Origin of the sequence: Iodobacter ciconiae, from assembly GCF_003952345.1 — a bacterium.
GTDB lineage: Bacteria > Pseudomonadota > Gammaproteobacteria > Burkholderiales > Chitinibacteraceae > Iodobacter > Iodobacter ciconiae.
This window is the reverse complement of sequence record NZ_CP034433.1, coordinates 3286915-3344585: the sequence shown is the minus strand read 5'-3', so window position 1 is coordinate 3344585 and position 57671 is coordinate 3286915. Positions and strand designations below refer to the sequence as shown.

Below are 57671 nucleotides of genomic sequence, written 5' to 3'. Positions count from 1 at the left end.
AAAGTATCCTCTGGATGCACACCCAATTTACGGGTTGCCAGCGTCATCATCAAAGCATTGGGTTTGCCTACAATATATGGCGTCTTGCCGGTAGCCGCTGAAATCGCAGCAAGAATCGTCCCTGCAGCAGGCTCGCTACCACCGCCTTCAACCGGATCAATCATATCGGGATTCGTACCAATAAATTTAGCGCCACCATCAATAAAGCGTACTGCTTTTTTCATTTGATCGAAATTAAAGCTGCTTGATTTTGCCACCACTACATAATCAGGCTTACTTTCCGAAATAGAAAAACCCACATTATAAAGCTCATTAATTAAGCCACCACCACCAATAATAAAAACGGTAGCACGCTCCTTCTGGCTGTGCAAAAACATTGCAGTAGCCATTGCACTGGTAATAAAATTTTCTTCCGTCAACCCATGAATACCCAACGCTTCCAGTTTTAGCTTTAAATCGAGCGGGGTTTGCTCTGCATTATTAGTCAAAAATAAAAAAGGAAGCTTGCTACTTAATAAACGCTGAATAAATTCATTTGCACCAGGAATTAATTGCTTACCACGATAAATTACACCATCCATATCAGAAATAACGCTTTTAACCATTTCCTTCTCCCTGTAAATCAACGTTCTCTAAATATATTTAAGCTTACACTCACGAGAATTTTATTAACAGACAAACAAGAGTTACTCGTTGTAATCACTTTCTAACGAATGATGCCAACTCGAATAATAAGCAATATTAATACAAATAATTTTCAATCCAATCACCCAAAATCCACTCAGCAAAATGAGCAAATAGTGCCGCTCATAAGGTAAATACTGCCAAGTTAATCTAGGCCAAATTTCTACAAGAAGAAGCTCGGTATAATCGCGCCACTTTAAAAATTCAAACAGAACTTAATATGTCTCAGACACTTCATACACAAGACCAAACCGCCAATCCAGCTCCACTAGGATTACTGGGGTTTGGCATGACCACCGTGCTCCTGAATCTACACAATGCAGGAATAACCGAGCTTAGCTCAATGATCCTGGCAATGGGTATTTTCTATGGGGGGATTGCCCAAGTTATTGCCGGTCTGTTGGAATGGAAAAAGGGAAACACCTTCGGCACCGTTGCATTCACTTCCTACGGTATGTTCTGGCTCACGCTGGTAGCCCTGCTCATCCTGCCTAAACTAGGCCTGGCAGAAGCCAGCTCAATCAACAGTATGACCGCCTATCTCACCATGTGGGGGATATTTACAGCATTCCTGTTTGTCGGCACGCTCAAACTCAATAAAGCCACGCAATTTATTTTCGGCTCCCTAACCATCTTATTTGCTCTACTCGCCCTTGGGGACTACACAGGCAGCTCAGTAATCAAACAAATAGCAGGAATTGAAGGTATTATTTGTGGTGCATCTGCCATCTATGCAGCAATGGCCCAAATACTGAATGAAATGTATGGTAAAGAAGTCATGCCTCTCGGCTAACATCTGGCAATAGATTTTCTCCAGAATAAAAAAAGCCCCGATATCAAACGATATCGGGGCTATTTTTTTTCCAAACAAATCCTAGATTTGCTCAATATAAGGTGTCTGGTAATGACCTACTTTCACACAGGTATCTGCACTATCATCGGCGCTAAGGTGTTTCACTGTCCTGTTCGGAATGGGAAGGAGTGGGGCCACCTTGCTATGGTCACCAGGCTAAAACTGTTTATGCCTGCTTATACAACTCAGCAAACAATTTATCTCATCTGTAAAAACAACTACTTCACTTATAGCAAAACCCCCGCCTCTTTCGAGTACGGGGGTCTTGTTTACATCACGTGCGAATCTTTGATTCGCTCAGTAAGGGTGTCTGGCAATGACCTACTTTCACACAGGTAATCTGCACTATCATCGGCGCTAAGGTGTTTCACTGTCCTGTTCGGGATGGGAAGGAGTGGGACCACCTCGCTATGGTCGCCAGACTTTAACGGGTTAACTCGTTGTGTGTATTGCTCCACAACGCGTTCAGTTCAATAGAAGAAGTAATATGTACTGCTTGTTGCTCTCAAATCTAACTCTAATCTGGGTAGATTATATACCGTCGCACACACGCGTCTCAGGTTATAGGATCAAGCCTTACGGGCAATTAGTATCGGTTAGCTTAATGCATTACTGCACTTCCACACCCGACCTATCAACGTCCTGGTCTCGAACGACCCTTTAAAAGGCTTAAAGCCTTGGGGAAATCTCATCTTGAGGCGAGTTTCGCGCTTAGATGCTTTCAGCGCTTATCTCTTCCAGATTTAGCTACCCGGCGATGCCACTGGCGTGACAACCGGTACACCAGAGATCTGTCCACTCCGGTCCTCTCGTACTAGGAGCAGCCCCCCTCAAATTTCCAACGCCCACTGCAGATAGGGACCAAACTGTCTCACGACGTTTTGAACCCAGCTCACGTACCACTTTAAATGGCGAACAGCCATACCCTTGGGACCGGCTACAGCCCCAGGATGTGATGAGCCGACATCGAGGTGCCAAACTCCGCCGTCGATGTGAACTCTTGGGCGGAATCAGCCTGTTATCCCCGGAGTACCTTTTATCCGTTGAGCGATGGCCCTTCCATTCAGAACCACCGGATCACTATGTCCTGCTTTCGCACCTGCTCGACTTGTCTGTCTCGCAGTTAAGCCGCCTTATGCCATTACACTATCAGTACGATGTCCGACCGTACCTAGGCGACCTTCGAGCTCCTCCGTTACAATTTGGGAGGAGACCGCCCCAGTCAAACTGCCTACCATGCACGGTCCCCGATCCGGATAACGGACCAAGGTTAGAACCTCAAAGGGGTCAGGGTGGTATTTCAAGGTCGGCTCCACGCAGACTAGCGTCCACGCTTCATAGCCTCCCACCTATCCTACACAAACCACTTCAAAGTCCAATGCAAAGCTACAGTAAAGGTTCACGGGGTCTTTCCGTCTAGCAGCGGGGAGATTGCATCTTCACAAACATTTCAACTTCGCTGAGTCTCAGGAGGAGACAGTAGGGCCATCGTTACGCCATTCGTGCGGGTCGGAACTTACCCGACAAGGAATTTCGCTACCTTAGGACCGTTATAGTTACGGCCGCCGTTTACTGGGACTTCAGTCAAGAGCTTGCACCCCATCATTTAATCTTCCAGCACCGGGCAGGCGTCACACCCTATACGTCGTCTTTCGACTTTGCAGAGTGCTGTGTTTTTGATAAACAGTCGCAGCCCCCATTTCTCTGCGACCCATTTCTGCTCCATTCGCGAAGAACTTCACATACTCTGGGCTCACCTTCTCCCGAAGTTACGGTGATAATTTGCCGAGTTCCTTCTCCTGAGTTCTCTCAAGCACCTTAGAATTCTCTTCCTACCCACCTGTGTCGGTTTGCGGTACGGTCAATATAAAGCTGAAGCTTAGAGGCTTTTCTTGGAAGCATAGGATCAATCACTTCAGTCCGAAGACTTCGTCGTCACGTCTCAGCGTTATAGCAGCCCGGATTTGCCTAAGCCACACGCCTACTCGCTTAAACCACCTATTCCAACAGATGGCTGACCTACCTTTCTCCGTCCCCCCATCGCACTTCATATCGGTACGGGAATATTAACCCGTTGTCCATCGACTACGCATTTCTGCCTCGCCTTAGGGGCCGACTCACCCTGCGCCGATGAACGTTGCGCAGGAAACCTTGGGTTTTCGGTGTGCGGGCTTTTCACCCGCATTATCGCTACTCATGTCAGCATTCGCACTTCCGATACCTCCAGCATCCTTCTCAAGACACCTTCGCAGGCCTACGGAACGCTCCTCTACCATATGTACCATCGGTACATATTCGCGTCTTCGGTTATCAGTTTGAGCCCCGTTACATCTTCCGCGCAGGACGACTCGACCAGTGAGCTATTACGCTTTCTTTAAATGATGGCTGCTTCTAAGCCAACATCCTGGCTGTCTATGCCTTCCCACCTCGTTTTCCACTTAACTGATTATTTGGGACCTTAGACGGCGATCTGGGTTGTTTCCCTCTTGACCATGGACGTTAGCACCCACAGTCTGTCTCCCATGCTCGCACTTGACGGTATTCAGAGTTTGCCATGGTTTGGTAAGTCGCGATGACCCCCTAGCCATAACAGTGCTTTACCCCCGTCAGTGATACATGAGGCACTACCTAAATAGTTTTCGAGGAGAACCAGCTATTTCCAAGTTTGTTTAGCCTTTCACCCCTATCCACAGCTCATCCCCTAATTTTGCAACATTAGTGGGTTCGGACCTCCACTGCGTATTACCGCAGCTTCATCCTGGCCATGGATAGATCACTTGGTTTCGGGTCTACGCCCAGCAACTATGCGCCCTATTCGGACTCGGTTTCCCTACGCCTCCCCTACTCGGTTAAGCTCGCTACTGAACGTAAGTCGCTGACCCATTATACAAAAGGTACGCAGTCACCCCATTTTGCAAGGGCTCCCACTGTTTGTATGCATCCGGTTTCAGGTTCTATTTCACTCCCCTCCCGGGGTTCTTTTCGCCTTTCCCTCACGGTACTGGTTCACTATCGGTCGATGATGAGTATTTAGCCTTGGAGGATGGTCCCCCCATCTTCAAACAGGATTTCTCGTGTCCCGCCCTACTTCTCGCATGCTTAGTACCAACCAATCTCTTTCGTGTACGGGGCTATCACCCACTATCGCCAGACTTTCCAGACTGTTCCACTAAAGTTTGATCTATCACATGCAGGCTCTTCCCATTTCGCTCGCCACTACTTTGGGAATCTCGGTTGATTTCTTTTCCTTCGGCTACTTAGATGTTTCAGTTCGCCGAGTTCGCTCTACACCACCTATGTATTCAGTGATGAGTGACCCAAAAGGGCCGGGTTTCCCCATTCGGATATCGATGGATCAAAGCTTATTTGCCAGCTCCCCATCGCTTTTCGCAGGCTAACGCGTCCTTCTTCGCCTATCATCGCCAAGGCATCCACCAGATGCACTTAGTCGCTTGATCCTATAACCTCAAACACGTATCAACAAAGTTAATACAATTCGAAGTATCTGATTTCGCTTTGTTTGCGACATCGATTATTCAGTTCTGACTTCGAATAATCAATTTTGATACAATCTACCCTTATTTATTTCTAAACTTGAGTATTACTTCTTCTATTTTTTTAAAGATCAATTTACTGTCTTGCTGATTTTAGAAACCAGAATTAATGTGACTTTTGTTCAGCCCGATTAATTCTGCATCCTAAACCAACAATCCCTAAACCTACAGTCGATGAGTGTGAGTACTCAATCCAAAAGTCTTCTCTTGAAAGGAGGTGATCCAGCCGCAGGTTCCCCTACGGCTACCTTGTTACGACTTCACCCCAGTCATGAATCCCACCGTGGTAAGCGGCCTCCCGAAGGTTAGCCTACCTACTTCTGGTGAAACCCATTCCCATGGTGTGACGGGCGGTGTGTACAAGGCCCGGGAACGTATTCACCGCGACATGCTGATCCGCGATTACTAGCGATTCCGACTTCATGGAGTCGAGTTGCAGACTCCAATCCGGACTACGATCGGTTTTATGAGATTAGCTCCACCTCGCGGCTTGGCAACCCTCTGTACCGACCATTGTATGACGTGTGAAGCCCTAGCCATAAGGGCCATGAGGACTTGACGTCATCCCCACCTTCCTCCGGTTTGTCACCGGCAGTCTCCTTAAAGTGCCCAACCAAATGATGGCAACTAAGGACAAGGGTTGCGCTCGTTGCGGGACTTAACCCAACATCTCACGACACGAGCTGACGACAGCCATGCAGCACCTGTGTTCAAGTTCCTTGCGGCACCCCCCAATCTCTCAGAGGTTCTTGACATGTCAAGGCTAGGTAAGGTTTTTCGCGTTGCATCGAATTAATCCACATCATCCACCGCTTGTGCGGGCCCCCGTCAATTCCTTTGAGTTTTAGCCTTGCGGCCGTACTCCCCAGGCGGTCTACTTCACGCGTTAGCTGCGTTACTAAGGAACGAATTCCCCAACAACTAGTAGACATCGTTTAGGGCGTGGACTACCAGGGTATCTAATCCTGTTTGCTCCCCACGCTTTCGTGCATGAGTGTCAGTATTAGCCCAGGGGGTTGCCTTCGCCATCGGTGTTCCTCCGCATCTCTACGCATTTCACTGCTACACGCGGAATTCCACCCCCCTCTGCCATACTCTAGTTCACCAGTTTGCAATGCAATTCCCAGGTTGAGCCCGGGGCTTTCACATCACACTTAATCAACCACCTGCGCACCCTTTACGCCCAGTAATTCCGATTAACGCTTGGACCCTACGTATTACCGCGGCTGCTGGCACGTAGTTAGCCGGTCCTTATTCTTCCGGTACTGTCATCCCCAAAAGATATTAGCTCTTAGGATTTCCTCCCGGACAAAAGCGCTTTACAACCCGAAGGCCTTCTTCACGCACGCGGCATTGCTGGATCAGGCTTGCGCCCATTGTCCAAGATTCCCCACTGCTGCCTCCCGTAGGAGTCTGGACCGTGTCTCAGTTCCAGTGTGGCGGATCGTCCTCTAAGACCCGCTACAGATCGTCGCCTTGGTGAGCCTTTACCTCACCAACTAGCTAATCTGATATCGGCCGCTCTAATAACGAGAGGTCTTGCGATCCCCCTCTTTCCCCCTCAGGGCGTATGCGGTATTAGCTATCCTTTCGGATAGTTATCCCCCATTACTAGGTACGTTCCGATATATTACTCACCCGTTCGCCACTCGTCAGCGCTGCAAGCAGCCTGTTACCGTTCGACTTGCATGTGTAAAGCATGCCGCCAGCGTTCAATCTGAGCCAGGATCAAACTCTTTAGTTTAATCGCTAAGCTAGTACTTACTGGCTTACAAAACTCAAGCCATTCCGAAAAATGACTCTTACTATGCAAGCACTTGTTTCGCTTCCGAATCAAGCACTCACACTCATCGACTGTATTTTTTTAAAGATCGTTTCGCTTGCCCAAACACCCTGTTGCCGTGTGTGCTGCAGCGAGAGGCCGAAATATACGGACCTTACCCGGGAAGGTCAACCACTAGCGGGATATAAAAGCCTAGTAATGCGCTAACTGATTGATTTTAAAAAAGCCAAATTAATGAGCAATTTTAATAAAGCATCATTTAGCCTGTAATGCGCACTTATAAAATCATGCATGGCAAAGCAAACAAGCCGCTTTTTAAGTGGCTTGTTTCAATTTTAAGCAATTTACTCGTCTGAACCCGCAGGCTTTCTGCGCATACCACCTGAAATCATGATGTATTCAAACAATCGGCACTCTAAGCCTCCGTTGTACAGCGGGGTACGCTTCGAAGCCTTAAGACCCATATGTTTCGTAATATCCATATCGGCAGTCAGAAAATAAGCTCTCCAGCCTGAGAAGCGCTTTTTCAGTGCATCGCCCCACTGCGGATACAGCGCAGCCAGTTTTTCTTTTTCATCCAAACGCACACCGTAGGGCGGATTGGACAGCCATACACCCGGCGTATCAAATGGCGGCTTGGCGTCCATTGCATTCAATTGTTTTAGATGGATGGTATCGTCAAAGCGGGCGTAATCTAAATTAGCCTGGGCATGAGCAATAGCTGCCGCCGATACATCGCTACCATAGATAGGGAAGATCTCTTTGGTTTCCGCCGCTTTTGCCGCAGCAACCAGCTCTTGCCACATGTCCTCACTATGTAAACGCATTTTCTGAAATGCAAATTCACGACGCGCACCCGGTGCGATTTTACGCGCAATCATAGCCGCTTCAATCAAGAAGGTCGCCGAACCACACATTGGATCGTAAAGCGCCTCGGCCGGAGTCCAGCCGATCAAGGCCAAGATACCGGCAGCGAGATTTTCGCGCATCGGTGCTTCGCCGGTTTCGATACGATAGCCACGCTTAAACAGCGCATCGCCTGAGGTATCCAAATAAAGGGTGGCATTGCGATCGGTAAGATAAAGCTGGATACGCATATCCGGCTCGGCGGTATCCACACTCGGACGCTTGCCGCCTTTCAGACGGAAGCGATCACAGATGCCGTCTTTAATCCGCAGCGCAACAAATTCAGGACTGCGAATCTGCGGTACACGATAGGCCGTAACGCCCACCTTGATGGTGCAATCCACAGAAAACAATTCAGCCCAATCTAAATCACGCGCTATGGCGTAAAGATCGTCTTCTGTTTTCCAGCTTTTTTCTGCTACGCGCCAAAGAATACGGCTGGCAATACGGGATTGCAGATTGGCTTCGTACATCAAAATCCAGGAACCAGCGAAACCCACGCCACCATCGGTCGCTTTAATCTGATCGGCGCCAAGTACTTCTAATTCAGCAACGAGCGGCCCTTCCAGTCCTCGGGGGCAGGGGGCGAAAAAATGGAATACTTGTTTCATACGATCAGCTCTTGTTGTGCAGTTTCAACCCGGCGACGGGTTTGAAGAATCAGTGGCGCCCAAGTGTCCCCCGGGCGCTTTTTACGGGTGGTCAGCGTCAAATCGGAAGGCGCGTAAACATTAGTGTTATGGGTCAGTGGCGTGGTAATTAAATACTGTGCCTGCGTAGCTTTTAAAAATGCACCAACGCGATCAATGTTAAAAATATCCAAGTGAGCAAACGGCTCATCAATGAATACAAAGCCCGACGGATTAGCATCATCCATCATCAAACCGATTAACAGAATCAAGGACTTCATGACCTGCTGGCCGCCCGATGCTTCACCATCGTTCATGCCCATCATACCTTTCTGGTCAAAATTGAATCGCGCAGCCAAACCCGCTTGTGCCAGCACGGCATCGTCATTATCCAGATGCGGCATTTCAGCTTCTACATCAATCCCTGCCAGCTCACCCAGACGGGCAATGTTACGGCAGTAAGCGCGTACGGTGGCACGCAGCTTATTAATATAAGCAGCACGCGCTTCATGCGTTAGCTCACCGGTGCGTTGCACTTCTTTGTAATGCACTTCGGCATCACGCTGCACAGTATCATAATCATTTTGCAACTTATCGCGGCGGGCCAGAATTGTTTCATCCGTTTCCCACTGGCCATTTGCTAATTGCTGGCGTTGGCGTTCCAGCAAATGCTGCACTTCGCGCACGCTGCCAAATTGCTCACGCACGGCATTCAGCGCCGATACATCGCTTAAATGATCCTGCATGCTGGTTTTCAACTCGCGCAGCTGACGCAGTTGCTTATGGATTTCCAGCTGCTGGCGCTGCGCCTGATCTTGCTGATAATTCACTTGCCCAGCCAGACGCTCGCGCTGATCTTTGCTTCGCTCAAACCCCACGCGCAACTCTTCACGTGCATCCCGCGCAGCTTCCCAGGCGGCCTGTGCTGCAGCCAGCTCGGCACCCAAGTTTTGAACAGATTCCTGCTCACCCGGAAAACGTGCTGTAGCTGCGGCAAATTCTTCCTGACGCGCTGCCAGCTGTACCACCGCCTGCATACCCATCAGTTGCTCGGTATGTGCACTAATATCGCGGCTTAAATCTACATCGCGCGCTTCTGCATCCAGAATTTGATGATTCAATACTTTTAAACGGCTCAGTGCGTCGCCTAAACGAGATTGCCGCGCCGCCTCACCAAAAGCAAAATCACTCGGGCGCACGCTAATATCGCGACCACCACGGCGCTCTTTGTGATAACCCTCTTGAGTAATCCAGTCACCATCAACCTTACCCCCCGCCTCAACGGTGACCACGCGCTGAGTGCGATTAAGTAACTGCACCACCCAACTTGGTGCATCACCATTGAAATCGACCACTTCCAGCACTGAGCCTTTATTGGCACGCGGCACAGGCTCGCTATCGGGCACAATAAAATGACGATAGCGTAAGCGCTGGGCAATTTCCCAAGCGCGGCTTCTATCACTGGCCCGTTTTAGCAAAACGATATGGCGATAAGGTGCCAGCAAGGCTTCAACCGCCTGCTGCCAGCTTGCATCGGTGACTTCAACGATTTCAGTCAGCACCTGGTGCGAAATAGCCGCCTCATCCAGAGCGGAGCGCATATTGCGGGTAAAATCTGGCGACGGTGCTCTACCCGCTTGCAGGGCATTTTGCATGTCCGCCAATTGCTGGCGCTCTTCTTTAGCGCTGCGCAGCCACTGCCTTAAGCTGGCAAGCTGCTCTTTTAACGCGAGTAATCGGTCATTAATACTGACAGCATCGCGGCCATGCTCTGACTCGGCAAGCTCTCGCAGACGAGCTTCTTCTTTCAGGAGTTTTTCAGTATCACGGGCCGCATCACGCACCTGCTGGAATAAAGCAAAGTGATTATCGTAAGCCTGCTTGGCTTCACGCTCCCCCACCATGGCCGCTTCGCGGTGCAGATCGAACTCCGAATACGCCAGGTTCAACTCATCCAGCTCTTGCTTTTTGGCCCGTAAATTGGTGCGCGCAAGACGGAACTGCTGCAATCCCGCTAATAAAGCATCCCATTGTTCAAGATATTTAAGGCCCGGCACAACGTCTTTTTCTAAGCGAACCACATCGCGCTGCAGAGCCTGCCATTCCAGAAAGCTGTTAGAGCGCAGCTTCATCCGCTCCACATCCAGCCCGATCTGGGCCATCTGTTGCTCGACCTTTCCCAGCTCGCTTTCGGTTTCTTTCAGACGCAGCTTGGCATCCTGATAGTTATCCAGCACCTGTTTGTCGCCAAAAACCTGAAAAACCAAATCCAGCAGCGCCTTTGGGCTGTACTCGCACAGCTTATCGGTATCACCTTGCTCCAGCGCCAATACCTCAGCAATTGCAGCGGTCAGGCCCGCCGATTCAAGGCGGCGTTTGTATTCATTTACCCCCAGCCATTGCAGGCCGCTTTCGGTTTCAGGTGTTAGCTCAACCACGCCCTCGGCGATGGCGTAATGGCGCACCCAATCCCCGCCTTGTTTTTTTACGCGGCAAAACAAGGTGACTTCAGGGCTGGTAATCGGGAAAAACAAATAGGGAAACAAGCCACCTTCACCACGGCGCGGATTGGAAACCACACCACGCAGCCAGGCAAAGTTTTCTTTATTATTGCGAACATAGCGCTTGTAATCACGACGGCCCGAACAGCGCAGGGCCAGCAGGGTGCGTAGCGCGTCCAGCATAGTCGTTTTGCCTGAGCCATTTGGCCCGACAATGGTCACAATCTGGGCATCCAGCGGCACACGAATCGCACGCCAGAAATCCCAATGAACCATTTCTATTTCACGAATCTGAAACATTAATCCTCAACCTATGTCTCGATAAAACTGCATCACAGCTTATCTAAATACGGACTATCTTGACGCAACCCAGAAGCTGCTTTTTTGAGAAGCCATTTATCCCGGCAATGGTCACAGCATCCAGCGGTGCACAAATGGCACACCAGAAATCCCAGTAGCGTTTTTCGCCATCTGGATATGCTATGTCAGTCTTCAATCGGTGCTTCAACCGCAGCCGCATCAATTTTCAGCAAATCAGCCAAAGCACCATTAATAATCCGCGGAGCCAGACGTGAGTAATCAATCATCAAATCAAGCAGCGGCCCTTCAAAGACCATTTTATTACGCCGATTAATAAAGCCGAGTTTGGCCAGCTGACTTAAATTCATAGAAAAACGTGCCTTACCGCCAAGCTTTTTACCAAAATCGGCGTAAATCGCTTCTTCAGGAATGCCTGGAGCCACCTCGTCACCAAATTCAATTGGCGATGTCCCCCCAAACATATCGTCAGGGTCCGATGCTGACAGTGCAATCTGACGCTGGCGTTTAGGCAAAATAATCAAAGCCCAGACTACAATCAAAAGGGCAATCGCATCCCTTGGCATACCCATATTATTAGACAGCCAGTTTTCGCCCTCGCCAAACACCCAGTCTTCCATCTCGGCAGCAAGGCCGACGGCGATATATTCTGCATAAGGGTTTTCCAGTAGGCGCAGGCCACAACCGGCTAACCGGTGATCCAGCGATTCGCGGAATGCTTCGTCAATCAAAGCGCGCCGTGCTAGAGGATCTTTGCGTGGTAAAAAACGATGCGCCAAGAGGCGCGCGACCAAAATATTAAGAGCTTGATCCATGTACACCCATACAGAGATAAATAAAACGCCAGAATTAAACGAATAGCAGATAGCAAAACTAAATCTAAACCTTGGTATCCCCACGGATTATGGCGATATACCACGCAAATACAATAAAGCCATATCACTAGCGGCAGCTAGGTGCTCCCGGAGCAGCAAGCTAAAACCTCGCTAACCCAGTAACTCGGCCAAATGATGCGGCTTGCCCAGCATAGCTTTTGCCAACTCTTCACAAAGCACGGGCGTGCATTGTGCAGGGCTTAAAAGATGTTGGTCTTCTCCCAAATTAGCCAGATTGCGAATATTTAAGCGAATCTTGCCAGTTTCATATACCGCATCAAAACGAAAACGCGTTGGAACCAAAGGCGCTATCGTAATGGACGAGCGGATAAACTTGCCATCCGGTGCAGTTTGAATTTTTTCTTCCAGCTTACAACCGTACTGCCACATCTGCTCTTTTAAGTGTTTAGCGGCACTTTGTGACGAACAAACGGTGCGTAAAGACTCCCTGCCCTGCCACTCGGTAATAAACTCGACGTAATCAGGGTGATCCCCTCCTTCCAGTACTTTATTACGCGAATTTGCCGCTGCCAGCGTCATACTCATCTGAGTAAACTCTCCGACCCCCCATACCCGATAGGTATGCGGGCTAGCCGGTTTAACAACCTTAAGCTGATTGGCCAGTTCGTAAAAATAAGCCATAACGGCGCGCATTGCACCATCAATCAAACCCATATTGCTAAGATAAATGCGTCTTTGTTCTGCACTATCTATTTCTACTGACGCGGCTTGCTGCTTCAGATCATCCAAAAGACCCATTATGCACCCCACAATGATTTGTAAACGCCGATTTGTCTGGCGCAGAAAGCCATACGTGCCATTTAAACTACTTAACCTCAACAGGACGTAAACGACCGCAGCTAATTGCGGCAACTTCCAGGTGGTCTAATAACTCCACCCCCTCTTCTGCCTCCAAAAATAATGGCAAACGCACTAAATCTGCTACCACACTTTGTTCCAGCGCCGCATCGGCATCACCAAGCAAGGACAATAGCGATAGACGATAAGCTGTTACGTTGTAAGTATCTGCCACCACCTGTTCAAACAATTCGGCAGAGCCGCCACGGGCAGCCAGCTCACCCAGCTCCTCAAACAACGTTTCCGCATCCAAAAGACGCTCCACTTCCATCGCTTCAACATCTTCTGCGATTTCACTTGATGGCAGTGCACTCTCGATATATTCAAGGCGTTCACGGCTAACCAGCTCGTACTCGGAAATATCTAATAGCTCATCCGCCGTAACAAACACAGGCTCTGGGTGAAAAATCAACAGATCCCGCCCCAAATCAGCCAACTCATTCTGATCCAGGCGGCGTAGCCAATCTGCCACGTTAGAGGATGTCAGCCCGGATTCACCCAAATGCACGCGCTGCGCAGCCAGCTCGCTTAAACGGCGCTGAAAAACGCTGGTTAAACGCAGCATACGGCTTTGCGCGGTAGCAATGGCCTGGGCCTGATTCAGTGTCAGCAGATCCAGCGTGTCATCATCCAAAATGGCATGCATGACTTCAGTGCCTTTTTCTACCCATTTCCAGACGCTTTCCAGCTTAGATTGTGCCTTACGGATTTGGAACTCGGATTGCGATTCGAGCGCTTCTTCAAAGTCGCGATAAAGCTCATTCAGTCTTGCCAGAAGATGCTGCAGCGCTTCATGCGCCACTCGCCCGACCGACTGCCCTGCTGCCACTTGCGCTGTTAAATACCCAAGCTCGGCATCACCATCCGAAAACTGCACCAGGGTACCAATAGAGGCCAGAGCAATTCGGCCAGGCTCGGATAAAGAGTAAAGCTGCTCGTCCGAATCCCACACCAAAAGGCCATTATCACGAATCCGCTTGAGAACAGTTTCAAGCTTGACTGGGTTGATATAAGCGAAGTGTGCCTGCAAGTCCTGCGGTGTCCAGCGCGGAGCCTGTGCACGCGCACCAATTTCACGCAGTACCAGGAGGCGTACCATGACTTCTTCTTCACCACCGCGAAAGAGCGTGATAAAAGCATCCAGGTAGGGACGAGCACGGATCAGCCCTGCCAGTGGCGGCAAATCGAGTGGCACAAAGCCGGGCTGAAAAAATTCTAAAAGAGTGGAGTCGTTCTGCATGTGGGCCGGCAGATAAATACTAAAAGGAAAAAGAGCTTAACGTGTACACTCGGCAAGTACCAGCCCGAACGTTTCACGCTCAGGCGGCCCTTACTGGCGCATCAGCTAATTACGCACTGGTACTGTCGTTAGAAGCAGGTAAATTTGCCGGTGTAGCGGCTACTTTTGCAGCATTTGCTTCGGCTTTTGCAACAGCTGCAGCTTCACGGGCGATTTCTAATTGCTCGGCGCGAATTTTATCTTCATTACGCGTATAGATACGGGCGGCTTCCAGGTAATCCATAATTGCGTAAGTTAAATCACGACAACCTTCGCCTGTTAAACCAGAAATAGTAAACAGACGTGGCTGCATCGGGTCAAACGCTTCATAGGCATCATGCTTGCCTGCTTCCCAGCCATAAGCTTTCAGGAAGCTGGCTACACGCTCGGCCCGTTCGTCTTCCGGAATCATATCCAGCTTATTGAGCACCAGCCAGCGTGGCTTTTTATGCAGTTCTTCATCATATTTACGCAGCTCTTCAACAATTGCGCACGCTTCAGCCACAGGATCGGCCGACTCATCAAACGGAGCCAGATCAACGATATGCAGCAAAATACCGGTGCGTTGCAAATGTTTCAGAAAGCGATGCCCCAAACCCGCACCATCACTAGCACCTTCGATCAAACCCGGAATATCGGCCACAACAAAGCTGCGGTTATCATCAATACGTACTACACCCAGATTTGGAAATAAAGTGGTAAACGGGTAATCAGCCACCTTTGGTTTAGCGGCAGAAACAGCACGAATAAAGGTTGATTTACCCGCATTTGGCATGCCCAGTAAACCAATATCAGCCAGAACTTTAAGCTCTAAACGCAGCTCACGGCGCTCACCTTCTTCAGCAGGTGCAGTTTGACGCGGGGCACGATTTACAGATGATTTAAAATGCAGATTACCCAGACCACCCTTGCCACCCTTGGCAATCACAACGCGCTGGCCGCTTTCGGTTAAGTCTGCAATCAGCTCGCCTGATTCGGCATCAACAATGGAAGTGCCCACCGGCATACGCAATTCAATATCATCGCCGCCCTTGCCGTAGCAATCCGCACCACGGCCATTTTCACCATCGCGTGCTTTATATTTTTTTACAAAGCGGTAATCAACCAATGTATTGATGTCTTCGTCCGCAACCGCCCAAACACTACCACCACGGCCACCATCACCGCCATCCGGGCCACCACGAGGAATAAATTTCTCACGGCGCATACTTGCAGAACCACTACCACCTTTGCCAGCAATGGCTTCAATTCTTGCTTCATCAATAAATTTCATGCGTAGAGCTCCAGCAAAATACTTTAGAAGACTGCCCGCGTATTCTGGGCAAGGCACTGTTGCTTGTTATTTTTAAAGCATAAAAACAAGACGCATGCCGGGCAAAAATAATAAGCAACAGAACCAAAACTTCCGATAGAAAAAAAGCCCCATCCATGATGGACAGGGCTTTAAAATATACCACTACCACTTAATAAATTAAGCTGCTACTTCTTCACCAACATAAGGCAAGATAGTTACAGTGCGACGCTTCAGAGCGCCCTTCACTGCGTATTTTACATAGCCATCTTTCAGCGCAAACAAGGTGTGATCCTTGCCAATGCCTACGTTATCGCCCGGGTGGAATTCCGTACCGCGCTGACGCACGATAATAGAACCGGCAGGAATTAATTCACCACCGTAAACCTTGATACCAAGTCGTTTTGAATGTGAGTCGCGGCCGTTACGTGAACTACCGCCAGCTTTCTTGTGTGCCATGTTGCAACACTCCTACTGAATTAAGAAAAGGCGGAATTACTTAACGATCGCGTCGATACGCAATTCAGTGTAATTCTGACGATGGCCCTGATGACGCTGATAATGCTTACGACGACGCATTTTAAAAATGGTCACCTTGTCGCCACGACCGTGTGTTACCACGGTTGCGGAGATAGATGCACCAGCTACCAGTGGGGCACCAATCACCACTGCTTCACCGTCTGCCACCATCAATACTTCATTCAGTACGATCTGGCTGTCGATGTCTGCAGTAATCTGTTCTACTTTAAGTTTTTGGCCGACGACAACTTTATACTGCTTGCCCCCGGTTTTTACGACTGCATACATAACAAGCTCCATTGGAGAGTTTGGGTCTTGCGCTTTACTACCTGTCACGCCTGCTTTAACAAATAGCGCAAGCAGCAAAACGTCTTCCCGGATCGGGAAACGCGCGATACTACGCTGAAGCACCAATCAAGTCAAGCACTTACAGACACTGACAACCCAGATCACAAAAGTGCAGCAGCAAACTCCCGTAGCTAGGACAGAGCGGAGCATCGAAGTTTCTGCTAACATGCGCGATTAATTCATGCACGAGCAGTACGGGGCACAAGCGTGGCAATGGAGTTCGTAAAATCAGTCATTGGTGAAGAGATGCAGGCCGTGGACCAGGTGGTTCGCGATCGCCTCTATTCTGACGTCATTCTAGTGCGGCAGGTCGCCGAATACATTGTAAGCTCAGGCGGCAAACGCCTGCGCCCGATGATGGTACTACTATCGGCAAAAGCTTTGGGCTATGAAGGCACTCACCACCGTGAGCTGGCAGGTGTTATTGAGTTTATTCATACCTCGACACTGCTGCATGACGATGTGGTCGACGAATCGGATCTGCGCCGTGGTCGCGACACAGCCAATGTGCTGTTTGGTAACGCCGCATCTGTGCTGGTGGGCGACTTTTTATACTCGCGCGCGTTTCAGATGATGGTGAGCTGCGGTTCTTTGCAAATTATGCAGGTACTGGCCGATACCACCAACATCATTGCCGAAGGTGAAGTGCTGCAGCTGATGAATATCGGCAATGTCGATATCGATGAAGCCGCTTATCTGAAAGTGATTCGCTACAAGACAGCCAAACTGTTTGAAGCCGCCGCCCGCCTTGGTGCCATCCTTGCCGAAAGTGATAACGATACAGAAGATCGTATGGCGCGCTTTGGCATGCATTTGGGTACGGCCTTCCAGATCATTGACGATGTATTGGATTACTCCGGCAAAGCCAGTGAAATCGGTAAAACACTCGGTGATGACCTGGCAGAAGGAAAAGCCACCCTGCCATTAATTCACGTAATGAGCCATGGCACTGCAGAAGCCGCAAATATTGTCCGTACTGCCCTGCAACATGCCAACCGGGATGAATTACCCGCAGTACTTAAAGCGGTAGAGGCCAGCGGCTCGCTGGAATACGCACGCGCAGTGGCAACAAAAGAAGCTCAGCTGGCTAAGGATTGCCTCGAAGGATTAAATACTAATCCCTATCTGCAATCACTGCTTTTACTGGCCGATATATCCATTAACAGAAACAGTTGACAAGCGGCGTGGTCTCAGTGACAATGCGCACCTCTTTTCGGCAATGTAAAGAGATTTCGGGGCGTAGCGCAGCCCGGTAGCGCATCTGCTTTGGGAGCAGAGGGTCGTGAGTTCGAATCCCACCGCCCCGACCAAATACTAAAACCTCAAGACTTCTGTCTTGGGGTTTTTTTATAAGCTGCCTTTGCCAGATAAAAGCACCTTCGTAATTACCTACACAATTTTTTAATAAAGCTTATCTGCATAGCCCGCCGATGCCATTTAAATTAGCCCTCAAAGCGATTAAAACAAGGCAAAGCTTATCCTCGGCTCTTTCCGTAATAAAAACAGGGACGCATTCAGCGCCCCTATTTTTATTGCCCAGCCTATAAAATCAATTTACCACCAGTATTCAAGCTGCAGACCGTAAGTCGATCCGTTTAAATCCGAGCCAAAAGTGTCGGTTTTAGACAGCGCCGATCCGCTGCTTGCCGCATTCTGGGCCGCTTCATTCCAGCGTGCATAGGTATAAAACAAGCGAAGTTCCGGACGGCTCCAGAAAGCTTTATCCAAAGTAAAAGTAGGCGCAATAGTGAGCTTACTTAGATGGCGTGTTTGTCCGTCCAGCGCTTCAACCCGATCATGCCCAAGCTCGGTGATCAGCTTAAAGTTCTGGTTAAAGGCGTACGCTGGTCTTGCCCCCATCGACCACCAGGTTTGCCGGCCCGCATCACTTTGATCACGCTGATAAACTGCCATCAGCTGGCCGCCAAACTCCGGTGTGGCTTGCCACTCAAAAGACTCGACCAAACGAAAGCGTTTATTGCTTTGGTTTGCTAATAGAGAGCCGGTATAACCCAAACCTGTGCCAGGGCCTACGCCGTACTGAATAGCAAATTTATTACTACCGCCCAGCCAGCCTTTTTGTTCATGCTGAGCAGTAAGCGACCAGCCGCTATTAGCCCCGCTGACCTGCCCGGCTTCCTGGATATAACTCAGGCCCAGTGCCACTTCACCGCCTGTGTTAGTGGCGATACCACCAAGCTGAAAATCATGCTTATTGGCGAAATCTGCCTGATAAATATTATCCTCACGCGAGAAGGCATAGCTGAACTTTAAATCGCCCACCTTATAGTCCTCAATCCCCAGCCCCGTACCACTTGGATTCCAGTAGTAAAAGTCAGCGATATGCACATCATGGCGCTTGTAATAACGGCGCCCAGCCCACAACGTTGCGCCGTTTAACTCGGGGATATTGCTGTATTTGGCATAAATCTGCGGCGCTCTGGCGCTGCCATCATCAGGCTGAAAAGTAGGTGATCTGTCATTGCGATTATAAAGACTGGCCATTCCTACCACAGTAAAGGTGCTGCCCTGCTCGCTTTTATAAAAGTCGTGACTGATTTCCAGCTCGCCATAAAGCTCGCACTCATTACCCAGCCGATATTTTGTTTCTGCCCCCGCCAGCTGAAAACAGCTTTGCGCACCACCAGACCCCGTTGAAGCACCCGCACCGATCCGGCCATAGCCATGAAACTCGAATGCCATCGCTGGTACAGCACTTGCCAGAAAAACACCACTGAACAGCATGGTTTTAATTGATGAATAAAACATCGCTCTACTCCTTATTTATTTTTAAAAACAAACTAACAGGCAAAAGCGTCCCTGTCCCTGCACATTGGGAGGGGACAAAACTGCCTAAAGGCAGGAATTGGGGTGGTATTAAAACTGGGCGGCAGAGGCAGCCCAGTGCGAATTAAACAATTTAATTTTTTACTCGCGCACAAACAAAAATGTAATAACCACACTCTCTGCATAGGGCTTAGAAATCCCCTTGAAACACGCCGAAGCGAGGAACAAGCGGGGCGGGGTTTCTTTGATACCTGTCTGAGCGAAGCAAGTTCTGCAGCCGCCACCTCGATTGTCCACAGCAAGGGGTTTCGTGCCGGCTGGGGCCGCCTTCTTTGCTTACTTTCTTAGCGAAGCAGAAATCAAATACTTCGCGGGGATCACGCACCAAAACTAACGTGCCGAAGGCACTTAAAAAGCACTATTTAAATATCACATCAGTAGTGAGCTCCTAAACTAAGAAGCACTAAACCTAACCATCAGCGATTCAAATGGCCGCAAATTAAACTGGCTGAAATCTGCACCAATATCCGCATAGTTTGTAAGCACCACCTCGCCTGACCAGCCAGTAGGGATGGCGATATTTGAAAATACTGTCCTGCTAGAGGTAAAGTTACTCACAACCAGCAAGATTTCACCCGGCAAGCTGCGGGTATAGGCCCATACCGCCGAATCTTGCTCACTCAGGCAACGGTATTCGCCATATTTAAGTGCCGCCGATATTTTACGTAACGCGATCAGCTGGCGGTAGTGATGCAGCACCGAGTTTTGATCCGCCATTGCCGCGGCAACATTCACGCTTTCTGGCTGACTGGCAATTTTGATCCACGGCTCGGTGCTGGAAAACCCCGCGTTAATGCTATCGTCCCACTGCATTGGTGTGCGGGAGTTATCACGGGATTTTTGCTTAATCGCCGCCATAATATCGGCCTCGGGCACGCCCGCTGCACTTAGGCTTTGGTAAGCATTCAACGTTTCTACATCACGGTAATCGCTGATCTGGGTGAAGGCCGGATTAGCCATGCCGATTTCCTCGCCCTGATAAATATAGGGCGTGCCTTGTAGCCCATGCAGGGTGGTGGCCAGCATCTTGGCCGATTCCAGCCGATACTCACCATCATCACCAAAACGTGAAACCACACGTGGCTGATCATGGTTACACCAGAAAATAGCGTTCCAGCCACCGCCCTCGTTCATCCCATTTTGCCAATCCGACAGGATGCGTTTTAGCCCAATAAAGTCATAAGGCGCAGCTACCCACTTTTCGCCATTCGGGTAATCCACTTTCAGATGGTGAAAATTAAACGTCATGGATAATTCATGCCGGTCCGGCCTTGAATAGTTAATGCAATGAGGCAAGGTGGTCGATGACATTTCTCCCACAGTCAGCAAATCTCGCCCGGCAAATACGGCGCGGTGCATTTCTTGCAGATATTCATGCACGCGCGGACCATCGGTATAAAAACGGCGGCCATCGCTATCGTCGTCGCTAAAATCCTGCTGCTTGGAGATCAGATTAATCACATCGAGGCGAAAGCCTGCCACGCCCTTATCGGCCCAGAACTGCATCATCTCGAACACGGCTTGGCGCAGCTTTGGGTTTTCCCAATTTAAATCGGCCTGGCTTTCATCAAATAAATGCAGGTAATACTGGCCACTGGCCTGATCAAGCGCCCATGCAGAGCCGCCAAATTTGGATTGCCAATTATTAGGCTGATCACGCCAGATGTAGAAATCACGGTAAGGATTATCACGGCCCTTTAAAGCCTCCTGAAACCAGGCATGCTGCACCGAAGTGTGGTTTACCACGATATCCAGCATGATGCGTAAGCCCCGCCCCCTGGCCTCGCTTAGCAACAAATCAAAATCGACCATGCTGCCGTAAGCCGGATCGATGGCGTAGTAATCGCTTACATCGTAGCCATTGTCTTTTTGTGGAGAAGCGTAAATCGGTGTCAGCCACAGATAATCCACGCCCAGCCATTGCAGATAATCCAGCCTGTCCACTATGCCCAGTAAATCCCCCGTCGCCCGGCCATGATGGCTGCTAAAGCTTTTAGGATAAATTTGATAAACCACTGATGATTGCCAGTCTTGCTGCATCTAGAAACTCCCTGCTTTTATTACTGCGAATGCTTGTTTGATGGATGGTGTGGGGGGGGGGAGCTGGCATACTGCGCTGCGGGCACACGTATTCAAAACCGCCGTAGGGCGCCTCTCATCGAACAAATAACCAACTCACCTTCCCCCTGCCTGAATCCACCCACGATTCAAACCGATTACCCCTCTAGCACCGCATCGCCTTTCCACGATGCGCGCTTGGCAAAGAGCCATGTCACGGTAAAGGGCACAATAACCGCCACTAAAGTACCGAGTAAGAACACCGGAATATGTACTGGCACAATCGAGATAAATGCCGGTAAGCCGCCCACACCAATTGCAGAAGCCAATACATGCTTTGAAGTAATCAGCACGGACGCACAAGCAGAGCCAATCAACGCCGCATAAAAAGGATATTTAAAACGCAGATTCACCCCGAACATGGCAGGCTCGGTGATACCGGAGAATGCAGAGATCGCCGAAGTAGATGCCATACTTTTTTCGGTAGCACTTTTTGCAATGCAAAACATCGCCAGCGCTGCGCTGCCCTGTGCAATATTGGATAGCGCAATAATTGGCCAGATAAAAGTACCACCGTGGCTGGTAATCAGCTGTAAATCAACTGCAATAAACATGTGATGCATGCCGGTAATCACCAGCGGTGCGTACAGTGCACCAAAAATAGCGGCTCCCAGCACCGGCACGACTTCAAACACCTGTACCAGGCCCTGAGTAATCAGTACACCCAGGCCACGCGCTACCGGCCCAATCACGGCCAGCGCCAGCACACCACTGATCACGATAGTGGTAATCGGCACCACCAGCAGTTGAATGGCATTAGGTACGCGCACTTTCAACCAGATTTCTACCTGGCTCATCACCCAGGCCGCTGCCAGAATCGGCAGGATCTGCCCCTGGTAGCCCACTCGCTCAATCTTGAACAAACCAAAAATATCAAAATAGGGAATCGCCTGACCATCCAGCCCCGCTGCTGCCTTACCGTAATTCCAGGCATTGAGCAGATCCGGATGCACCAGCAACAATCCCAGCACGATACCCAGGACTTCGCTGCCGCCAAAACGCTTTGCCGCCGACCAGCCGACCAGGGCAGGCAAGAACACAAAGGAGGTGTTGGCCATCATATTAATCAGCTGCCATAGCCCGCTAAGGCCCGGATATGCATCCAGCAAGCTTTTGCCTGGGATAAACATATCCTTGGCACCAAACAGATTATTTACCCCCATCAAAAGCCCCGCGACAATAATTGCGGGCAGGATCGGCATAAATACATCAGAGAAAATCTTTACCAGACGCTGTATCGGGTTGAGTTTGTTCTCACCGCTGCCTTTTACATCGGCCACGGTGGCAGCATTTCTTCCGGCCAGATCAATCAGCTGCGCATAAACCCGATCCACGTCACCTGAGCCAATCACAATCTGAAATACACCACCATTACTAAACTGGCCCTTAACCAGATCAACCACTTTTAGCTGCTCGTGCTTGATTTTGCCCTCGTCTTTTAAAGCAATGCGCAGCCGCGTAATACAATGCGCCGCCTGCTCGATATTTTCTGGCCCACCAATTGAATCCAATATCTGCTGCGCAATCTGCCGGTAGTCGTAGCTCATCTGTCTGCCTCTTTGTGTAATATTCACAGAACCGGAAGTTAACTCGTACAGACGAGTCATGTCAATACTCGTATGTACCAGTTAAGTACTTAAATATACAAACTTTTAAGCTAGATCAAATACAGCACAGCTAAATATAAACGCTAAACTCCCAAGCCATGCTCATAGCACAGCGTGATCAATAAGCCACAGCCCGCTGCCGTAGGACTCCCCCGCAACCTATGGAGCGGCTGATATTTGAAACCAAGATTACCTCGGAATATTTGCTCACATTAAAGGAAGCTAAATAATGGCCAGGGTCGAAATCAGCGCATCACCAATCTTTATGTGAATGGCAATTCATGACCGGGCAAAGTGGAAAAAATAAAGCCGCCGGATACAAGCAACATGATGCAAGAGCACTACGCATGGTATTCATTTTTAATTGTGGTGAAACTTGCCCTAATGAGCCATTTACTTATGCTCTTTACGAAGCAATAGCACTGCCATTTTCAGGCTGTGTCATATCAAGAAAGGCATGGAAAAATACACCGTGCTTTATATTCGTAACCATTGGTTTATCAATCGTAATAATCCTTCCTGCGCGGCTTTGATATGGTCACGAACTTCGTTCAAGATATTGGCCTTGAAACAAAGAGAAACCATTACTAAGAGCGATGCGCCATAGGTAGCGCATTTGCAATAACTCACCCTGTGCAATATATGCACTGTGTCGTAACGGAATTATTCAAATTACAAAAAAATATTGTGCATCTTTTAAATAATTACCGGCAAAAAACTTACACTGGCTGATTTCTAATAATAACTATGTAAACTTTTCTAACAAATGAGTGCTCCACAACGTCGCTTTTAATTACGTTTTATGGTTTTGGCAGTCTAATAGTACTTTTCTTATGGCCCGCAGCAGAAAAGCAGGCGTAGGATAACGCCACGTGAATGGCTAAAATATAGCCCAGAAGGAAATGGGGGCTTTTTGCAAAAAGATATTCATTTCCAGCACCACTAAGATGGATGTAAAGTCTGGCTTCAGGCATTGAAGCCAGGGCGGCAATCCAGACTTGCTCCAAACCATGCTGCTCAGTCCACACTTGAACTCAATGAGCAAACCCGCAGGCCAGACCAAAAAATCATGGCCAGATCCTGCTGTGGGCATGCTTTAGCCGATGACGATGCCTTGTTCGGTATGGCTAGTACCACAAACCTCACTTCCAGGAAAATTGAAACCTGAACAATTTAAGCTATTTGCTGCGCCGAGCTATTCCCTGAGCATAATTTCACTGTGATCGTCATACCGAATGGCTATGCACTATCAATGGCCGGGCTCTCAATTCGGATGTATTTTCAGTCATGATGCCATTACAGGATGAATGCTCCCCCTTAATGACATAAGGAAATCCATCATCATGCAAAACCTCACAGCGAAAACCACTCGTGGCTTAACATCAGGCGAAATTAAAATGGCAGCCTTGGTTTTTAAAGACTCAATTAATTACGGCATCGTTAAAGTACATCAGGGTGGCTTATTCGGTTTACCAACCGCTAAAAACACGGCAATGACCCCGAATGGGGAAATGTTTTTTCCGGAACAGGCCTATCGGGATGATTTTTCTATTGAAGGAAATAAAAATAAAATCTGGTTTATTCATGAATTAGTGCACATTTGGCAATACCAATTGGGCTATGCAGTAATGTGGAATGCTTTTATTTTAACCATTCGTGGGGGTTATGGATCAAAGGCCACGGCCTACAATTATGATCTGAATGGTGTGGATGCAGGGAAAACACTGCCTGAATTTAATATGGAACAACAAGCCGAATTAATTTCAACCTATTTTGATGCCCTGTTTCTGGATGAAACCGGGCACCCTGAGCAACATGCAAAAGCAGTCCAAAATCTGAGCAAAATCAGCGAGGCACTGGGTAGCTTCAAAACAACCCCTAAAGATGCTTCCCTCCTTCCAAAAACAAACAGTATTAGCACCAATCAGCATCGCTAACGATGCACAAAGACGTTTTCAAAAGGGTTTTGATCAGGCAGGTAATCGTTAAAAACAACGGGCCTTGCCTTTATTCTGGCCCTTTCGAAGACAATGTCGGTAGCCCGGCACTGGGCCGGAAAATATTGGGCAGATCGCTCCCTGATACCGCACTCCGTTAACAACCATCCCTTCCTCCCGTAAAGCCCTTTGTGTATGCTGCTACCTAGGTGTTTTTACTAGCACAAGGATCCACAGGCAAAAACAACCTGTTTACATCCGGATTGATCGTAGCTAAATCATTTCAATACAATTACTCATATGATTAAACCTATGAAAGCTACCTACGCACTCACCGACATTCTGACGCTGGCCTTAAAAGCAGGCCTGCTTGCCCATCAATCCGGGGCGGGCACGCATCGCACCTCGCTGATTATTCAGCGCACAGCCAGAGTGCTGGGCGCAATGCAAGTTGAAGTGATTATTTCATCCACCAATATCGGTGCCACCATAGAGCGGGGACACGAGCGGGAAACCGGTTTTAGAAAGGCACCACATATGGGGGTCAATTTTTCATTACTAACTTCACTGGATAGCTGGCTATTGGCCCTGGAAAAAGACCAGCTCAATGCCAGCGATGCCCAATTGGCATTAGATGAGATAGCCCAGGCCAAAGGCCATTACCCGCGCAGCGTAGTCACTTTATTTGTGGGTTTATCCTGCGGTGCATTTGCAGCTTTATTTGGTGGTGATACTGCAGCGATTCTAATTACTACTCTGGGCTCATCATTGGGAATGGCGGTACGATTTCAACTGGTATTGCAGCACTTTAAGCCCTTCGTATTTGCCAGTACGGCCAGCTTTGTGGCCCTGCTTTGCACCGGCTTATTAAGAGATTTCACCAGCACCCCCGATACCGCCATGGCCGCCTCGGTATTATTTTTAATTCCCGGCGTGCCCTTAATTAATGGCGCATCTGATTTACTTAATGCCAATTATTTAAATGGTATTGTCAGATTTACCATGAGTGCCGTCATTGTGCTGGGCATTGCCATTGGCATCAGCTTGGCACTGCGTATATTAGGAATCTAAATGTCTACACCCTGGATAATCGAGCTGATGGCAGCACCTGCCGCATTAGGTTTTGCACTCTTATTTAATGTGCCGCCCAGAGCATTATGGATGTGCGGTATTTTGGCGATATCCGGCCATGCCGTACGTAAACTGGTATTAACCATGGATGGCGATATGGTGTTTGGCACACTGCTGGCCGCATTATTGATCGGCATCGTGGCCGAGCTTTGGGCCGACCGCCACAATCAGCCCGGCGTAATTTACGCCATTAGCGCTGCAATTCCGATGATTCCCGGCAAATCCATGTATCAATCGGTGCAAGCCTTATTAGGCATCGCCACCATGGGGACAGAAGCAGACGGTACGGCCCTTTTAATTACCGCAGGTGTGCACGGTGTAAAAGCCATCATGATCGTGCTGGCGCTCGCCTTTGGCATCGCCGCACCTTTATTGCTGCTGCCAAAACGAAGCAAATAAAAAATCCACCCCATTATTAAAAACCGCACAAAGAACAAACAAAACAAAGAACAAGTACTAAAGTGTCTTTTTTACTTTTCACTAGCACGCACCGTAACAGGACCTGCAGCAGATCCTTAATAAATACCCATGGCATCTCGTCATACAGTCAAAGAAAGACTAAGCTTGCCCTGCAGCACCATCATGCAGGGCAGGTATCCCATACCTGAAAGGCACTTATAATCTGCATTGTATGCAAACTACAAATCTGCTTTCATAACCGGCAGACGACTAACTCCATATGATAGAGACAGTATGAAACTCATTACCTCATATACCAGCCCCTTCGGCCGTAAAGTTCGTATTGTTCTTGCCGAAAAACGCATTGAATACCAGCTGATTGAGGATAATACTTTATCTTACGAAAGCGGCGTCAGCATCCTCAATCCACTGGGCAAAGTACCGATTCTTTTGCTCGATGACGGCAGAACTTTATATGACTCCAGCGTAATAGTGGATTTTCTGGATCACAGCTCGCCAGCTGGCAAACTTATTCCCAGCGATCACCGGCAAGCCATCAGCATCAAGCGCCGCGAAGCCTTGGCAGACGGAATTAGCGACGCTGCCGTACTGATCAGGCAAGAGCAAATGCGCCCTCCCCCCTTGCAATCCACAGAATGGATTACTCATCAGCAAGCCAAAATTGAGCGCGGCCTCGAGCATATCGCCAATGAGTTGGAAGGCCAAAAATGGTGGGGAGGAGATTTATTTTCTTTAGCCGACGTGGCACTGGGCTGCACACTGGCCTATCTTGATTTTCGCTTGCCAGCACTTGATTGGCAAAAACGCCATCCAAATCTGCGTAGGTTCTACAGCAAGCTGGAAGAGCGCCCGTCTTTTACTGAAACTGCACCGCCCATGATTTAACACTCAGCTGTAAGGCGGATAAATACCGCCCTACAGATCAATCTGATTACTCTTTTGCAATCCCTTCCAGCATTTTTTGTAACTCGCCCGTGGCAAACAGCTCTTTCATAATATCGGAGCCCCCCACAAACTCACCCTTGATATAAAGCTGTGGAATCGTTGGCCAGTTTGCATATTCTTTGATGCCCTGGCGAATATCCGCATCAGCCAGCACATTGACCGCAGCAAAAGATACGCTACAGTTTTTAAGCAACTGCACTGCGCCAGCAGAAAAACCACACTGGGGGAAAGTCGGTGTGCCTTTCATATAAAGAACGACGGCGTTTTCAGTCACTTGCTGGCGAATCAGATCTTGCGTATTCATTTTGAGTTTCCTTTGTGATACCTGATGTATTTACTCGGGTATTGTACTTTTATGAAAAAATCACGGCAAGTAAATCAGATTTTATTCCCAAACCCGGTAAAGGCATATTTTGCTATCATCATGCACCGGCCCAGCGTCCACCCGTGACCCGCTCGATGCCTGATAAATCAAGCCAGCTTTGTACTTCATAAAAACCAGCCTCTTCCAGCAGGGCACGGCAAGCTGCAGACTGATCCCAGCCGTGCTCGAACAAAAGCCAGCCATGCTGGCTTAAATGGCTACACGCACCACTAATAATGCTACGAATATGCGCCAAGCCATCCCCTTCATCACTTAAAGCACTGCGTGGTTCAAAACGTAAATCACCTTCACTTAAATGATGATCATTTTGCTCGATATACGGCGGATTAGATACGATCACATCAAAGCGGACCTCGCCCAAAACCTGATACCAGTCAGATTGATAAAAACGAATGGCGGCCTCCAGCTGGCTGGCATTGGTCTGAGCAACGATCAAAGCCGCAGGAGATAAATCAACCGCGCTAATATCCAGATCAAGACGCTCCAGCTTCAGGGTAATCGGAATGCAACCGGAGCCCGTGCCCAGATCGAGCACCCGGGCGCCGTCTCCTGCCCGCTCTAAAGCCAGCTCGACCAATAGCTCGGTGTCTGGCCTGGGGATAAGCACGCTCGGGTTGACCACAAAATCACGGCCAAAAAATTCCCGTGTACCCACGATATAAGCCACCGGCTCGCCCGCTCTGCGACGCGCTGCCAGTGGATTAAATGCGCTGGCATGCAAGGGATCGACCTCATCCTGCCCATGGCCAATTAACCATGCACGATTTTTACCGGTGCAATGGCCAAATAACACCTGAGCATCAATCTTATCCAAACCACTTTGCAGCAATAAAGCTGAATAATTCATAAAGGCTTCCGTAAGACATTTTATTCATTAGTACACAGCAGCGAAAACTTCGCCCCAACATAAAACCCAAATCTTAAACCACAGAGAAAGAGGAGAACACGGAGGGCCACAGAGAAAAACATAGCTTTCTCCGTGAAACTCCGTATTTCAATATTTGGGTTTTCGCTGCATAACTTCCGTTAATAAATCATTTTTTTGAATCACGATAAGCCGCTAATTCACTAAGCCTGATTCCTTCAGGCCCGGCCCGATATTTGCCATGCGCGATCCGTTGCGAGCAATAAATACCGGTATGCCCAGAGAATAAATAGCTAACTACACAAGCCAGAGCAGCATAAACACCGACCTCTGCACCAAACATTTCTATTGCCATCAGGGTAGAAGCAATCGGAGTATTAGCAGCGCCGGCAAAGACGGCAACAAAGCCTAAGCCCGCCAGAAAAGCAAAATGCAGATTTAACAAAGGGGCCAGGGCATTACCTAAAGTAGCGCCAATATAAAACAGAGGAGTGACTTCGCCGCCTTTAAAACCACTACCTAAAGAGGCCACCGTAAAAGCAAATTTCGCCGCAAAATCGTAATTGGCCATCGGATACTGAAAGGATTCAATAATGGTTGGAATTCCCAAACCCAGATAACGCTCCGCCCCCAACAGCCAGGCCAGTAAAGCAATCACTCCCCCTCCCACAAAAGGGCGCAGAGGCGGGTATTGAATCATTTTTTTCATCCAGCCAGCAATCAAATGTGACGCATTGGCAAAGCAGCGTGCCACTACACCAAAAATGGCTCCGGCCAGCAAAACCGCCACCAATACCCAAAGGCTAATTGCCGGAATCTCACCGATCAGATAATGCGTATGCTGCACACCCCACAGAACACCAACCTGATCCGCCACAACTGCCGCAATCAGGCAAGGCCAGATGGCATCAACCCGCATGCGGCCAATTGCCAGCACTTCAAGGCCGAAAATAGCGCCTGCCAGGGGGGTACCAAAAACAGAAGCAAAACCTGCACTAATCCCTGCCATTAGTAATACGCGCCGATCACCATTTTTTAATTGCAACAGCCGGGTAAGCTGATCGGCCAGCGCCGCGCCCATCTGCACCGCCGTGCCTTCACGACCAACTGATGCGCCAAACAGATGGGAAACCACGGTACTACCCAAAACCAAAGGGGCCATTCTTAGCGGGATAATTTTTTGCGGCTCATTAATCTCATCGATTAGCAGATTATTACCTGCCTCAATCTGCTGACCAAAGCGCCAGTAAACCCAGCCCACCACAAGACCCGCCAGGGGCAAGCCCGCCAGTAACCAGGGATTAACCAGCCGTGTTGAGGTAGCCCAATCTAAAGCAAACAGAAAAAAAGCAGATGCCGTGCCCGCAAGCATGCCCACCAGCACAGCCAGAAATAGCCATTTAAGCAAAGCCAGCAATACGGTCAGTTTTTCCTGAATTTTAGAAAGGCTCATTTAATTCCTGATGTAAACGCGGTGGCTGCGCCAATCGTAGGACGGGTGCAAGCCCATGTACGTTAACCGAATTGTTTTTTTTATTGGCAACCAGCAAAAAACATTAATAACCACGCGCTTTGCATGGAGCTTAAATATCCCCTTGAAACACGCCGGAGCGAGGAACAAGCGGGGCGGGGTTTCGGCCAGGGAGCAAGGCAGCGAGCCAATTCCGCCCGCCGCCGCCTCGATTGTCCGCAGCGCAGGGGCTTTCGTGTTTCGTGGGGTCGCCTTCTTTTGGTTCTTTTCTTGGCGAAGCAAGAAAAGAACTCCCCCGCGGTGGCTACCGCTCCAAAATCAACGTACCAAAGGTACTAAAAGATCTTTTTGATTTTCGTTTGCAAAGCTCGGCCGGATTAACCCACCCTACATCACATCAAAAATACCGAAGCCAGCCCCAGGAAAATAAAAAAGCCCATCGAATCGGTGGTGGCTGTCAGTAATACAGAAGAGCCATAAGCCGGATCACGTCCCAGCTTTTGCATGGTAAGCGGTACTAAAATACCCACCAGCGCGGCAACCAGCAAATTAAGCATCATGGCTGCCATCATTACCACGCCCAGCGAAACCTGGCGATAAAGCAGCCAGGCAATTACACCCAGCACACTCCCCCAGACCAGGCCATTCAAGAGCGCAATACCAACTTCCTTGCCTATTAACCGACCCGAATTACTTGGATTAATTTGTCCCAGAGCCAGGCCGCGAATGATCAAAGTAATGGTTTGCGTGCCGGTATTGCCGCCAATGCCCGACACAATCGGCATCAAGGCGGCCAGCGCCACCAAATGGGTGATGGTTTCTTCAAAAGCACCAATCACCCGGCTGGCAATAAAAGCAGTGCAGATATTAACCGCCAGCCAGGGCCAGCGGTTTTTAGCGGATTTCCACACGCTGGAAAACAGATCTTCTTCTTTCAAACCGGCCAGAGACAAAACTTCGGCGTCAGATTCTTCACGAATCACGTCCACCATCATATCCACGGTCAGGCGGCCGATCACTTTGTGATTGGAATCCACCACCGGCGCAGATACCAGGTCATAACGCTCAAACGCCTGCGCCGCATCCCCGACATCATCATGCCCGTGAAAGGTCACCACATCGGTAGCCATGGCATCATGCACGGTTAAATCAGGATCAGAAACCAGCAGACGATTAATCGCCAGCACGCCTTTTAGCGTTTGTTCGTGATCGACCACAAATAATTTATCGGTGTGATTGGGCAGCTCGTCAAAGCGGCGTAAATAGCGCAGCACCACTTCCAAGGTCACATCATCTCTGATGGTGACCATTTCAAAATCCATCAGAGAGCCGACTTCATCATCCGTGTAAGAGAGCGCCGATTGCAGCTGCGCCCGCTCTTCATCATCCAGCCCGCCTAATAATTCGGAACGCACTTCACTGGATAAATCCGGCACCAGATCAGCCAGTTCATCGGCATCCAGATGCTCGGCCGCAGCGATAATTTCATAGTTTTCCATATCCGCCAGCAGCGACTCACGCACTGCATCGGATACTTCCAGCAAGATCTCACCGTCATACTCAGATTTCACCAGCTCCCAAACCAGCAAGCGATCAAATAAAGGCAAAGCCTCCAAGATGTGCGCCACGTCTGCAGGGTGCAAACTCGCCAGCTTCTTTTGTAATTCAACCAGATTCTGCTTATGCACCAGCTGCTCAACCAGCTCATGCTTGGCCATATCCTGACGATGCACCATATCTTCAACCACGCGATGCCTGTCCAACAGGCGCACAACCTGTTGCAAGCTTTCTTGCAGGCTTTCTTGCTGTTTGCGGGTGACGATCGTCATGCCGAATTCCAAAAAGAGGGTAATTAAAAAGACGTGAGCGAGTTTATCACGTCATCACACCATGACGTTCAAGCAAAACGTGGGTTTAAAGCTCGGCGGGTAATGAAATAAAACGAATATTTAAAAGATAAAATACCAAATACATAACCGTGAAAGCCTGCACTCTGCCGTGCCCGTCTTGCCCTGATTCCAGCCGGATATTCTGACTGCAAGCCAGGATTACAAACCAAGGATTTCCGGCCCGGCGCATGGGTGGCTTATTCCAATGGACACCAGGTACATCATTCACCCAAATAAAGGAAAAGAGAACCACCAAACATAAAAATAGAATGCCGACTTCAAACTGAAAATCACTTGCGTAAGTAAGGCATCAGTGTGCCGCCAATGGCAAACAATATGAAAACAAACAAAACCAGGTTGAGCTGTTGACAGGCCGGTGAAAGAAATCAAAATGGATAACCCACCTGCAGCAGATTCACTTTCACCTAAAGAAAGTTATAAAACCCGGATTCCACTTTAATGCCCCAATAAAAAAAGTGAGCATCACTGCTCACTTTTCATAGATCTGATTTATTTCATTTGGTCATTCACGCATCGCTACGACTCCCCTTCAAACCGGAGTTTTGGCAAAAACAGCCTGAAATAATAATTGGCTCAGAGATACCTTAAGCTTTACCGGACAAACGCTGCAGTCGTTGCAGCGCCGTTTCTCCACTTGCCACTTCGGTCACCGATTTTCTGATTGCAGCAATTTCAGCCGCCTGATCCAGCGGTTTTTGCGCGATATCCGTAATGATTTTCATCCCGGCAGCTTCGTTGGAGACCTTCTCTGCACGGCGCGTTAATGCACTTAACGCATTGGAATTATTCGACACACCTTTAAAACCAGCTAATTGTTCCTGTCTGGCCTGGCGGGCGGCCTGTAAATCTTTTTGTGCTTCGGCCGCAGCCAGAGTTTGCAGCGCTTTTTTGGCCGCAGCATCAAAATCAGCCAATTGCTGTGAAAGCTGCTTCACGATTTCTTCAAACTCGGTCATAAATTCACGCGCATCGGCCGCTTCCTGCTCCTCTTGCGCCACACGGCCTTTATTGGCTTCCAGCTCATCGCAAAACACGGTAACAGTAGCTTCAGAAATTGTTCCTGCGGCCAGGCGGGCTGCCAAGGTTTCCAATGCTTTTTCATCTGTTGCAATCAGCGTTTTTAAATCCACCACATCTTTTTGCTCTTTAGCAAAATCAGCTCTGGCCTTGGCCAGCTTCTGGGCTGAGTCTTGCAACACGCTACGCAGCTGATCACGATCTGCTTCGGTTGCAGTTTCAGGATCAAAATTGGCAATCACGCCAGAGATTTTGTCGCCCAGTGCACTGAAATGTTTTGCCACCAAACGTGCTGTTAAATTCCAACCTGAAGACATATTACTTCCTTAGAAAGTGATTTTGGTTTTAAGATGACCCGATCTATTTATCATTCTCGCCCAGGCAGAAATCTAACATGATTGCCTGACCCCGGTATGTGAGGATGACCATTTAGCCGGAGCTTACTTTACTGCACCGTAATTCGTTCCAGCTCTAAAGGTAAACCAATCATAAAATCGACATGAATAGCGCGCTTTGAATAATCACCATCTTCGCTTTCTACTACTTCTGTGCTGATCAGCAGATATTCTGAGCCACTGGCTAACTGGCGTACATAGGGCATAAAGTATATTTTCTGACTTAAACCCTTTACCCCCATCGCATCATCAATCCGCACTTCCGAACCGGTAAATGGTGAAATAAATTCAGTATCAGCCCCTCCCGCATCGCGCTGATATTCCAGCTGCTCTTCCCCGCCAAAAATCTCATTGATTCTGCTTTCACCGTAGCCCAATTCCACAAACTGCTCACGTGCCAAAGCATAGCTCTGGCAACCCAGACCATAGCCCGCTTCGCCAGTAAAGGCTTCCTGATCTTCGGCACTGGCAGGAAAAATACGGGTTAGCCGTGTGCAATACATGATTTCTTCAACCACGCCATTTGGGTTTTGAAAGACCTGTACAAATTTCTCGGGTATTTCATCATTGCCGGTTTCAATATATAGACGATATAAACGGCCCGATAAATTAATCTTTACCCGGCTCACGGCCTGAATCAGCATACTCAGATTAGCAGGCGCTTCAATCACCGAGCCATTGGCACTGGCTCGGATAAAGGGCGACATTTGTAAAGTAATCAGGCTGCCAATTCTGGCTCCCAATGGCAAACCGTCATCCTGGCGCTCATCTTCTTTGCCCAGCAATTTAGATCCGTAACTAAAAACATCTTTCCAGCCCATCTTAACGGTCCCCTAAGGAATAACGCCGTGGTGTCGATTTTTTTCTTAAGAAAAAAGCCAAAATTAGAAATGCAATAATAAACACAATAACGCCAAAGAAAAAAACACCCAGCCAGCCTGAAGACTGCTCATCAGCTGCAGATTGATTCTGTGCCTGCTGGCGGCTGGAATTACTGATTGAATTGCCCAGCATGCTACCCAGCACCGAGCCTGCCATAGACTGGCCAAAAGAGCCCTTCCTATCAGCATCACGGCCTGGATAACCCATAGGTGGCTGGCGGTATGGATCGCGTTGAGCCTGTTTTGAATCGGAATTGGGCAGATAAATACTGGAGGCAGATCGCCGTGCTCTTGCCTCTCGCTCATTCATCGTATTTAGCGCTCTATCTTTTTCAGCCGCACGGCTCATACTTTTGTTCGATGCAGACTGGCCAGGTGCAGTTTGGGCATCTGTTTTTTTAGCTCGGCCGAAAGAGCCAAAAGAAGTGTTGGATTCACTACGGCCAGCATTTTGCGGCGTAGCGGGCTTACTCTGAGTAGGTTTACTGCTTCGAGAAGAAGAAAATCCACCGCGATAGCTTTTAGACGACGACTCGGCCAGCGTGTTTCCCACCAGCAGCGTGCAAAACGCAATCACGATCCATTTTATGGTCATTTCTAATTCACCCTCATACCAAGCAAAAAAATATAGCTGTTTTTTACACTGATATAAAAATATAAGTAAGGCATTAAACTATTTATGTTTAAGATTGCACAATCTGACATAACAGCACCTGCGCTTATTTCTGCACGATGAGCACTCCTCAATTAAAAAATTCACATTCTTGTGCTTTCTGTCCGCCTTATGAAAATCATTCTGCACACAGCTACTAAATAGCAGACTTTTTTAACGCAAACTGCCGCCGCAGCCAGCGTACCGGCATGCCAATCACGGGCAGCTTCTGGAATAACTCTTCGGCTGCATCCCAATAATCCCGGTGATAACACACCTGGCCCTGTGCGTTTAATTTAAGGTGCGATGCGCCGTGCACGCTGTACGCCTTGCCTTGCAGCTCAAATAAAAAATCCCAGGTAATAAACGCCATATCGCCCTGCATGACACGATCTTTCATCACAAAGCGTGGCTTTTGCGTGGTTTCAAACATATGGGCAAAAATACGGCGGATATCTGCCACACCGCATACTTCATTAAACGGGTCTTTAAACCAAGCATCTGCACTATAAAAACGCTCGATCTCATCCAAATTTTGCGGGCTGATTGCCTCGTACCACTGCAACATTTCATCAAGCAGCATGGTTTACCTTAAATCCTTAAATGGGCTGATAATTTGAAATCACGCCAAACGCTGCAGCAAGGAAAAACGCCAGCGGTAGGGCAATTTTTGCAGGCACTTCATCGCCAGCGTAAAGCGGCGAGGAAAGTGAATTTCAAAGCGGCCTTGCTCCATGCCCTGCAAAATAGCGCTGGCAGCTTGCTCCGGTGTTTGCAAAGCGGGCATGCTGAAGTTATTTTTTGCTGTTAGCTCCGTTTTTACAAAGCCCGGATTAATCAGATACACGCCAAGGCCACGCGGATGCAGATCGGCATAGAGCAGCTCGGCAAGATTAATCAGCGCGGCCTTGCTCGGGCCGTAAACAGAAGCATTGGGCAGGCCCATATAGCCTGCCACACTGGCAATCACTGCCACGCTGCCCGCTTGCCGGGCGAGTAAATCAGGCAGGATGGTTTCAAGCCCAAAGTAAACGCTGGCTAAATTCACCGCCAGCGTGCGCTCTACCTGTGCGGCCTTTACCTCCCAACTGCGCTCAGGCCGGTAATCTGCTGCGCAAAACACCACCAGATCTACCCCGCCCCATGCGTTTTGTATCTGCTGAAAAGCGCCGGGCCAGGCGGCTGCATCGGCCACATCAAAGGGGATAATCTGCACCTGCTCACTCGCCGCAGCCACTTGCAGCAGCCGGCTTTCGCTGCGCGAGCTGATTGCTACGCGTGCGCCTTTGCCGATTAAATCACGGGCCAGCGCCGCACCAATGCCGCTGGAAGCGCCAATCAGCCACACGCGCTGCGAGCGCCATTGCCGGATTTGCGGATTAAGGCTGGCAAACACGGCTAATCCTTTTTGCGGAAAAACAGCGTGACTTCGCCCAGCTGCCAGCCAAATTTGCTCATGCTGGCGCGATTTATCATGGTGTTCTGGTCAATTAGAAACATCCAGTCATCAAACTGCACTTCATAAACCGAGCCATCGACCGGCAGCAGCATGGTGTATTTCCAGTTCAGCGCATTACCGGCAATCACCCCCAGCGCTTCGCCTTTTATATCGTCCGCAGTGCCGGACCACTGGCCATTCGCTTGCTGGCGTAAAGTCCAAACGCGTTTTTGCTTGCTGCCATCGCTATAAGTGAAGTCTTCATCCAGTACAAAGCGATCCCCCTGCTGAGTGCCGGTTAGCAGCACATGAAAGCGCTTGACCACTTCGCCATCCCGCTTTTGAAACGTGCCCCATGCTTCTGTCTGGCCACTAAAAAACCGCACTAAATCTAAGGCAGGCTGTTGCTGCTGGTAATGACTCACATCCGGCCCAGCGCAAGCGCCAAGCAGCAGACAAAACATAATTAACAGGGCTTTCATAATGTGGATCCTTTTAAATCGTTGCGGGCGGATGACTCACTGACCTTACGCAGCAAAACCCAAATCTTGAAACACGGAGGCCACAGAGAACATGGAGTTTCACGGAGAAATCAGGGTTTTACTTAAATTTTTTCAATTAGATTTTAAGAATTTTCAAACCTTAAAAATCTGGATTTATATCTCGATCTTGGCACGGGGCTTCAATCCTCCCCTGAAGCACGCCGAAGCGAGGAATAAGCGGCGCGGGGTTTCGGAAAAGGGGTAGCGAGGCAGCGAGCGAGCAGCCTTTTTCGCCGAGCCGATTATCCGCAGTGAGGGGCTTTCGTGCTGTTCGGGGCGGCCTTCTTTGCTTCCTTTCTTGGCCGTTCAAGAAAGGGAGTCCCACGCGGGGGAATCCCGCACCGAAATCAGCGTGCCGAAGGCACTAAAAAGATAAAGCACTGCGTAACATCAGTAACAAGGTAAAAAGACTTAACTCAAAACCTGTTTTTCTCCGTAAAACTCCCCGTCCTCCGTACCCTCCGTGGTTCAAGACTTGGGTTTCCTTTCCACATCTCCAATCACTAAATTTAAACGCCACATCGCCAGTAATTTAATCGCACAAGGCAAGGCGGCATAAGTCAACGCAAGGCTTAATCCACCCTGCCCAGCTACTCCCGGCTGATAGCCGCCCAAGGCCAGCAAAGGCAAGACGAGGCCGGAGATGGCGAGGGCCAGTTTGCCCAGTAGTGTCCAGATGCCGTAATAGCTGGCGGCTGAATGCTGAGGTGAAATCAGCCCAGCCAGTAACACCGGCGGCAGGGCTAAATCGGCCCCCAGCGCCAGCCCTGCCAAGATACACACCAGTGCATAGGCCACCACGTCACCGCCACTCAGCACAGCCGCTCCGGCAAAAGCCAGCACCGCTAAAATCATGCCCAAGCGCCATGCTTTTGCTGTGCCGATTTTTCCAGCCAGCTTTACCCATAGCGGCAAGCCGATGGCCGCGGCCACAAAATAGGCGGCTAAAAACGCACCCGATAATTGCGGGGCCTCAATACGATCGCGAATAAAAAACAGCGCCAGCGTGGCCGGAATCGCCACCGATACCGCATTTAAAAAATACGGCAGCAGTACGCGCCTGAAGGCCGGATTAGCTAGCGGCTCGCGCCAGGATTGCTTTTGTCCCCCGCCCAACCAAGGCAAGGCGCGGTAAAGCAGCGCCCCTATGCCCAAAGCTAATAAGAGGGCAAATGCCAGCGCATACCAAGCCATGCCCTGCTCCACCTGCTGGCCCGCCATTAAATAGCCCGGCACGATGCTGGCCAGCACCACCCCCACCAGCCCGGCACCTTCGCGCCAGGCTGCGGCATTAAGCAGTGCCGCCTCATTTCCCAGCCTTGCTCCCCAGGCCAGATAAGCGATATTGAGCATGCTGTGTGCGGTGTAAATGGCAATCAGCATCACCACCAGCCACACCATCAGCGCCTTGCCTTGTACCGGCGGCAACCACAGACCTGCAAAGGAAACCGCCAGCAGCACGCCCGCCCCAAACATCCAGCCACGTAGGCGCCCTGCTTTTAAATCAATTAAATGCCCCAGCCACGGGTCTTGCACGGTATCCACCAGTCTGGCCAGAAACAGCAGCAGCCCGGTGGTAGACAAAGCCATTCCCAATTGACCGGCGTAATAAGCCGGTGCGTGCACGTACACGGGTAGTGCGGCCATTGCCAGCGGCAAGCCCAGCAGGCCATAAGCCAGTGCGGGCTTCACTTTTGCCCCAAAAGCTGCGCGCGCAGATTGCTGTCTTTACTGCGCTCATCCAGCCAGATGGCAAAAAAGGCTTTGGCGAATTCGACATCGGCCACTTCGGCATTCAAGCCCTTCTTGCCATAAAAACGGCAACCCACACCGGGCAGATACACGCCAATCAGCTGATCGCCGCTTTCTACATCACTAAACGCGCGCTCCATTTCTGCCTGCCAGCGGGCCAGCTGAGCCTTGCTGTATTCTTTGCCGGATAAACGCTTGATTTCATCAAGGCTGGTGCTGACAAAACGCTCGCGGCTGATGCTGCGGTGGTAAGTCAGCTCCAGCGCAAAAGGCGCGCTGGCTGTAAAGGGGCGCTGCTCGCTCCATAAACGGGCTGTATATACCCTAAAACCAAACCAGCGGAATTCTCCCGATCCAAGCGGCGTAGCAGCAGGCAGCTCTACACGCCAGCCGGCGGCAAAAGCCCCATTCACCATCGCCAGCAGCAGAATCAGTAACAGCGCACTAGCGGGTTTTTTGTAATAAGAACTGCACCACATCGGTTCGCCCCTCATCAAAGCCTGCTTCGCAATAGGCGTAATAAAGCCGCCAGATACGCCGGAATTCATCATCAAAACCTTGCGCCGCAATAGTGGCTTCACACGCGCTAAAAGCATGGCTCCAGCGGCGCAGTGTTTCGGCGTAATCCGCGCCAAAATGGTATTGATCGAGTGTTTTAAGGCCAACTTCGGCCGCCTTGGCCACAAAGCGCTCCGGGCTGGGCAGCATGCCGCCGGGGAAAATATACTGCTGAATAAAATCGGTATTGGCGCGGTAGTTTTCAAACCGCGCATCAGCTATGGTGATGCTTTGCACCAGCGCTTTTGCCCCCGGCTTTAAGCATTGCTGCAACTGATTAAAATAGCTGGGCCAGAAGCGCTCGCCCACGGCTTCAAACATCTCGATCGACACAATGGCATCGTATTGCTCGTTTAAATCGCGGTAATCACAGAGCCAAAGCCTGGCGCTATTACCCTGATTGCGCGCTTGAGCCACGGCCAGCTGAGCCTCTGAAATGGTAATGCCGTGCACTTCAATGCCGCAGCGGGCGGCATGCTCGGCAAAACCGCCCCAGCCACAACCGATTTCCAGCACTTTATCCCCTGCTTTTAAAGCCAGCGTATCGATAATTCTCTGGTATTTGGCGGCTTGGGCACTTTCTAAGCTCTGGCTGAAATCACCGGCAAAAATAGCGCTGGAATAGGTCCAGCTTTTATCCAGCCACAGCTGATAAAAATCGTTACCGATATCGTAATGCGCATGGATATTGCGTTTACTGCCCTCGCGGGTATTGGGGCGCAACCAGTGTTTCAGCCGGTACCACAGCGTGGCCAGCTTGCCGCCAAAGACAAAGCGCGCCAGCACCGCTTCGTTTTTTAAAGCCAGCCGCAGCAAGGCAGTTAAATCAGGCGTATCCAGCCAGCCGGCTGAAAAACTTTCTGCAAAGCCAATATCACCCGCTTTGATAATCCGCCCACAAGCACGCCAGTCATTGATATGCAAAACGGCGCTGGGTGGCGTGTGTAAATCACCGAAAGTAAGGTGACTGCCATCGGGCGTAATCAGCTGCAAATGCCCGTATTGCAGGCGCTGCAATACCTGGATAAATAACCGGGCTGCGGCAGGCGTTGCAGAGGACAAATCAGACAAGGTGCGCGCTTGGCTCATGATTGGCTTTCCTTTGAACTTCGCAAATGAAGTGGATGACTGACAGGGTGTAACGGAGGCTGAGGCTTGCGGTAAAACGGCACGCGTTTCAGCCACAGACGCAGCGCCTGCCAATGAATTTTGGCGACCACGCCCAGCGTTAAAAAGGGCTGAGCCAGCAAAGCACGCCGTAAATGCGCGGGAGTAAACGAATGGTGCCGGCCTGCAATCGCCGTTTTAATCAGCAGGCCTTCCTGATCAAAATAATCAATCGCCACAAAAGCGCTGTCTGGCGAATTTTTAAAGCAAAACTGGTAATGCCCTTCCACAGGGCAAAAAGGCGAAACATGCAGTGCTTTAATGCTGTGTAAATCACTGTCAGCCCGGATATCCCCGCCCTCAGCAGCTTGTAGCAAATAGCGATGATGCTCGCCAAAGGTATTGTTCACTTCGGCCAGTACTGCTCTTAAACCGCCATTTTTATCGTGGCAAAACCAGAAATTAACCGGGTTAAAGGCATAACCAAAGATTCTGGGAAAGGTTTGCAGCCAGATTTCGCCATCGGCCTCGATGGCTGCATCTTTAAGCAGGCCGCGCATCCAGCCCTGCAGATCAGAGCCATCTCGGGCACCGTAATCACGTGTGGCAATCGATAAAGGCCGCCAGCAGTCAACACCAAACCAGCGGTTATTCAGCTCGCCCAAGTAAGCCAGATTCAGCCGCAGGCAGAACACCGGATAAACAAAGCGGTTTTGCACCGGCCGGAGCCGCTCGTGCATCACCTGCCCGGTTAATAAATAAGCGGTGCGCATCAGAGCTGCGCCCATGCAGGAAGGACATCAAAATCGGCAGCTACACGCAGTGCCGATTTTAGGCCGTCCTCATGAAAACCATACCCCGTCCACGCTCCGGCAAACCATGTGCGATTGCGCCCCTGCAGCTGCGGCAAACGCAGCTGGGCATCAATAGCAGGCTGATCCATGATCGGATGCTGGTATTCAAACTGGGCAATTACTAAATCCGGTTTTTTAAAGGGATTGAGTGTCACCACTACCGGGTTTTCAAATGGCAGGTTTTGTAACTGATTTAATAAATAGCTGACACAAACCGGCCGCTGCCCGTCAACCGCCGCACCGCCCAGATAATTCCATGCAGACCAGACTTTTTTGTTACGAGGTAATTGCCGCTCATCCAGATGCAGGTAAGCAGTATTGGGCTGATAGCGCACAGCACTCAGCAGCTTTTGCTCGGCAGGACTTGCGTCTTCCAGAATACTTAAGGTATCGGGGGCGTGCCCGGCAAAGACTACGATATCGAAACGTGATTCGCCGCTGGCGGTTAAAACACGCACACCATTTGCATCCCGGCGGACACCCAGCACCGGCGTATTAAGGCGGATATCCGGCAAAGTGGCAGCGATACGCTGCACATAGCTGCGGGAGCCACCCTGCACGGTTTGCCATTGCGGCCGTCCATTCACCTGCAATAAAGAGTGATTAATGCAAAAGCGCAAAAAGGTCAGCGCCGGAAAGCCCAGAATGTCTTTGGGTGAGCTTGACCAGATGGCTGCAGCCATGGGCAATAAATATGCTTCCCTGAATAGCTGCCCATAGCCACCTGCATCCAGCAACTGACCTAATGTTTCACCACGATTACCCGCCCGCGCCAAATTAACGTAAGCGGCTTTATTAAAACGCAAAATGTCTTTCAGCATGCCCCAGAAACGTGGTGAGCAAAGATTGCGCCGCTGAGCAAACACGGCATCCAGATTGGTGCCTGCCCATTCCAGCTGTCCCTCATCCATCGATACGCCAAACGACATATCCGTGCTGTACGTTGCCACGCCTAGCTCGGCCAGCAGGGCCACTAAATTGGGGTAGGTTTTATCATTTAGCACCAAAAAACCGGTATCGACCGGATGGCTGATGCCGTTAACGGATATATCCACCGTATTACTGTGGCCCCCAAGATAATCTCCCGCCTCAAACAGGCAAACATCGTGCTTGCGATTGAGCAGATACGCACTGGCAAGACCCGAGATACCCGCGCCGATCACGGCAATTTTTTGTCTGTGAGCAGAAGGAACTTGCTGTGCCACGGAGGACTCCTTTAATCAGGGTTTACAACAGACGGATCTTACTAAGCGTTTTAGCTGATACAGAAAGCTACCCATTCGTCTCGTCAACAGCTAATATGACAATTAAACTGCCATGCAATTAAATCTACCACAGAGTAACTTTAATTACTAATGAGTATTTTAAACAAATTAAGTTTCAAAGATCAGGCCTTTAAGCTGCGTGAAACGGCAATCCTGGATGCAACGACCGCCATACTGGCCAGCAAGGGCTTTGACCTGATGACCATGGATGATGTTGCCCAGGAAGTAGGTATTTCAAAACCCAGCCTTTATAAGCACTTCAAATCTAAAGAAGATTTGGTCGGTGCGGCCATGATTCGCCTCATTGATGAGGCGCTGGATTATCTGGAATCCATGCCTGCATCGCTAAGCCCGATACAACAGCTAAAAGATTTACTGGCATGGGCATTAAGAATCAGGCTAAAGGGGGGCATGCCTTTTCTGCCCTCAACCAGCCCGCATGTTCGCGAAATGCTGACGCGAAATCTTAAGTATGTCATGAGAGTGTTAAAATTAAATGGAAAGATAGAGGAAATCATTAAGAAAGCAAAAAAACAGGGGGAACTCAGCGCTGCCCTTTCAGACGATGTTATTTTATTTGCCTACTACGCCAGAACCTGTGATCCGGCAGTCGAATATTTACAGCTTTACAGCAAGCTGGATCACGATGCCATCATTGCTGCCATGCTGGAAGTCTGTTTTTGCGGCCTGAAAAACCAGGCATAAGCAGCCCCAAAGCGAATTTGCTGCAGTACAGAGTTGAATCCAGCGCCCTGCGCCCACATATACTTCGGATGAAACCACTAAGGAATACCCCAAAATGAGCGTTCCGCACCTAACCACTGCACTCACCGGCCCATTGTTAGATCTGGAGCGTAAGATTTTGGCGGCCCAGCCTGAAATTGAACATTGGTTTCGCAATCAGTGGCAGGAGCACACGCCACCATTTTATGGCTCGGTCGATTTACGTAATGCAGGCTACAAGCTCGCTCCGGTCGATATGAATCTTTTCCCGGGCGGCTTTAATAATCTGAACCCGGAATTTCACCCGCTGGCGGTACAAGCCACCATGATTGCACTGGAAGGCTATTGCCCGGATGCACGCCGCGTATTGCTGATTCCGGAAAACCACACCCGCAATACTTTTTATCTGCAAAACGTGGCTGAACTGGCAAAAATCTTGCGCCAGGCGGGACTGGTTGTCCGCCTTGGCAGCATGAACCCGGAAATCACGGAAAGTACCACGCTTGATTTACCCGATGGAGGCCAGCTGACACTGGAGCCAATTGTACGTATGGGCAAACGCGTAGGTATCGCTGGCTTTGACCCCTGTGTGGTGCTACTGAATAACGACTTATCAGCAGGCATTCCGGCCATCTTGCAAGATATCGAGCAAACGCTGTTGCCGCCGCTCAATGCAGGCTGGGCCGTGCGCCGTAAAACCCAGCATTTCACCGCTTATGACAAGGTTGTCGAAAAATTTGCAGCACTGGTCGATATCGATCCCTGGGTGATTAATCCTTACTTTGAGCATGTAGACGGGCTGGATTTTCATTCCCGTGCAGGGGAAGACAAACTGGCCGCCACTGTGGATACGATGATTGAAAAAATCCGCATCAAGTATGAGCAACACGGCATTAATCAGGTCCCCTTCGTCATTGTAAAAGCCAATGCCGGCACTTATGGCATGGGTATTATGAGCGTGAAATCCGGCGAAGAATTACTGGGTTTAAACCGCAAGCAACGCAATAAAATGAGCGTTATTAAAGAAGGCATGGAAGTACACGATGTAATCGTGCAAGAAGGCGTGCCAACGTTCGAGCAAATCAACGCTGCCGTGGCAGAACCTGTGGTGTATATGCTCGATCGCTTTGTGATTGGCGGCTTTTACCGCGTGCATACCGGGCGTGGTATTGACGAAAATCTAAACGCACCTGGCGCACACTTTGTACCACTGGCCTTTGCTTCCCCGCTCTCCACCCCCGATTGCGACGGCTCGCCCGACTGTGAAGCCAACCGTTTCTACTCCTACGGCGTGGTGGCAAGACTGGCCTTACTGGCCGGGTCTTTAGAGCTGGAATAAGTTTTAACAACTTAAAACTCAGATCAAAAAATCTTAAGACACAGAGAACACTAAGAAAAGCTAAAGCGAGAAAACCGATGCAAAACGTCATTTCGGAATGATATTTTAAAGCTCCTGATTAGCAAGCGGCTTCAGTTAGTATTGATATAGAGCTAAACCTTGAACCACATAGTAAAACGAGGACACAGAGAATACAGAGCAAATCTGTCCTCGTTTTTCTCTATGAAACTCCGTGCCCTCTGTGGTTCGAGATTTCGCTCTCTTAGCTTTCTTATCGTTTTTTGCCTTTCTCTGTGTCTACAGACTTTTTTAGTTTTTCCTCAATATTGAAATAGGCCGCTATGAAAATCCTTGTCGTGCTTGATCCGCTTGCCAGCTTAAAAATTTACAAAGACAGCAGCTACGCCATGATGCGCGAGGCTGATTCGCGCGGGCATTTGCTGTTTACCTGTGGCGCTGAAAATTTGCGGGTTAAAGACGGCATCGTCGAAGCACAGGCTACCCAGCTGCATTTTACCGGGACCCAAAACGGCCACGACTGGTATACCCAGAGCGATACCGCCATCACGGCGCTTAAAGATTTTGATGCCGTGATTATGCGTAAAGATCCGCCCTTTGATCAGCAATATTTCTACGCCACACAGTTGTTTACCCTGGCCGAAGCGCAAGGAGCCAAACTCTTTAACCGTGGTCAGGCGCTGCGTGACTTTAATGAAAAACTGGCCATTTTAAAGTTTCCCCAGTTCACGGCCCCCACCCTGGTCAGCCAACAAGAATCCGATATCCGCGCATTTTTATCCGAACACGGTGACATTATTTTAAAACCACTGGATGGCATGGGCGGCACAGGAATTTTTCGCCTCACACAGGCAGATCCGAATATTGGCTCGATTATCGAAACACTGACCGCCAATGGCACACAAACCATCATGGCTCAGCGCTATATTGCAGCAATTAAAGAAGGCGATAAGCGCATCCTGCTGATCGATGGCAAGCCGGTGGACTGGTGCCTGGCACGAATTCCCAAGACAGGTGAAACACGCGGCAATCTGGCGGCAGGCGGCAGCGGCGTAGCAAGACCATTAACAGCCAGAGACCGGGAAATCGCCGAGGCACTTGGGCCGCAGCTTGCAGCTCAAGGCTTACTACTGGTGGGGCTGGATGTGATTGGTGAAAACCTCACCGAAGTGAATGTCACGAGCCCCACCTGCTTTGCCGAAATCACCGCCCAATCAGGCATCAATGTCGCAGCTTTGTTTATTGATGCGCTGGAAAGGCACTCCGCCCGATGAAGACCCTTTTCTTGCTGATTACCCTGCTGCTACTTAGCGCCTGCAGCAAGGCACCGATTTATCAGCAAGAAAGCTATGTATTTGGTACACGGGTACAGATCTCTATCTGGGGCTTGCCTGAGGAAGTAGCACAAAAACACACAGCGGCGGTATTTGCTGACCTGGACCGTATCCACACCCGTTTACACCCTTGGCTGCCCTCCGAAATTACCCGTATTAATGCCAGCTTTGCCAAGGGTGAGCCAGCGCTGATTGACACCGAAACTGCCGCACTGCTTAAACAGGCCAGCCAATACGCAGATTGCTCCGATCAATTATTTAACCCTGCTATGGGCGGGCTGGTTGAAGCCTGGGGCTTTCATAAAGACAACTACGCAGCGGTACTGCCCAGTAGCACAGTCATTACTAAGCTACTGGCCAGCCAGGCCAAAATGAGCGATCTGAGCTTTGATGCCACAACGGTAAGCAGTAGTAATCCGGCAGTAAAAATTGATACCGGCGGCTTTGCCAAGGGCTGGGCGCTGGATCGCGCCGCCGCTTATTTACGCAAACACCGGGTAAACAATGCACTGATTAATATCGGTGGCAACGTGCTGGCGCTGGGTAAAAAAGACCAAACGCCCTGGGTGGTGGGCATCCAACACCCCAGAGAACCTCAAGCAATGGCCACAATTGCTTTAAGAGATGGTGAAGCCATTGGTACATCCGGCGATTATCAGCGTTTTTTTGAAGTTGCAGGCAAGCGTTACTCACATTTAATCGACCCGCGAACCGGGCAACCCGCCACGACCATGGAGGCGGCAACCGTCATTGCCCCGCCCAGCCTGGAAGCGGGAGCGATCTCTGATGCGGCCACCAAACCCATTTTTATCGATGGCATAGGAAATACATTACGCCATGCCAAGCGTTTTGGATTGCAAGACGTACTCATCGTGAGTAATGATGGCAGTGTCTATATAACAGCAGATTTACAACGGCGGCTGACGTGGGTTAAGCCCCCGGTGCATATTTACCGCTTGCGCTAGGCTTTATTGAGCTTTGTTTCACAAACATTAACAGTGCCTAATGTAAGATAAAAGCGGTATATTCGTAGTATCTTGCTTCCTTGTATTTTAATAACATCAAACTTACACAAGCTAAGGTAAATAAGGTATGGTCGGCATTATCATCGTGACACATGTGTCTTTAGGTGAAGCTCTGGTCTCATGTGCTCAACATATTATGGCGCGGGATTTGCCAAACTTACTACAATTATCAGTAAGTAAAGCAGATGAACCCGACGAGGTAGTAAAGCGTGCCAGCGAAATGATCAGCCGTTTAGATGATGGCTCTGGTGTGCTGCTGCTTACCGATATTTATGGCGGCACGCCATCCAATGTCGCTCAGCGCCTGGTCAGGGCCGGCAAAGTGGAAGCCATTGCCGGCGTGAATCTGCCTATGCTGGTGAGAACTCTTAGCTACAGCCATCAGGCGCTGGAAGTGGTCGTCAGCAAAGCCATTACCGGAGGCCTGGAAGGTGTGCTTTATATGCTGCCCGACAATACCCAGAAATAAGCGACATAAAGATACCGTCAGCAAAGCCATTTCAGTCGATTTATAAAGCATTCATGCTGCCCAGCAGCGCTCAGGAAATAAGTGATATGCCAATAAATGAAGTAGAAATCATCAACAAACTGGGCTTACATGCCCGAGCATCCAGCAAACTCACCCAGCTGGCCAGCCAGTTTCAATGCGAAGTCTGGCTAAGTCGCAACCAAAAACGCGTGAATGCAAAATCAATTATGGGCGTCATGATGCTGGCAGCGGGCAAAGGCAGCAAAATTCTGCTAGAAACTGACAACGGTCCTGACACAGAAAGTGCAATGACGGCAATCTCAGCCCTGATTGCAGACAAATTTGGTGAAGGCGAATAAAACCAGAATAAAACCGGAGCACTATTACACCATTAGCTGAAATTACAATAAACAGGCATTACCGGGAATAGTTCAGATCAGTTTTGTTCTCAAAATAACGACCGCGACCACCGTACATAGTGGTAAAAGAGGAAGGTTTATGAGCATTACGCTGCAAGGAATTGGTATTGGAGGAGGGATTGCAATCGGGCAAGCTCACCTTATATCGCATGCCGATATCGAAATTGCTCACTATCAACTGACCGCTGCCGACATCCCCGCCGAACTCGCCCGTTTTGATGATGCCATTCGCGTCACCCGCAAGTCCCTGGAAATGCTTTGGGGCAGTATCCCCGAAAATGCCCCTGCCGAGCTGGGTGCTTTTTTATCACTGCATATTATGCTGCTCAATGATCATATGCTCTCCAAAGAGCCACGCGTTCTGATCGAACAACAGCATTGCAATGCCGAGTGGGCGCTAAAGCTGCAACTGGAAGTATTACTTGCCCAGTTTGATGAAATCGAAGACGAATACCTGCGCGAGCGCCGCAGTGATGTGATCCAGGTAGTAGAGCGGGTATTTAAAACCCTTGCCGGCCACGAAAACCACTCGCATCCCCTGGCTGAAATTGCTCCCGACTGTATTTTGGTTGCGCATGATCTTAGTCCGGCCGATATGGTACTGTTTAAAGACACGGCCTACCTTGCCTTTATTACCGATGTGGGCGGCCCGACTTCACACACTGCCATTTTGGCCCGCAGCCTTGATCTGCCATCGGTACTGGCTTTGCGCCATGCCCGCGAGCTGATTCGTGAAAACGAGCTGATCATTGTTGATGGTATCAGCGGTGTGGTGATCATTGATCCAGATGAAACCATCTTAAAAGAATACCGTCACCTGCAAGCCAGCTGGCTCAAAAAACAACGGGCACTGCAAGACATCCGCACCAGCCGCCCCATCACAAAAGATGGTGAAGAAATCGAGCTGTTTGCCAATATTGAAGTACCTGATGATTGCAAATTATCCATAGAAAACGGTGCAAGTGGCGTGGGCCTGTTTCGCTCCGAGTTTTTATTTCTGTCCGAAGCCGATTTACCCACCGAAGAAGCACAGTTCCTCGCCTACAAACAAGTTGCTGAAGCCATGAAAGGCCAGCCGGTGATTATCCGTACCGTTGACCTGGGTAAAGATAAAATACCAAAATGGCAGCAGGAGCGAGAAGCTCCGAATCCAGCCCTGGGCCTCACCGGCATACGCCTTTGCATGGCAGAGCCGCAAATATTTCGTACCCAGCTACGCGCCCTGTTACGTGCGTCAGCCTATGGCAAGATCAAGCTGCTGCTTCCCATGCTCTCTTATGTGGGTGAGGTCAGGCAAACACGTAAGCATTTAGAAGAGACCAAAGCGCAATTACGCGAAGACAATATCGCTTTTGATGAAAATATCGAGCTGGGCGGGATGATCGAAGTACCTGCGGCAGCCGTGCAAGTGGCGCAATTTCTGGCCCATCTCGACTTTATCTCAATCGGCACCAATGACTTAATCCAGTACACGCTGGCGGTGGATCGCAACGATGATTCGGTATCCCATTTGTATGATCCGCTGCACCCGGCCGTGATTCAGCTACTGCATCATGTGATCAGCACCGCCGATCGCCTTGGCAAGCCGGTATCAATGTGCGGGGAAATGGCAGGGGATCCGGCCTTAACACGGCTCTTGCTGGGGCTGGGCTTAAGGCGCTTCTCTATGCTGCCGATTCAGCTGCTTAAGGTAAAACAGGAAATCCTGACTGGCGAGATGCATAAAATCAAACCGTTGGTGGAGCAAATGCTGGTGGCTGAAGACAGCCAGTGTCTGCGGGAATTATTACAACAGCTGCATAGCTGACACCAGCAAAGGCCAGGGGAATCTGGCAAAACCAGGTAAGCCTCAATATAAGCCCGCCTCGCCCTCGGGGCGGGTTTTAAAGCGACGGTGCAACCAGTAATACTGCGATGGGTGCTCACGCACCCGTTCTTCTATAAATGCATTCATGCGTGCCGTATCTGCCAGCACATCCTCACTGGGAAAACGCTCCCAGGCCGGATAATAACGACACACGAATCCCTCTTGGGTCAGCGTCGTAATAACCGGCACCACTCTGGCCTTCCCCAAACCCGCCAGGCGTGAAAGCCCCGGTACCGTTGCGGTTTGAATCCCAAAGAAAGGAACAAACACCGACTCACGCGGGCCCAGATCCTGGTCCGGCAGATAGTAAAAACACACACCCTGCCTGATGGCCCGCAAAATACCCCGTATGCCTTCGCTGCGCTTTACCAGCAGCGGATGATTAAAGCGTTGCCGCCCGCGTAATAGCAGCAGATCAAAAGCATTATCGTTAGCAGATGAATACATTGTTGCACCAAGGTGATCCACCATATGGCGTGTGCCGCCAAAATCCATACCTAGAAAATGCGGTGCCAGCAAAATAAGATGCTGATCCTCAACGGCAGTAAAATGCTCAAACCCCTCACGACGAACCAGAGCTTCAACCTGTGCTCGGGAACCAAACCACAGCTTGCTATAGAAAAAAATGCAGGTACAAAACTCACGGTAATGCTGCTTAAGAATCTGCTCGTGCTGCCCTGCTGCCCACTCTGGAAAGCACAGTTTTAAATTGGTCAGCCCGACATGGCGGCGGCTTTTAACTGCGTAATATAAGACAAAGCCCAGCATTGCCCCAAAACGGCGCAGCAGCCATAGGGGCAAACAACTTAGACACCAAAAAAACAGTAGTAAAAAACGATAAACCATTAGATACCTGAAAGATAAAACAGCTCATTAAACAATCTAATTATCCGTAAGAAAAACAGGGCTACTTTGCGGCCCCCTCTCCTTCTTCCGCCAGATCAGGCGGCAAAGGCGCGCCTGCAGGATGCTTGTAGCGGTTATAGCTCCATAAATACTGGCTTGGCGCACGGCGTACCATCGCTTCTACATTACGGTTCAAAATCAGCGCATCGGCCTGTGCATCGCCTCCAAATGCTTCATCAAGAGGTGCAAAATGCATTTTAAAACCTCGCCCCCAGGATAAACGCTCGGCAAAACACATTAGGATCACTGGCTGGGTCGATTTACTTAAACGCGGTAATAATGTCATTGTGTAAGCAAGCTTACCAAAAAATGGAGCCCAAGCCCCCTCCCCGGCCCCAGGAGCCTGATCCGGGAGTATATAAATGGCTTGCTTCTCTTTTAAGGTGCGAAGTAAGATCTTTACGCCACTGGCATTCGCGGGTGCAGCGCGGCCATTAGCGCGGTTTCGGCCTGTCACCATCAAAGGCTCCAGCCACTTAAGTTTTGGGGGCCGGTATAAAGCGGCCAGCACGCAAGGGATCTGTGTGCTTATATACACACCACAGACTTCGATTCCACCAAGATGCGGGGATACAAACATCATGGGGCGACCACTTTGCATTGCCGCTTCAACATGCTCCCAGCCGTCGCGTTCCTTCACCCAGCGGCCAACCTGCTCCGGCGTTCTAAGCCAGGCTGGTAAAAGTTCTACAGCCCCCATACCGTGGGCACTCACACTTAAGCGGTGCAATCGCTTATAATCTCCGCCATTTTGTGCAATACCCGACTGCTGCAAGTTGGCAGCCAAACGCTGTCTGTAGCGTGGCGATAACAGCCAAGCCAGCCAGCCAAGCAAAGCTCCAAGGCCATGAAATAGCCATAGGGGCAAGTAAGCAATAGGTTTTAGCAGCAGCATCAGGTTTTTACGCATCCAAGGGCAGGCTCCGGATTCTACCGGCAAAACAGGCGGTTACTAAGCGTTTAGGGCAATAAGTCATTTGTAGACACATGTAACAAATCACTTTATGAAAAAAATCTTAGTAAACCCCTCATTGAACAGGGAAACAATAATGCAAGAATTCCTCTTTACCTCTGAATCGGTTTCAGAAGGCCATCCAGATAAGGTGGCAGACCAGATCTCGGATTCCATCCTCGATGCTATTCTGACGCAAGACAAACACGCCCGCGTTGCTGCCGAAACTCTAGTCAATACCGGCCTTGTGGTACTGGCAGGTGAAATTACCACGCATGCCAATGTGGATTATATTCAGATTGCCCGCGATACCATCAAGCGTATTGGCTACGACCATAGCGATATTGGCTTTGATTACAAAACCTGCGCGGTGCTGGTGGCTTATGACAAGCAAAGCCCGGACATCGCCCAGGGCGTAAACGAAGGCCAGGGCCTGGATTTAGACCAGGGCGCTGGCGACCAGGGGCTGATGTTTGGTTATGCCTGCGATGAAACACCACAGCTGATGCCAATGCCGATTTACTACTCGCACCGCTTAATGCAGCGCCAGTCAGAAGTTCGCAAAGACGGCCGCCTGCCCTGGCTGCGCCCGGACGCTAAATCACAAGTGACCGTTCGCTACGATAAAGACACCGGCATGGCGACTGGCATTGATACCATTGTACTGTCTACCCAGCACCACCCGGATGTCAGCCACGCCCAGCTTTCCGAAGCGGTAATCGAAGAAATCATCAAGCCTGTGATTCCACCAGAGTTATTAATCGGTACCAAATACCTGATTAATCCGACTGGCCGTTTTGTCATCGGCGGCCCGATGGGTGATTGCGGTTTAACCGGCCGTAAAATCATTGTAGATACCTACGGCGGCGCAGCCCCGCACGGCGGCGGTGCTTTCTCGGGTAAAGACCCTTCCAAAGTAGACCGCTCAGCGGCCTATGCTGGCCGTTATGTAGCAAAGAATATCGTTGCAGCAGGGATTGCCAAGCAGTGTCTGGTGCAAGTGTCCTACGCAATTGGCGTGGCACAACCGGTATCGATCATGGTAGACACATGGGGCACGGGTAAATTACCTGAGCACGAAATTGTTGAGCTAATCAAACAGCACTTCGATTTACGCCCGAAAGGCATTATCCAGATGCTGGATCTGCTGCGCCCGGTATACACACGCACAGCGGCCTACGGTCACTTTGGTCGTGAAGAGCCAGACTTTTCGTGGGAGCGTACGGATAAAGTTGAAATCCTGCGCGCTGCGGCGGGGCTGTAAACCGGGGAAACAGCTGGCTTATGCTTGTGGTAGCTGACGCGCAACAGCCAGATTTCTCCTGGGAGGGCACTTGATAAAGTTGAAATCCTGCGCGCTGCGGCGGGGCTGTAAGCAATATATCAAGCCCAGTGAATCCAGCCTTAAAATAAAACGGGGACTCCTTGGCTTCCCCGTTTTTTTATTGACCACGCCATTATTTCTAGCGGAACGTCACCAAACAATTGGCCCATCAAAACCTCAATTCCCACCTTAGAAACAGGTGACAGGCTCACTTTAAAAAGCGTGTAACCTAATTCAGATTTGTCATTTGCTCCGGCACTCAATCCATAAATCCGGCAGGCTCTATTTAAATTATTTTGTAATAGAAAAAATGACCTGCTTTTAATTTGTGCCAGAACAACGCCAAGCAACACCAAACCGCCTCCCAGTAAATGAAAGCTCTGAATTTTTCCCCAAGAACAAACATCGCTATTAACGCCGTAGATAATGGCAGCAAATGCATAAATACTGCAGTACGATCAGCCCCCAGGTGATGTACGCCTCGCATCCAGCAATAGGCAGCAATTAAAGATGATGCAACCCCTGCAAACAGAACCAGGCCTATTCCCCTTACCGGAATCACCATCGGGTAATGCCTCCAATCAGTTGAAGTGAAGCTTGTGTCAATGACGGACACCATGACATTGCTCATCACTACCTCCATACACTGACTTTACAGGATTGGAGGTGTCCGTTATTCCCAGCAGGCCTCAAACATTTGATTAGTGCGCATGCGTGCTTACCTCGTTAGATAATTTAAAATGCACACAATCAATTTATATGTATTAAGGAAAGTGCGACCAAGTTGGTCGGATCGCTATCATGAGTAACATGCCCAAATTTTAAATTTTCATGATTCCATGCATCGACCTCATTCCCTCCCAAATACGGGATTTTATAGGTGCCCATTTCCTGATTTCCTGGTGCAGTTTTACATACTCCCTCTTCTTACGTTAAGGACGTATCCGTTAAAACGGGATAAGGGCCAGGTCATGGGGCAGGTCTCAAGCGGTTGCTGACCCGCTCAGCGTCGGGTAATCGGTGTAACCCTTCTCGCCTGGCGTGTAGAAGGTGGCCTTATCGGGCGTATTGAGCGCAGCACCTCTGTGGAAACGCTCTGGCAGATCTGGGTTGGCTAGGAAGGCGCTGCCAAACACCGTGGCATCGGCCATTCCTGCGGCAAGTGCTGCTTCAGCGGTGGCTTGATCCAATCCACCACCCAACAGATAGGCGCTGTTGAATTTGGGCTTGAGCAAGGCGTGGTAGTCCACCTTGGCGCCGAACAGCGCTACATGCAGGTAAGCCAGATTGAATTGTGGAAGCTGATCTACTAGATAGGTGTAGGTTTCCTCTGGATTGGCATCGATGATGTCGTTAAATCCCATCTCGGGCGAAATCTTGATGCCGACTCGGTCGCCACCAGCTTCGGCCACCATGGCTGACAGCACCTTGAGCACAAAGCGGGCGCGATTGGCGACCGAGCCGCCGTAGGCGTCTTGACGCTGATTGCTGCCCGACGACAGGAACTGCTCCGGCAAGTAGCCCGATGCGGCGTGCAACTCCACGCCGTCAAACCCCGCAGCCAATGCACGACGGGTAGCTAGCCGATAATCCTCGATCACTTGAGCGATTTCCAGCAGGCTCAATTCGTGGGGCGTGCCCAAATCTTGCTGACCAGTAGTAGTCCAAACCTGGCCCTTGGGCTGAATGGCCGATGGTGCAACAGGCAGTGCACCACTGGGCAACATGGACGGATGCGAAATTCGACCGCAGTGCATCAACTGCATGAAGATCCGGGCACCGCGTGCATGTACTGCCTCAGTCACCTGTTTCCAAGCAGTGACCTGATCTTCGGTTTCGATACCTGGCGTGTTGACGTAACCCTTGCCCATGGCAGTAGGGAACACCCCTTCGCTGATGATCAAACCCGCCGACGCGCGTTGTGCGTAGTAGGTGACTGTCAGGTCACTGGGCACTCCGGCCTCATCGGCCCGTGAGCGGGTCATAGGAGCCATGACCATGCGGTTGACAAGGGTATAGCGTCCGATCTGAACGGGGGTAAACAATGGACTCATAGCGTGTTCCTTTGAAAGTTGTAGAGTGACTAGATATAACTTTGCATGCAGCCCACTAGGTCTGCGTTGCAAAGGTGTTGATACTCACCATTCTCTTTGAAATCATTTTGGGGATAAAGGAGGTAAAATGGAAATCATTGTTCCAAAAATGAGGCAATTAGATGGCGTTATTGAACGACATGGCGCTGTTTGTGGAAGTAGTGCGGGCCATGAGCTTTCGTCGCGCGGCAGATGCCATCGGAGTGTCGAACTCGACCCTGTCGCGGCGCGTCAGCACGCTAGAAAAATCAATAGGCCTGCGCCTGCTACGCCGTACCACCCGCAAGCTAGAGTTGACCGAGGCGGGGCAGATTTACTACGAACACTGCAAACGCATCGTGGATGAAGCCAAACTGGCCCACGAACAACTGGGCGACCTTCTGGCTCAACCCAGCGGGGTGCTGCGCGCCTCGTTACCCGTAGACTTTGCGGCCACTTACTTGGCCCCGCTGATTGCCGAATTTGCCCGCAGCTACCCTGGCATCCTTTTTGATTTCGACCTGACACCACAGCGGGCGGATTTGGTGGCCGAGCCGTTTGACGTAGCCATCCGTATGGGGGAACCCCAAGACTCAGGCTTAATTGCCCGAAAACTGGCCAGCCTCCCAACCTTGTATCTTGTTCCCTTGTATCTTGTTCCCTGTGGTGGTTAGCTACTACCACACGAGGCAAAGTGAGTTTGGGCCCAACCTTAAGGCATTGACCTTCTCTTGTAGATCAAACCCTTCGCCTCTCTTCTTTCGCCAAATCAGACACTGAACGGTAGCCAAGGGCGCTGACCCTGTATGCACAAGGCAAGTGGGCGAATTAGGCTTTTTTACAGGAAGAGTTCTCATGTTTTATCTTGGTATGGATGTGGCTAAAGCTAAACTCGATTGTTATTTGCTAACCCAGCTTGACCCGCTCAAAGGCAAAGCCAAAGTCGTTACCAATACCGCCAAAGGTCTCGCCGATTTACTGGCCTGGCTGACTAAAAATCACATCCCTCATGATCAGTTGCACGTCACCATGGAAGCCACTGGCGTGTATCACGAATTAGCCGCTACGCTGCTACATGATGCTGGCGTGTGCGTCTCGATTGCCAATCCCGCACAGGTCAAACATTTTGGCCAAGGCCTCGCTGTTCGCACCAAAACCGATGGCGTTGATAGCCAAGTGCTGGCACGTTACTGCGCCATGATTAACCCTGCCGCGTGGCTGCCTCCGCCGCCCGAAGCCCGCATTTTGAAAGGGTTTCTTGCCCGCCGCGAAGCGATTCTGCAAGACTTGCTGCGCGAACAAAATCGCCAAGAAAAAGCACAGTCGACTGTTACACCAGAGCTGATTCATCAGTCGATTAACGACAGCATCGCCTTTCTAAACGCGCAACTCAAAAAGCTGCAAAGCCAAATCGACGATCACATCGACCGCCATCCAGGACTGAAAAATGACCTGGATTTACTACAAAGCATCCCTGCAATTGGACCGCAAAGTGGGACACAATTGTTGGCTGTGATGCACATGCATCAGTTCAATACAGCCGAACAACTATCGGCCTATTTGGGCTTGGTGCCGGTCGAGCGACAATCAGGTTCGTCACTATTAGGTCGCGCTAAACTGTCCAAAGCTGGCCCTTCGCAAATACGTGCAGTACTTTATATGGCCGCTATTGTTGCCACAAAATACAACCCCCACGTCAAAGCCTTATTTGAACGTTTGCTTGCCCGAGGCAAGAGCAAAATGTCTGCCTTGGGCGCTTGCATGCGCAAACTGGTACACCTGAGCTTCGGCGTGCTGAAAACACAGAAAAAGTATCAAGCTGAGTATCAAAATGCTTGACCGGCAAGACGGTATCTACCTGTATGCCTCGCCTAGTTACTTGGCCAGCGCGGGCGAACCGCTGCAGCCCGCCGACTTGTCACTGTACGAGTGCCTAGGTTTCAGGACCGTAAAAGCTTGGACGCTGAACTGCCCAACAACTCAAACCGACATGCAAATTGAAGTTGGTGGCCGATTTCAGCTTAACAGCGTGGGCATGATGCGACGACTGGCCACACTGGATCTGGGCATTGTGTTAACGACCGAGGCCATGGTGGCGGACGAATTGGCTAGTGGGCGCTTACAAAGGGTTCTTCCCCTCTGGCAAGGTGTACCCGTACCCGTCTACGCTATTACCGAAACTAGGCTGTTACCCGCAAAGACGCAGCGCTTCATCGAGTTCCTGCGAGAACGGCTGGGGCAGGGATAAGCACATTTTTGTGTGTTGCTGGCGGTGAATTTGTCCTCACAGCTTTGTACTAAATGTCAGTTTTTTATTTGTAAACCATTTTCTATACGCGATCGGAGTGGCAACGAGGGCAGTGAACGGCGATGGATACCATGAAGAGATGAGTCTCAAAGGTACCCATCAGCTCAACCGATCGGAGGCATCACCCACCATCGTTTGTGCGCTAAACGCCACCGGAATCAAGATCAGCACAGCAAGCACAATCTGTATGTATAAATTATGCCAATGGCTAAAAGGTAAAGCCCAGCGACGCAGAAAAATACCATAAAGTGCATAGGCCACGGTGCCAATCAGCATCAGCATATCGCCATGATTTATTCCACTGGCAAGCAAGCTGACAGGATAGCCCTTATCAAGCAGAGACAGCACCCAGCAGGATGAGCAAAAAATCCCCAGAGCGGCTGCGGCACCAGGCCTTGTTTTTGTGATTAAGGCATTCAG

At 49.9% G+C, this 57671-nt stretch carries 50 protein-coding genes, 1 tRNA gene, 4 rRNA genes and 1 pseudogene (2 of these 56 only partly in view); 18 read left to right on the top strand and 38 right to left on the bottom strand.

Translation table 11 applies throughout. The features are described from left to right. Positions 1 to 605, bottom strand: the 5' portion of a protein-coding gene (locus tag EJO50_RS14710) for an HAD-IIA family hydrolase (protein WP_125975403.1). Its footprint begins 169 nt before the window's first position; 605 of the gene's 774 nt are visible here — the first part of the coding sequence; it begins with the start codon at positions 603 to 605; its stop codon lies beyond the left edge, outside the window. Positions 606 to 904: 299 nt separating this feature from the next. Between EJO50_RS14710 and EJO50_RS14705 the strand changes: the two genes are divergently transcribed. Continuing rightward, entirely contained in the window at positions 905 to 1477 is a 573-nt protein-coding gene (locus tag EJO50_RS14705; protein ID WP_125975401.1) for an acetate uptake transporter, read from the top strand. A 103-nt stretch (positions 1478 to 1580) separates the two neighbouring features. Here the strand turns inward: EJO50_RS14705 and rrf (EJO50_RS14700) are convergent. The 12 genes from rrf (EJO50_RS14700) to rplU form a co-directional block, all read right to left on the bottom strand. Then, positions 1581 to 1693: ribosomal RNA gene (gene rrf, locus EJO50_RS14700) — 5S ribosomal RNA — on the bottom strand. 152 nt (positions 1694 to 1845) lie between these two features. Next, positions 1846 to 1959, bottom strand: a 5S ribosomal RNA gene (rrf, locus tag EJO50_RS14695). Positions 1960 to 2102: 143 nt separating this feature from the next. Continuing rightward, a 23S ribosomal RNA gene (locus tag EJO50_RS14690) occupies positions 2103 to 4995 on the bottom strand. 306 nt (positions 4996 to 5301) lie between these two features. After that, positions 5302 to 6835, bottom strand: a 16S ribosomal RNA gene (locus EJO50_RS14685). The 16S, 23S and 5S rRNA genes sit together here, the layout of an rRNA operon. Before the next feature lie 383 nt (positions 6836 to 7218). Then, positions 7219 to 8391 (bottom strand): THUMP domain-containing class I SAM-dependent RNA methyltransferase, encoded by a 1173-nt coding sequence (locus EJO50_RS14680; protein WP_125975399.1) that lies wholly within the window; start codon positions 8389 to 8391, stop codon positions 7219 to 7221. Further along, positions 8388 to 11210, bottom strand: coding sequence for an ATP-binding protein (locus EJO50_RS14675; RefSeq protein WP_125975397.1), 2823 nt, complete (start codon positions 11208 to 11210; stop codon positions 8388 to 8390). Before EJO50_RS14675 ends, EJO50_RS14680 begins: the two co-directional genes overlap by 4 nt. Positions 11211 to 11395: 185 nt before the next feature. Beyond that, on the bottom strand, positions 11396 to 12043 hold the full coding sequence (locus EJO50_RS14670; RefSeq protein WP_125975395.1) for a hypothetical protein: 648 nt from the start codon (positions 12041 to 12043) through the stop codon (positions 11396 to 11398). 171 nt (positions 12044 to 12214) lie between these two features. After that, positions 12215 to 12862 carry a hypothetical protein gene (locus tag EJO50_RS14665; protein ID WP_125975393.1) on the bottom strand — a complete coding sequence of 216 codons (648 nt, stop codon included), beginning with the start codon at positions 12860 to 12862 and terminating at the stop codon, positions 12215 to 12217. A 67-nt stretch (positions 12863 to 12929) separates the two neighbouring features. Further along, positions 12930 to 14201 carry a hypothetical protein gene (locus tag EJO50_RS14660; protein WP_125975391.1) on the bottom strand — a complete coding sequence of 424 codons (1272 nt, stop codon included), beginning with the start codon at positions 14199 to 14201 and terminating at the stop codon, positions 12930 to 12932. Positions 14202 to 14310: 109 nt separating this feature from the next. Continuing rightward, positions 14311 to 15513, bottom strand: coding sequence for a GTPase ObgE (gene obgE / locus EJO50_RS14655; protein ID WP_125975389.1), 1203 nt, complete (start codon positions 15511 to 15513; stop codon positions 14311 to 14313). 198 nt (positions 15514 to 15711) lie between these two features. After that, positions 15712 to 15990: a 50S ribosomal protein L27 gene (gene rpmA, locus EJO50_RS14650; protein ID WP_125975387.1), complete on the bottom strand. Its 279-nt coding sequence runs from the start codon at positions 15988 to 15990 to the stop codon at positions 15712 to 15714. Between the two features lie 36 nt (positions 15991 to 16026). Then, the gene (gene rplU, locus EJO50_RS14645; RefSeq protein ID WP_046351465.1) at positions 16027 to 16338 is read right to left on the bottom strand and encodes a 50S ribosomal protein L21; all 312 of its coding nucleotides are present in this window, start codon (positions 16336 to 16338) and stop codon (positions 16027 to 16029) included. 273 nt (positions 16339 to 16611) lie between these two features. Here rplU and EJO50_RS14640 point away from each other — a divergent pair, with 273 nt between their 5' ends. After that, positions 16612 to 17574, top strand: a complete 963-nt coding sequence (locus tag EJO50_RS14640) for a polyprenyl synthetase family protein (protein WP_233702108.1) — start codon at positions 16612 to 16614, stop codon at positions 17572 to 17574. 57 nt (positions 17575 to 17631) lie between these two features. Next, positions 17632 to 17708 (top strand) — tRNA-Pro (locus EJO50_RS14635). A 244-nt stretch (positions 17709 to 17952) separates the two neighbouring features. Here EJO50_RS14635 and EJO50_RS14630 read toward each other — a convergent pair. The 4 genes from EJO50_RS14630 to EJO50_RS14615 form a co-directional block, all read right to left on the bottom strand. Continuing rightward, positions 17953 to 19167, bottom strand: coding sequence for a maltoporin (locus EJO50_RS14630; RefSeq protein ID WP_125975385.1), 1215 nt, complete (start codon positions 19165 to 19167; stop codon positions 17953 to 17955). Positions 19168 to 19638: 471 nt separating this feature from the next. Beyond that, positions 19639 to 21285, bottom strand: coding sequence for an alpha,alpha-phosphotrehalase (gene treC, locus EJO50_RS14625; protein ID WP_125975383.1), 1647 nt, complete (start codon positions 21283 to 21285; stop codon positions 19639 to 19641). 176 nt (positions 21286 to 21461) lie between these two features. After that, positions 21462 to 22970 carry a PTS system trehalose-specific EIIBC component gene (gene treP, locus EJO50_RS14620; RefSeq protein ID WP_233702106.1) on the bottom strand — a complete coding sequence of 503 codons (1509 nt, stop codon included), beginning with the start codon at positions 22968 to 22970 and terminating at the stop codon, positions 21462 to 21464. Positions 22971 to 23770: 800 nt separating this feature from the next. Continuing rightward, positions 23771 to 23998: a hypothetical protein gene (locus EJO50_RS14615; protein ID WP_125975381.1), complete on the bottom strand. Its 228-nt coding sequence runs from the start codon at positions 23996 to 23998 to the stop codon at positions 23771 to 23773. A 315-nt stretch (positions 23999 to 24313) separates the two neighbouring features. Between EJO50_RS14615 and EJO50_RS14610 the strand changes: the two genes are divergently transcribed. The 4 genes from EJO50_RS14610 (at position 24314) to EJO50_RS14595 (ending at position 27343) form a co-directional block, all read left to right on the top strand. Further along, complete coding sequence (locus tag EJO50_RS14610) at positions 24314 to 24907, top strand: zinc protease (protein ID WP_125975379.1); 594 nt, start codon at positions 24314 to 24316, stop codon at positions 24905 to 24907. 312 nt (positions 24908 to 25219) lie between these two features. Next, positions 25220 to 25978: a threonine/serine exporter family protein gene (locus EJO50_RS14605; RefSeq protein ID WP_164521520.1), complete on the top strand. Its 759-nt coding sequence runs from the start codon at positions 25220 to 25222 to the stop codon at positions 25976 to 25978. Continuing rightward, positions 25979 to 26437 carry a threonine/serine exporter family protein gene (locus EJO50_RS14600; RefSeq protein ID WP_125975375.1) on the top strand — a complete coding sequence of 153 codons (459 nt, stop codon included), beginning with the start codon at positions 25979 to 25981 and terminating at the stop codon, positions 26435 to 26437. It abuts the gene before it with no gap. 294 nt (positions 26438 to 26731) lie between these two features. Continuing rightward, complete coding sequence (locus EJO50_RS14595) at positions 26732 to 27343, top strand: glutathione S-transferase (RefSeq protein WP_125975373.1); 612 nt, start codon at positions 26732 to 26734, stop codon at positions 27341 to 27343. Between the two features lie 46 nt (positions 27344 to 27389). On the opposite strand, the gene grxD is transcribed toward EJO50_RS14595, so the two are convergent. From grxD to EJO50_RS14520, 15 genes are all read right to left on the bottom strand, one after another. Then, positions 27390 to 27707, bottom strand: a complete 318-nt coding sequence (gene grxD, locus EJO50_RS14590; protein ID WP_125975371.1) for a Grx4 family monothiol glutaredoxin — start codon at positions 27705 to 27707, stop codon at positions 27390 to 27392. Positions 27708 to 27825: 118 nt separating this feature from the next. Then, complete coding sequence (gene prmC / locus EJO50_RS14585) at positions 27826 to 28635, bottom strand: peptide chain release factor N(5)-glutamine methyltransferase (RefSeq protein ID WP_125975369.1); 810 nt, start codon at positions 28633 to 28635, stop codon at positions 27826 to 27828. A 187-nt stretch (positions 28636 to 28822) separates the two neighbouring features. Next, a complete protein-coding gene (locus EJO50_RS14580; RefSeq protein WP_125975367.1) occupies positions 28823 to 30106 on the bottom strand; it encodes a voltage-gated chloride channel family protein in 1284 nt (427 codons plus the stop codon). Between the two features lie 410 nt (positions 30107 to 30516). Continuing rightward, complete coding sequence (gene mgtE, locus EJO50_RS14575) at positions 30517 to 31860, bottom strand: magnesium transporter (protein WP_373280535.1); 1344 nt, start codon at positions 31858 to 31860, stop codon at positions 30517 to 30519. A gap of 758 nt (positions 31861 to 32618) precedes the next feature. Further along, positions 32619 to 33368: a coiled-coil domain-containing protein gene (locus EJO50_RS14570; RefSeq protein WP_125975364.1), complete on the bottom strand. Its 750-nt coding sequence runs from the start codon at positions 33366 to 33368 to the stop codon at positions 32619 to 32621. A gap of 128 nt (positions 33369 to 33496) precedes the next feature. Continuing rightward, complete coding sequence (locus EJO50_RS14565) at positions 33497 to 34267, bottom strand: DUF2491 family protein (protein WP_125975362.1); 771 nt, start codon at positions 34265 to 34267, stop codon at positions 33497 to 33499. 1 nt (position 34268) lies between these two features. Continuing rightward, positions 34269 to 34922: a hypothetical protein gene (locus EJO50_RS14560; protein ID WP_125975360.1), complete on the bottom strand. Its 654-nt coding sequence runs from the start codon at positions 34920 to 34922 to the stop codon at positions 34269 to 34271. 214 nt (positions 34923 to 35136) lie between these two features. Next, on the bottom strand, positions 35137 to 35562 hold the full coding sequence (locus EJO50_RS14555; protein ID WP_125975358.1) for a nuclear transport factor 2 family protein: 426 nt from the start codon (positions 35560 to 35562) through the stop codon (positions 35137 to 35139). Positions 35563 to 35601: 39 nt separating this feature from the next. Continuing rightward, complete coding sequence (locus EJO50_RS14550) at positions 35602 to 36375, bottom strand: SDR family NAD(P)-dependent oxidoreductase (protein WP_125975356.1); 774 nt, start codon at positions 36373 to 36375, stop codon at positions 35602 to 35604. Positions 36376 to 36377: 2 nt separating this feature from the next. Beyond that, positions 36378 to 36899: a DUF3833 domain-containing protein gene (locus EJO50_RS14545; protein WP_206434406.1), complete on the bottom strand. Its 522-nt coding sequence runs from the start codon at positions 36897 to 36899 to the stop codon at positions 36378 to 36380. 528 nt (positions 36900 to 37427) lie between these two features. After that, positions 37428 to 38651: an MFS transporter gene (locus EJO50_RS14540; protein ID WP_233702104.1), complete on the bottom strand. Its 1224-nt coding sequence runs from the start codon at positions 38649 to 38651 to the stop codon at positions 37428 to 37430. Then, complete coding sequence (locus EJO50_RS14535; protein WP_125975352.1) at positions 38648 to 39190, bottom strand: chalcone isomerase family protein; 543 nt, start codon at positions 39188 to 39190, stop codon at positions 38648 to 38650. The genes EJO50_RS14540 and EJO50_RS14535 overlap by 4 nt, the downstream gene beginning before the upstream one ends. Continuing rightward, positions 39156 to 40358, bottom strand: coding sequence for an SAM-dependent methyltransferase (locus EJO50_RS14530; protein ID WP_125975350.1), 1203 nt, complete (start codon positions 40356 to 40358; stop codon positions 39156 to 39158). The genes EJO50_RS14535 and EJO50_RS14530 overlap by 35 nt, the downstream gene beginning before the upstream one ends. Next, positions 40355 to 41149, bottom strand: a complete 795-nt coding sequence (locus tag EJO50_RS14525; protein WP_206434405.1) for a DUF1365 domain-containing protein — start codon at positions 41147 to 41149, stop codon at positions 40355 to 40357. The genes EJO50_RS14530 and EJO50_RS14525 overlap by 4 nt, the downstream gene beginning before the upstream one ends. After that, the gene (locus EJO50_RS14520; protein ID WP_125975348.1) at positions 41149 to 42435 is read right to left on the bottom strand and encodes an NAD(P)/FAD-dependent oxidoreductase; all 1287 of its coding nucleotides are present in this window, start codon (positions 42433 to 42435) and stop codon (positions 41149 to 41151) included. The genes EJO50_RS14525 and EJO50_RS14520 overlap by 1 nt, the downstream gene beginning before the upstream one ends. A 150-nt stretch (positions 42436 to 42585) precedes the next feature. On the opposite strand from EJO50_RS14520, the gene EJO50_RS14515 reads away from it, so the two are divergent. From EJO50_RS14515 to ptsP, 7 genes are all read left to right on the top strand, one after another. Beyond that, positions 42586 to 43200 carry a TetR/AcrR family transcriptional regulator gene (locus EJO50_RS14515; RefSeq protein WP_125975346.1) on the top strand — a complete coding sequence of 205 codons (615 nt, stop codon included), beginning with the start codon at positions 42586 to 42588 and terminating at the stop codon, positions 43198 to 43200. A 94-nt stretch (positions 43201 to 43294) separates the two neighbouring features. Then, complete coding sequence (gene gshA / locus EJO50_RS14510; protein ID WP_125975344.1) at positions 43295 to 44557, top strand: glutamate--cysteine ligase; 1263 nt, start codon at positions 43295 to 43297, stop codon at positions 44555 to 44557. Positions 44558 to 44898: 341 nt separating this feature from the next. After that, entirely contained in the window at positions 44899 to 45849 is a 951-nt protein-coding gene (gene gshB / locus EJO50_RS14505; protein ID WP_125975342.1) for a glutathione synthase, read from the top strand. Continuing rightward, positions 45846 to 46874, top strand: coding sequence for an FAD:protein FMN transferase (locus EJO50_RS14500; RefSeq protein ID WP_125975340.1), 1029 nt, complete (start codon positions 45846 to 45848; stop codon positions 46872 to 46874). Before gshB ends, EJO50_RS14500 begins: the two co-directional genes overlap by 4 nt. A 127-nt stretch (positions 46875 to 47001) precedes the next feature. Continuing rightward, positions 47002 to 47403, top strand: coding sequence for a PTS sugar transporter subunit IIA (locus tag EJO50_RS14495; RefSeq protein ID WP_125975338.1), 402 nt, complete (start codon positions 47002 to 47004; stop codon positions 47401 to 47403). Positions 47404 to 47489: 86 nt separating this feature from the next. Then, complete coding sequence (locus EJO50_RS14490; RefSeq protein ID WP_125976544.1) at positions 47490 to 47762, top strand: HPr family phosphocarrier protein; 273 nt, start codon at positions 47490 to 47492, stop codon at positions 47760 to 47762. A gap of 139 nt (positions 47763 to 47901) precedes the next feature. Next, a complete protein-coding gene (ptsP, locus tag EJO50_RS14485) occupies positions 47902 to 49629 on the top strand; it encodes a phosphoenolpyruvate--protein phosphotransferase (RefSeq protein WP_125975336.1) in 1728 nt (575 codons plus the stop codon). 42 nt (positions 49630 to 49671) lie between these two features. On the opposite strand, the gene EJO50_RS14480 is transcribed toward ptsP, so the two are convergent. Then, positions 49672 to 50490: a lysophospholipid acyltransferase family protein gene (locus EJO50_RS14480; RefSeq protein WP_233702103.1), complete on the bottom strand. Its 819-nt coding sequence runs from the start codon at positions 50488 to 50490 to the stop codon at positions 49672 to 49674. Between the two features lie 106 nt (positions 50491 to 50596). Then, positions 50597 to 51505: a lysophospholipid acyltransferase family protein gene (locus tag EJO50_RS14475; protein ID WP_125975332.1), complete on the bottom strand. Its 909-nt coding sequence runs from the start codon at positions 51503 to 51505 to the stop codon at positions 50597 to 50599. A gap of 139 nt (positions 51506 to 51644) precedes the next feature. Between EJO50_RS14475 and metK the strand changes: the two genes are divergently transcribed. Continuing rightward, positions 51645 to 52811 (top strand): methionine adenosyltransferase, encoded by a 1167-nt coding sequence (metK, locus tag EJO50_RS14470; RefSeq protein ID WP_125975330.1) that lies wholly within the window; start codon positions 51645 to 51647, stop codon positions 52809 to 52811. 140 nt (positions 52812 to 52951) lie between these two features. Here metK and EJO50_RS17560 read toward each other — a convergent pair whose 3' ends face one another. The 3 genes from EJO50_RS17560 to EJO50_RS14460 all read right to left on the bottom strand — a co-directional run bounded on the left by EJO50_RS17560 (position 52952) and on the right by EJO50_RS14460 (position 54925). Beyond that, on the bottom strand, positions 52952 to 53224 hold the full coding sequence (locus tag EJO50_RS17560) for a hypothetical protein (protein ID WP_233702302.1): 273 nt from the start codon (positions 53222 to 53224) through the stop codon (positions 52952 to 52954). Next, positions 53158 to 53436 carry an EamA family transporter gene (locus tag EJO50_RS17555; protein ID WP_233702292.1) on the bottom strand — a complete coding sequence of 93 codons (279 nt, stop codon included), beginning with the start codon at positions 53434 to 53436 and terminating at the stop codon, positions 53158 to 53160. The genes EJO50_RS17560 and EJO50_RS17555 overlap by 67 nt, the downstream gene beginning before the upstream one ends. A gap of 418 nt (positions 53437 to 53854) precedes the next feature. Beyond that, positions 53855 to 54925: an alkene reductase gene (locus EJO50_RS14460; protein ID WP_125975328.1), complete on the bottom strand. Its 1071-nt coding sequence runs from the start codon at positions 54923 to 54925 to the stop codon at positions 53855 to 53857. A 161-nt stretch (positions 54926 to 55086) separates the two neighbouring features. Between EJO50_RS14460 and EJO50_RS14455 the strand changes: the two genes are divergently transcribed. From EJO50_RS14455 to EJO50_RS14445, 3 genes are all read left to right on the top strand, one after another. After that, the gene (locus EJO50_RS14455; RefSeq protein ID WP_206434404.1) at positions 55087 to 55617 is read left to right on the top strand and encodes a LysR family transcriptional regulator; all 531 of its coding nucleotides are present in this window, start codon (positions 55087 to 55089) and stop codon (positions 55615 to 55617) included. 181 nt (positions 55618 to 55798) lie between these two features. Continuing rightward, complete coding sequence (locus EJO50_RS14450; protein WP_125971014.1) at positions 55799 to 56782, top strand: IS110 family RNA-guided transposase; 984 nt, start codon at positions 55799 to 55801, stop codon at positions 56780 to 56782. Continuing rightward, complete coding sequence (locus EJO50_RS14445; RefSeq protein WP_125975326.1) at positions 56775 to 57191, top strand: LysR substrate-binding domain-containing protein; 417 nt, start codon at positions 56775 to 56777, stop codon at positions 57189 to 57191. The genes EJO50_RS14450 and EJO50_RS14445 overlap by 8 nt, the downstream gene beginning before the upstream one ends. Positions 57192 to 57350: 159 nt before the next feature. Here the strand turns inward: EJO50_RS14445 and EJO50_RS14440 are convergent. After that, positions 57351 to 57671 (bottom strand): annotated as a pseudogene (locus tag EJO50_RS14440) (DMT family transporter) (it continues 285 nt past the right edge of the window).

Coding starts and splice junctions, on each gene's coding strand:
- EJO50_RS14705 (WP_125975401.1), top strand. CDS start 905: ATGTCTCAGACACTTCATACACAAGACCAAACCGCCAATCCAGCTCCA.
- EJO50_RS14680 (WP_125975399.1), bottom strand. CDS start 8,391: ATGAAACAAGTATTCCATTTTTTCGCCCCCTGCCCCCGAGGACTGGAA.
- EJO50_RS14675 (WP_125975397.1), bottom strand. CDS start 11,210: ATGTTTCAGATTCGTGAAATAGAAATGGTTCATTGGGATTTCTGGCGT.
- EJO50_RS14670 (WP_125975395.1), bottom strand. CDS start 12,043: ATGGATCAAGCTCTTAATATTTTGGTCGCGCGCCTCTTGGCGCATCGT.
- EJO50_RS14665 (WP_125975393.1), bottom strand. CDS start 12,862: ATGGGTCTTTTGGATGATCTGAAGCAGCAAGCCGCGTCAGTAGAAATA.
- EJO50_RS14660 (WP_125975391.1), bottom strand. CDS start 14,201: ATGCAGAACGACTCCACTCTTTTAGAATTTTTTCAGCCCGGCTTTGTG.
- obgE (WP_125975389.1), bottom strand. CDS start 15,513: ATGAAATTTATTGATGAAGCAAGAATTGAAGCCATTGCTGGCAAAGGT.
- rpmA (WP_125975387.1), bottom strand. CDS start 15,990: ATGGCACACAAGAAAGCTGGCGGTAGTTCACGTAACGGCCGCGACTCA.
- rplU (WP_046351465.1), bottom strand. CDS start 16,338: ATGTATGCAGTCGTAAAAACCGGGGGCAAGCAGTATAAAGTTGTCGTC.
- EJO50_RS14640 (WP_233702108.1), top strand. CDS start 16,612: ATGGAGTTCGTAAAATCAGTCATTGGTGAAGAGATGCAGGCCGTGGAC.
- EJO50_RS14630 (WP_125975385.1), bottom strand. CDS start 19,167: ATGTTTTATTCATCAATTAAAACCATGCTGTTCAGTGGTGTTTTTCTG.
- treC (WP_125975383.1), bottom strand. CDS start 21,285: ATGCAGCAAGACTGGCAATCATCAGTGGTTTATCAAATTTATCCTAAA.
- treP (WP_233702106.1), bottom strand. CDS start 22,970: ATGACTCGTCTGTACGAGTTAACTTCCGGTTCTGTGAATATTACACAA.
- EJO50_RS14610 (WP_125975379.1), top strand. CDS start 24,314: ATGCAAAACCTCACAGCGAAAACCACTCGTGGCTTAACATCAGGCGAA.
- EJO50_RS14605 (WP_164521520.1), top strand. CDS start 25,220: ATGAAAGCTACCTACGCACTCACCGACATTCTGACGCTGGCCTTAAAA.
- EJO50_RS14600 (WP_125975375.1), top strand. CDS start 25,979: ATGTCTACACCCTGGATAATCGAGCTGATGGCAGCACCTGCCGCATTA.
- EJO50_RS14595 (WP_125975373.1), top strand. CDS start 26,732: ATGAAACTCATTACCTCATATACCAGCCCCTTCGGCCGTAAAGTTCGT.
- grxD (WP_125975371.1), bottom strand. CDS start 27,707: ATGAATACGCAAGATCTGATTCGCCAGCAAGTGACTGAAAACGCCGTC.
- prmC (WP_125975369.1), bottom strand. CDS start 28,635: ATGAATTATTCAGCTTTATTGCTGCAAAGTGGTTTGGATAAGATTGAT.
- EJO50_RS14580 (WP_125975367.1), bottom strand. CDS start 30,106: ATGAGCCTTTCTAAAATTCAGGAAAAACTGACCGTATTGCTGGCTTTG.
- mgtE (WP_373280535.1), bottom strand. CDS start 31,860: ATGGTGCATCGTCAGGATATGGCCAAGCATGAGCTGGTTGAGCAGCTG.
- EJO50_RS14570 (WP_125975364.1), bottom strand. CDS start 33,368: ATGTCTTCAGGTTGGAATTTAACAGCACGTTTGGTGGCAAAACATTTC.
- EJO50_RS14565 (WP_125975362.1), bottom strand. CDS start 34,267: ATGGGCTGGAAAGATGTTTTTAGTTACGGATCTAAATTGCTGGGCAAA.
- EJO50_RS14560 (WP_125975360.1), bottom strand. CDS start 34,922: ATGACCATAAAATGGATCGTGATTGCGTTTTGCACGCTGCTGGTGGGA.
- EJO50_RS14555 (WP_125975358.1), bottom strand. CDS start 35,562: ATGCTGCTTGATGAAATGTTGCAGTGGTACGAGGCAATCAGCCCGCAA.
- EJO50_RS14545 (WP_206434406.1), bottom strand. CDS start 36,899: ATGAAAGCCCTGTTAATTATGTTTTGTCTGCTGCTTGGCGCTTGCGCT.
- EJO50_RS14535 (WP_125975352.1), bottom strand. CDS start 39,190: ATGTGGTGCAGTTCTTATTACAAAAAACCCGCTAGTGCGCTGTTACTG.
- EJO50_RS14530 (WP_125975350.1), bottom strand. CDS start 40,358: ATGAGCCAAGCGCGCACCTTGTCTGATTTGTCCTCTGCAACGCCTGCC.
- EJO50_RS14525 (WP_206434405.1), bottom strand. CDS start 41,149: ATGCGCACCGCTTATTTATTAACCGGGCAGGTGATGCACGAGCGGCTC.
- EJO50_RS14515 (WP_125975346.1), top strand. CDS start 42,586: ATGAGTATTTTAAACAAATTAAGTTTCAAAGATCAGGCCTTTAAGCTG.
- gshA (WP_125975344.1), top strand. CDS start 43,295: ATGAGCGTTCCGCACCTAACCACTGCACTCACCGGCCCATTGTTAGAT.
- gshB (WP_125975342.1), top strand. CDS start 44,899: ATGAAAATCCTTGTCGTGCTTGATCCGCTTGCCAGCTTAAAAATTTAC.
- EJO50_RS14500 (WP_125975340.1), top strand. CDS start 45,846: ATGAAGACCCTTTTCTTGCTGATTACCCTGCTGCTACTTAGCGCCTGC.
- EJO50_RS14495 (WP_125975338.1), top strand. CDS start 47,002: ATGGTCGGCATTATCATCGTGACACATGTGTCTTTAGGTGAAGCTCTG.
- EJO50_RS14490 (WP_125976544.1), top strand. CDS start 47,490: ATGCCAATAAATGAAGTAGAAATCATCAACAAACTGGGCTTACATGCC.
- ptsP (WP_125975336.1), top strand. CDS start 47,902: ATGAGCATTACGCTGCAAGGAATTGGTATTGGAGGAGGGATTGCAATC.
- EJO50_RS14475 (WP_125975332.1), bottom strand. CDS start 51,505: ATGCGTAAAAACCTGATGCTGCTGCTAAAACCTATTGCTTACTTGCCC.
- metK (WP_125975330.1), top strand. CDS start 51,645: ATGCAAGAATTCCTCTTTACCTCTGAATCGGTTTCAGAAGGCCATCCA.
- EJO50_RS17555 (WP_233702292.1), bottom strand. CDS start 53,436: ATGGTGATTCCGGTAAGGGGAATAGGCCTGGTTCTGTTTGCAGGGGTT.
- EJO50_RS14460 (WP_125975328.1), bottom strand. CDS start 54,925: ATGAGTCCATTGTTTACCCCCGTTCAGATCGGACGCTATACCCTTGTC.
- EJO50_RS14455 (WP_206434404.1), top strand. CDS start 55,087: ATGGCGTTATTGAACGACATGGCGCTGTTTGTGGAAGTAGTGCGGGCC.
- EJO50_RS14450 (WP_125971014.1), top strand. CDS start 55,799: ATGTTTTATCTTGGTATGGATGTGGCTAAAGCTAAACTCGATTGTTAT.
- EJO50_RS14445 (WP_125975326.1), top strand. CDS start 56,775: ATGCTTGACCGGCAAGACGGTATCTACCTGTATGCCTCGCCTAGTTAC.